The following is a 55,857-nucleotide window of genomic DNA, read 5'->3' on the forward strand; positions in this document are numbered from 1 at the left end:
GGCGTGTTCAACGTCCTCCGCTACTACGGATTTCTCGACGGTGACGTGGAACCCGAACCGCAAACCAGAGCGTCCGGATTCGACCGCTACGGCGCACCGAACGGCGGTATCGTGACACTCAAAAAAGATCTCGGTGAAACGGTGTCCTCGGGTGAGACGTTGTTCGAGGTGACCGACGTGTTCGGCACGCTGAAAGCCGAGGTAACTGCCGACCGCTCCGGTATCTTCTGGCGCACGCGGAGACTGCCACAGGTCGCCACGGGAGAGTACGTCTGCTCGGTTGGAATCGACATCGACCAATACTGATGCACACGGACCTCATCTGCTCCGCGTGTAACCGTGAGTACGCTGCCGGGCCGGACGAGCCGTGGCGCTGTGACTGTGGCCATCCGCTGGATTTCGCCGACCAACCGCTTCCTCGCGCCGACGACCCGCCCGAATTCGCCGAAATCGACACCCGTGACGGATTGTGGGCGTTCGAGGAATTCCTGCCCGTTCGCCGAGTCGTCTCGCTCGGTGAAGGGTTCACACCTCTTACCGATTCCGAGCAGTGGAACGCCCAGTTCAAACTCGACTGCGTTTTCCCCTCGGGGAGTTTCAAAGACCGTGGCGCGACTACGACCCTCTCTCGCGCTGCCGAACTCGGGGTCGAAACGGTTCTCGAAGATTCCTCTGGAAACGCGGGGGCGGCAATCGCCCAGTACGCGGCACGGGCCGGTATCGACGCCGAAATCTACGTCCCGGCGGGTGTGAAAGCTTCGAAACTGAAGGCCATCGAGCGCGCCGGTGCGACCCCGGTTCGTGTCGATGGGAGCAGACAGGACGTAACCGACGCTTGTATCGACGCAGTCGAGTCGGGCGATGGCTGGTACGCAAGTCACGCGTGGAATCCGGCATTCTTCGCTGGAACGATGACGTTCGCGCTGGAACTGGCCGCGCAGCGTGACTGGTCGGTGCCGGATGCCGTCGTCTCCCCGCTGGGTCACGGAACGCTCTTCCTCGGCATGTATCGCGGATTCCAGGCCTTGCTCGATGCGGGATGGACGGACGAGATGCCTCGCCTGCTCGGCGTACAAGCCGAAGGTGTCGCACCGATTGCGGACGAACTGCACGGGGGCGGGGACGGACGAAACGACGTGGCCGATGGCATTCAAATCACGCACCCTGTCCGTCGTGACCAGATATTGGATGCGATCGAAACGACAGATGGCGACGCGATTGCGCTCGACGCGACGGCGACACAGGACGCGCTCGACGGGCTTCACCGGACGGGATTCTACGTCGAACCGACGAGCGCGGTTGCTGTCGCGGGATTGTCGGCGTACCGCGAACGAGGGCTCATCGCGGACGATGCGGATGTCGTCGTTCCACTCACGGGAAGCGGTCTCAAATCGTCGTAGCTTTTCGTTCGACTTCCCTTCTCGAACTCTCTTCATGGATAATTTCACTACTAACACCTCTGTGAAAAATTTATCTTATAGAAGGTTAATTTGTTACAATTTATGTGTGGAGATAATAATACACCGACACGAAGAACTGTTCTGAAAGGATTCGCGGCGGGGACGACTGCCCTCGCTGTTCCGGCCAGCGCCAGCCCATCCGGGCGTGGACGGAGTCTCGCTGGAAAACGGGTTTTCCTCGAATCGAATCTCGACCTCGAGTTACCTGCTACTGTCGAAACAACGGGCCGACTCGTCGCTACTGACGTGCTGCTCGTTTCTGCGGACACTACCGTTCCGCGTGGCCGACTGGTGAGCTCGGCGAAGCGTGGCGCGCCGATTACGTTCGTCGGTGACGGCGCTGACGACGCGCTCGCCTCCTTGCTGTACGACGTTCGACCGTCGGCGGTTGCGGATACGGCACGAGCATGGTCGCTCGAAAAACCTACTGACCTCTCGGCGAGTTTCGGCATCGAGTACGACCAGCACAGTCAGGCCTCGGTCGCGGTCGCGTGGCCACGTGGCTCCACTATCGACACCCACCAGTATCGCACCGACACCCCATCACCAGAGCACGCGCTCTCCCGAATCGACCGAACGTTCGAACTTAACGGTGCGACTGCGAGCAGCTTGACGACGAGCGACGTTGGAACGAACGACGCAGGGGAAGCGATGTCGGTACGATGGCGTACACCTGTCCCGATTCGGAGGATGGCTGGAACTGCCTCGGTCGCAGCCACGAGGAGAAAGGTTTGGCAGAACACGGTCAAATCGAGAAGTTCGCCTGGGGCGCGAAAGCCACCAACGAAACCGACCCGAACTACGACTACTTTTCGTGGAAGACCAAGCTAAGCATGACGCCCGGCAAGGCGCTCGAGCGTTCGGATTGGATGAACGACTGCGTCCTGCGAACCGTCGATTTCGAGGACGAACTCGCAAAACACGGCCCTCCCTCGACGAGCGGTTCGAGCACGAGTTCGTTCAGCGTCGGCGTCTCGTCCAGCGGCCCGGAAGTCGGCGGCAACCTCGGTTGGGGATGGTCAACCACCCATTCGCACACGAACATCGAGGAGACTATCGACCTCGTCGGGGAGAAAGCCACGCACAAATATGACCTGAAATTCGGCGAAAACGTCTCGGAAACTACGTTCAACGCCTATCCAGGTTACCGAGTTGACCCCGCAGACGGGACGAACACGGCGAACTACTCCTACGAAACCGACTGGTCCTTCCGTGACCACCACTGGTACGGCGACGACACGTACAAATATCACATGTACGGCGACGGAACGTGGACTGCCTGAACGGACACGAATCGAGAGCGAAGGGATTTGATAGGCACTAATTTCCCACTTTCTGCCGCCGTTTTTGAGATGTATTTTGACTACCGTTCCGGATGTGTTGGCCCATCGAATCCGCCGCGAACGAGCGGTTTGGCGATGTGTCGTCGCGCTTCCGGCGGGACTTCGTACCACCCAAGTTCCAACTCCCGTTCGATTTCTCGTTCGACCTTTCCATCTGTACGTGTTTTACAGTCCCGACAGCGATAGCCTTGGTTTGCGCCCGCGCTTTTCATCGACCGACCACAGTTCGGGCAGTTGGGCGTGACGAGTTCCGTGGTGTCGAGTCGTCGAACCGTGAACTTTTCGAGCTTCATAGTTCCGCGGGAAACCTCTCCGCACGCCGTGATTTCGTCGCCGGGACGGAGATTTCTGACGTGGTCGCGGAACCGTTTCGTCGGTTCGAATGCGGCACAGCGAAGTTGGGTTGACCTATCCGCGAGCGTCAAAAAGACGTGCCCGCCGCGTCGTGTTTCCGGTTCCGATGCGACCGTTCCGCTGATTCTGTAAGCTCGATTCTCTTCGACACTCCCGAGGTCGGCATCACGAAGGTGGGCGTCGGTGCCCTGATTGGTTACGAACAGCGCGGTTCGGACGACTGGTTCGCTCTCGATTTCGTCGGCGACTCGCTGGACTGCGTCAGGGTCGTCGCCGCGAATCCCATAGAGGATGGGGCAGGGCGTATGCGGGATACAGACTGCGTCGCCGGTTCCGCGGTCTACGGTGTCCCAGACTGCCGGATACTGTTCGTCCGCGGCCTCGAATATCGAATCGAAATCCACGTCGCGGGGCGTTCCCCATCGCTCCGATTTGCGGTAGGAGATGTGTTCGCAGGTCCACTCCGAAAACGCGTTCCAACTTCCGATTGCGGCAAGCGCGCCGATTTTTCCGCGTCCGTTTTTCCATCCCGCAGAGTGGTACCCCGCCGATTCGATTCGTCGTTCGGCCTCCTCACGGGAAAGGAGACTTCGAACTGCGAAACGGGCGAACTCCGTGATTTCGTCCGGAGTATTCTCAGGTGTGTGTGGCGCGACCACAAGACCGGGATTCGTGTTGGGGTCGTCGGTCTCTGCCGCGGTTTCCAGTTCGTTTCGCGCGAGTTCGAAGGCCAATTGTGGGTCGAGGTCGGTGTGAATCGCGAGTGCGGCGTTGCCTCGCGTCTTGTGCTTTACTGCGGGATTGAGTCGAATCAGGAGCAGTCGCTCTACGTTTCCCTCCGCATCTCGAACTGCATCCGCGACGCGCGTGGCGAGATAGGTCGTACACATTCCGCGCTTTCGGGAGTCGGTGTCGTCCAGCCCGATAACCGTCACACGAAACCGTTGTCGCGTGGCGAACTAACGGCTTTCGAAGCCCCCTCGTAGTATATGAATCTACCGTCGGTATTGGACAAAATCGCAAGACTGCGGTACCGTATCCAGGCAAAACGTATTTATATCGGAATCACTTACCTGACACCATGTCCCGGTCTGCACTGGTCGGCAACGTGACCGCGATGCTGGAAGATGCGGGGTTCGTGGTCAGTGACCGGTGTGCCATCCGACCAAAGAGTTTCGACGTGGCAGCGAGACGCGGACCAGACCTGCTGCTGTTGAAAATTCTCGGCAACATCGACGCCTTCGACGCCGAGACTGGCATGGAGATGCGACGACTCGGTACGTTTCTCGATGCGACGCCGCTGGTCATTGGTCTGCGGACGAGAAACCAAGACCTCGAACCCGGCGTGGTGTACTTCCGACACGGCGTTCCGGTGTTCAACCCGGATACGGCGCTCGACCTCTTCGTCGAGGGAGTGCCTCCGCTCGTCTACGCCGCGCCCGGCGGCCTGTACGTCAACATCGACGGCGACGTGTTGCAGGACGAGCGTAAAGGTCGTGGCTGGAGCCTTGGCCAACTCGCCTCCGAACTCGGCGTCTCCCGCCGCACCGTCTCGAAGTACGAAGACGGAATGAACGCCAGCGTCGAAGTGGCGATCGAACTTGAAGAGCTATTTGACGGTGGACTGACTAGTCCGGTTGAGGTGTTCGATGGTGCGGACGAACTCACCGAGGAGGACGAACTGGACGGATCGGAACCCGAACCGGAGGACGAGCACATGTTCACTACGTTGACTCGCGTTGGGTTTACGGTACATCCGACGACTCGTGCCCCGTTCAAAACGGTGAGTGAGGACGATTACGAAGACCGCGTCCTAACGAGCCACTCGGCGTTCACTCGAACTGCCGAAAAACGCGCTCGAATCATGAGTTCGATTAGCCGCGTCGCACGCACTCGGTCGGTCTACTTCGTCGATGAAGCCCGACGTGAAACCGTCGAAGGCACTGCGCTGGTCGAGCGCGAGGAAGTCGAAGGAATCGATGACGCAGACGAACTCCGCAAACTGATTCGAGAACGAGCAGAAGCGTAGTTTTCACCCTTCGCCGTCTTCTCCACCCTCACCACCCATCTCTCCGTTTTCACCGTTTTCGCCGCCGTCGCCTCCCATTTCACCACCACCTTCGCCGCCTTCCTCGCCTTCGCCTCCACCGTTTTCACCGCCGTCGCCGCCACCCCCCTCTCCCGGTGCCGTACAACCCGCGAATCCGGCGATAAGCAGGCCACCCGTGCCCAGTAGCGCTCGTCTCGTCGTCATAGTGCGCTCAACGTACTGTTGTCAAGTAAATCAGGTGGCCAATCCCTGCAAAAATGATGTCCCCGAAGTGGGGGATGATGGCACCAGGTTACAGTATGTGGCTCGTGTCGATCATCGCTCGATACTCGCGTGCTAGTTCGTCACTGAGTCCGACCTTTCGTCGTAACTAGTCGGATGGGGTTATCTCAATTATATACAAGAATTATTATATGATGCGTTTTTAAGCGCCGTAGGTCTCTTCGAGGTACTCCACGATGTCGTCGCTTTCGGGCATTCCTTCGACGCCATGTTCCGTATCGACCAATACCGGAACACCAGTCTGTCCACTGATTTCTTTCACTTCGGTTCGGTCCGAGTGTGCCCGGGGGACGAAATGGGATTCGTAGTCGAGTCCGAGTTCGTCCAATTTGCTCGTCACCTTTGCGCAGAACGGGCAGCCTTTGAGTTCGTACAGTTCGAGGTTCGACATGCACGTACGTAGGGGTGTCCGAAATAAGAGTGTGGTGTTAACGAGAAAACCCGCCGGGTTTTCGAGTGACGAAAGAGGCGGTTTGTCTTTCGGTGGTGAGCAAATTTACCGGATTTGCGAACGACGGCCGCAGGTCAGCGACTCTTATCGCTTCTCGATACGCGGTACGTCGCCGAAGACGATGGAGCGACGGTGACGAAGCCACATCGAAGCTACGCCTTCGTCCGGGGTGAACTGAAACTGTACAATGAAAAACCGGAAATCGAAGTCACATCCATCGACCAGATAACCGACGAACCGCCGGCACCGATTAGACGTTGCCTTGAAGCAGGCCGCTCGTCCGAACGAAGAAGTAGAGGACGAAGGCGACTGCGAGCGCCCAGTGGCCGGGGCGAGTATCCTCCAGTTCGCCAGCCGCGAGTTTGACGATGGGATAGGAGACGATGCCCGCGGCGATGCCGTAGGCGATGGAGAACGTGAACGGCATGATGAGGATGGTCATGCCCGCCGGGACGGTGTTGGTGATGTCGTCCCAGGCGATGTCGACAACGTTGCCGAGCATCACGACGCCGATGACGACCAGTGCGATGTGGGATGCGTACTGTGGAATCGCCGCAGCCACGGGGACGAACGCCAATGACACCAGGAAGAGGAGTCCGACGACGAGCGCCGTCATTCCGGTTCGACCTCCTTCTTTCACACCGGAAGCCGATTCGATGTAGGTCGTGACGGTCGAAGTGCCGAGCATTCCGCCGACGGTCGTTCCGACAGCGTCGGCCATGAGCGGTTTGTCGATGTCAGGAAGGTTACCTTCGTCATTGAGGAAGCCACCGACCTGTCCGACGCCGACGAGCGTTCCGGCGGTGTCGAAGAAGTCCACGAAGAAGAAGGTGAACACGACGAGTGCGAAGGAGAACGCTTCGACATTACCAAGTCCGGTAAGGAAGGCTCCCGCGACGGGAGTGATGTCGTAGGTTGCGCTCACCATCTGCGGCGTGAGGGTGTTAGGCGCGACGAGGCCGAACCATTCGGCGGCGTAACCAACGATGGTGGTCAGTGCGATGCCGATGATGATGGAACCCGGAATACCGCGGGCGTAGAGCGCGAACGTAAGGAAGAGACCGAAGACCGAGAGGACTGCAACGGGGTCGGAAGCGACCGGACCGAGGGTGACGTAGGTCGCTTGGTCGGGGACGACGACGTTCATCGCTTGCAAGCCAATGATGGCGAGGAACAGTCCGATACCGGTTCCGACCGCGAACTTCACGGGTTCGGGGAACAGTCGAATGACGTATTTCCGCGCACCGACGGCGGTCAACGCGATAAAAATGAGTCCTTCCACGAACACTGCGGCCAGTGCGGTTTGCCACGAAATCCCGAGGGCGCCGACGACCGTGAACGCGAAAAAGGCGTTCAAGCCGAGACCGGGTGCCTGTGCGAACGGTCGATTTGCGTAGAGCGCCATCGTCAGCGTCGCGACGGCCGCCGCGATGATGGTCACGACCGCGAGCATCGACATCGTCGCGCCGTAGGAGTACCCCGCGATTTGGATACCGTCCTGAATCGGGATTTCCGGGTTGTCGGCGAGGATGGCCGGGTTGACAACGACGATGTAACTCATCGTCAGGAACGTCGTCAGCCCTGCGATTACCTCCGTCCGCAAGTCCGTGTTGTGCTCCTCGAAGCCGAAGTATTCGGCGAGAGAGCCGAACAGACCCGATTTTTCCTGAGTGTCGGTGGTTTCGCTCGTCCCCATAGTGAACGAGTGAGCATAACCGTGAAAACCTACTTAACAGTTCCCATCCAATCTGAGCAGCTATACGTAACTGTGTATAAATTGCTGCTCTCATTCGATATGAGATGCTTATTATCGCATGAATGTGACTACAATCTCGGGATGCGGAAGCAAACCGTCTTTATTCGAACGACGCCAGCGCACCGACCGGTGCCTCAGTTCGCGCTTTCGCACGCTCGATTCCTTCGTCCCCTGCCGAGATAAGCGCGAAGACGCCGCCAACATCTGCGTCCGCATCGTGAGCGATTTCGAGCAGTAGTTCTTGAGTTTCACCGGAACGGATGAGGTCGTCCACGACGAGCACGGTTTCGCCCGACCTAATCGCGGAGGAGGGGAGATAGTAGGTAAGTTCGATACCGGAGGCGAGTCGCTGGCGAGCCTCGATGAACTCCTCGACGGCAGTCTCTTTCGACTTCTTCGCGTAGGCACAGCGTGCGCCGAAGTAACTCGCCATCGCGGCGGCGAGGGTGATGCCATCTGTCGCGGCGGTCAGCACCACGTCGGGATGGTCGAAATCGAACGTTTCGGCGGCGACCGGTGCGACGAGGCCCAGAAACGACTGGTCGAAGACGATGTCGGAGTTGTCCACGTAGCCCTCGGTGTCGAGGCGGGTGCGCGCTTGCAGTTCGTCCGCAAGTTCTTCCCTACCGACTCCTTCGACAACCGCCTCCGCGCGGTCGGTACTCGGAAGAACGTGGCCGTTCACGTAGCGATTCAAATCACCAGCCGGGAGGTCGGTCACCTCGGCGAGTTCGTCGTAGGTTCGCGTCTCTTTCAACATTCGCAGAACGGAGACTGCCTGTAGTTGGAGAGTCGCTTTCTCTGCTCGATTCATATTTCGATACTCACCATCGTGCAACCTTGAACACTTCGATGATGAACGACGGGTGTTTAGGCACAACCGTGCCGTTTCATCCGAGAAAATCCGGATTTCGACGTTTTTCTTCGTACTCCCTTTCGAGGTGTGCTCTGAACGCCGCGAGTTCGATGTGGCCGCGTTGGCGCTCCTTTCTGTCGCGCACGGAAATCGTCCCCGATTCCGCTTCGTCGCTGCCGACGATAACCATGTATGGGACGTGGTCATCGTGCCCCGCACGAATTTTCTTGCCAAGCGTCCAATCGCGGTTATCCACTTCGACCCGGAAGTTGCCGAGTTCGTCGGCAACTTCCGCGGCGTACTCCGCATCGTCGTCCGTGATGGGGAGCACGCGAACCTGTTCCGGTGCAAGCCAGAGCGGAAAATCCCCCGCGAAATGCTCGATACACACGCCCATAAACCGTTCCAGCGACCCGAGTAGTGCGCGATGAATCATCACGGGACGGTGTTCCTCGTTGTCCTCGCCGACGTAACTAATGCCGATTCGATCCGGTTGGACAAAATCCAACTGCACCGTCCCAATCGTCCACTCGCGTCCGATGGCGTCCTTCGCGTTGATTGCGATTTTCGGCCCATAAAACGCGCCTTCTCCCGCTGCGACTTCGTAATCGAGTTTTTCGTCGTCCAGCGCGTTTCGAAGGGCCTCATGTGCGCGTTCCCAGAGCGCGTCGTCACCGATTGCGTCGTCGGGTTTCGTCTCCAGTTTCAGCAGTACGTCCAGTCCGAAGACGGCGTACATCTCGCGGATGACGGCGAGCGTCCGTGCTATTTCCGCACGAATCTGGTCAGGGCGGACGAAGGCATGGCCGTCATCCTGCGTGAATCCGCGTACTCGCAACATACCGGAGAGTTCTCCCGACTGTTCGTTTCGATAGCACGTGCCGAACTCGGAGAATCGCAGTGGAAGGCCACGATACGACCGCCGGTCGTAGTCGTAGATGTAGGCGTGATTCGCGCAGTTCATCGGCTTGAGCCCGTATTCGTGACCATCCTGCTCCCACGCGAACATCTCGCCTTCCTCATTGAAATGCTCGTAGTGCCCCGATTTTTTCCACAGTTCGGCGCGGTTGAGATCCGGCGTCTTCACCTCTTCGTAACCCAGTTCGGCATTTTTCTCCCGGACGAACTCCTCCAGCTCCCGCCGGAGCGCCATCCCGTTCGGGTGGAAATGCACACACCCCGGCGAGTGGTCGGGCACCGAGAACAGTTCCATCTCCGCGCCGATTTTGCGATGGTCACGCTCTTTGGCTTCCTCGCGGCGTTCGAGAAATTCTTCCAAGTCCGCCTCGCGGTCGAAGGCCGTACCGTAGATTCGCGTGAGCATCGCCTCGTCCTCGTCGCCGCGCCAGTACGCCCCGGCGATTTCGAGCAGGGAGAGCGCACCGATTTCGCCCGTTGACTCGACGTGCGGGCCAGCACACAGGTCTTCGAACTCCCCTTGGTGATAGAACGTCACCGGTTCGCCTGCGTCCTCGATTTCCGCCAGCAATTCGAGTTTGTAGGGCTGGTCTGCGAGTCGCTCGCGAGCCTCCTCGGGTAAAATCGCCTCACGTACGATGTCGTAATCCTCGGCCACAATATCTCGCATCTCCGCCTCGATTTCGGCGAGGTCGTCGCTATCGATTTCGACGGCGTCGAAATCGTAGTAAAAGCCGTCGTCCGTCGACGGCCCGATAGCCAGTTTCGCATCCGGGTAGCGGCGAAGCACTGCTTGCGCGAGTACGTGCGCCGCGGAGTGGCGCAAGACACGAACGTATTCGTCCGAATCCGGCGTGACGATTCGAAGGTTTGCGTCCGATTCGATTCGATATTCTGGTGCGACGAGGTCGCCGTTCACGATTCCGGCGACACAGTCGTTTCCGAGACCCGGTCCGATGTCGTAGGCGACGGCTTCGACCGAAATCGGCTGGTCGAACTCGCGACTCGACCCGTCTGGAAGCGATACGACGACTGCTGGATGTGATTGGTGGCTCATGGTTGTAACTGGTGAATCATCCGAATTCGGTTCCACCGCACTTCGTCTTCGAGTGCGCAACAGACACCCGGATTGCCCTCGTCACTCGAACCTGAACGGAAATCCGGAGCGATATGACTGGGCGTATCAGAAGCGGGCGGGAAAACGACGATGGTGGTGACTATGTTAGCGGGCGAGAACCCGGCGTGTAAAGCAGTCACCCAACATCGTGTTGCGTATCCGAATACTAATCTCGGGATGGTATTTATGTCTTGTGCGGGTTCGTGCGGCGGTTCGTGTCAGTCCCTTCTCGTCACACGTCGCTGGCTTTTGGGTGTGGCCAGCAATTCCCGACTCCAAATTACCGCCACCGCACAGCGAACCACGTCCTCCCCAACCGATTGTGTTTCTCGGCCTTCCCCTGCGATACTTATCCCTCGCGCGGGCGCACCCTATGGCGCACCCTATGGCGCGCCATCCCGCGCCGAAAAATTAGCTGGCCTATCCAAGAATTAGGCAAACTGCTTTTTCGACTCGCTACTCTTCCTGACCGTCAAGCAAGTCCGAGGCCGAAAGGAGCGCTTCCATCTCGACACCTGCCTCGGCCAGATTCTCGCGGCCACCCTCTTCTCTGTCCACGACGACGAGGATTTTGTTCACTTCAGCACCCGCGTCTCGGAGGGCTTCCACTGCATCCACCGCGCTTTGGCCCGTCGTCACGATGTCTTCGAGGACGACGACCTCTTCTCCCTCCTCCAGTCGCCCTTCGACGAGGTTGGCGGTACCATACTCCTTTTTCTGCTTGCGTGCGATGACGTAGGGATTGCCCGTCTCGACACTCGTAACCGCCACAAGCGGAACTGCACCGAGAGCGACGCCCGCGAGTTTCGTGTCTCCCAGTCGCTCGGCGAATGCCTCCGCGATGAGTTCGAGACAGTGGGGGTCGGTCTCGAACAGATATTTGTCCACGTAGTAGTTGCTCGTCCCGCCGTGTGAGAGTTCGAACTCGCCGTATTGAACGGCCTCCGCCGCGCGCAGGGCCTCGATGAGTTCCTGATTCGCCATGTGCGATAACGGGCGGGGAACGGGTTTAAAAGTAGTTTTTCGCGGTCGCTACCACGGTTCGTTCTTCAACCCGAGCATGTAGGCGGCCATGTTCGTCACGAGATGCAAGAACGGTGTGACGATGACGACAACGGTGAGCACCGGGAGACTGAACGTCTCCAGCGTCCAACCCGGCGCGGCGAGCGACGTGAGCAGGAGCGCCATCACGACGAAATCCAACTGGTCAACACCGGGAAACGCCGCGCCGCGCTGTCGGCCCGTCCGGCGCTTCAGGAACGACGCCGCCATATCGCCGAGCATCGCACCGAGCGGCATCGCGACCATGACGGCGGCGGGGAAGGGGTCGGGAAGTCGAGCGCCGAAGATGCTGGCATTCGGCCCGTTGATTGCGTTCAGTCCGAGCGCGAGCAGTGCCCCCGCAGCGACGCCTGCGATGGTTCCACGCCACGTTTTTCCATCTCCGAGGATTCGTTTACCGTTCCACGTCCGCCCACCATCGATGGGTGTACCCCCGCCCGCGACCACCGCGACGTTGTTCGGCACGTACGCGGGCAACATCGCCCACACCGCGACGACAACGGCTTCGAAAACGTCCACACCGAGAATGTCCATACTCGGACAGAAACTCCCCGGGTCTTAAGACCCGACGGTCTGGCGCGGGCATATATAACCATAAGGCATGGGGGTACAAACCCCGGAGTATGATTCCACCGATTGCCAGTCGGTTCGTCGCTGGCGAAACACCGGCAGAGGCGCTGGAACACACACGAGAACTGAATCAGCGAAACGTCAGCGTCATTCTCAACCTTCTCGGCGAACATTACCACGACCGACAACCGGCGGACGAGGACGCCGAGACGTACATCCGACTGCTCGAAGATATCGGACGTTCCGACCTCTCCGCGTGTGTTTCGGTCAAACCGTCGCAGGTCGGCCTCGATATCGGGACGCACGTCTTCCGTGAAAATATGGAGCGCATCGCGGACGCCGCCGGAGACACGTTCGTCTGGATCGATATGGAAGACCACGAGACGACGGACGCGACCCTCGACGTGTTCGAGCAACTCACCCGTGAGCACGACGGTGGTATCGGTGTCTGCATCCAGGCGAACTTGAAGCGGACGGAGGACGACCTCGAACGACTCGCCGAACTCCCCGGAAAAGTTCGGTTGGTGAAAGGTGCCTACGACGAGCCCAAGGAAATCGCCTACAAAGAAAAAGACCAGGTCAACGCCGTCTACCGCGACTATCTCGAATACATGTTTCAGGAGTTCGAGGGGGGTATCGCGGTCGGCAGTCACGACCCGGCCATGATAGAATACGCCAAAGAGCTTCACGACGAGTACGGGACGGACTTCGAAATTCAGATGCTGATGGGTGTGCGCGAGGATGCCCAGTACGAACTCGCGGAGGAGTACGAAGTTTGGCAGTACGTTCCATACGGCGGCAAATGGATGTCGTACTTCTACCGCCGCGTGATGGAGCGCAAGGAGAACCTACTGTTTGCGGCCCGCGCAGTGCTCGGCAGATAAACGCGAACGTTGCAACTGGTTTATATTCCTGCACTCGTATGCTACACACAAATGTCATCGTGGAAGCGTGACGCTGGAAGCGGTCTCATCGTTCTCGCCCCCTTACTGGTTACCGCCTACATCGTTGCGTGGGTGTTTCTCAAAATCGCCAAATTGCCGTTTTTGCAGGGTATCCCGCAGACGTACTGGGGAGTCGTTCCCGGAAGCCTCGTTCGCGTCGGTATCGTCCTCACGGTGTTTTCGATGCTCGTGCTCAGCGTGGGGTATCTCATGCGAACGGCCGTCGGTGGAATCGTCGAAAACGCCATCGACGGCGCGATGAACCAACTGCCCGGCCTTCGAATCGTCTACAACGCGTCCAAGATGGCCGCCGAAACCGCGCTGTCGGACACCAACCAACTCCAGAAACCGGTCAAAATCGAGACGTGGAAAGGGATGCGGATGACGGCATTCAAAACCGGGAAGACGACCGACGACGGCCGAGAACTCCTCTTTCTGCCGACCGCACCGAACATCACGACCGGATTCGTCGTGGAAGTTGAACCCGACCAGTTCACCGAGACGGACGAGAGCGTCGAGGATGCCTTGACGCGCGTCCTGAGTGCTGGATTCGGTGAGAACAGCGATAGCGGAATTCCGATTAACGTGACTGATGAGGGCGAAGACAGCACGAAGACACCTCCTCCGACGCAGTGATATCAAAGAAAAAACTGGTAAGTTTTTGAAGATTGCAATCCTTCTTTCACCTATGATGTGCTCTGAATGTGGGGAAGAACGACTTCCGTTCGCTGTTCCGTCCGAACTCCGCGAACACGTGCCGGGGGAACCGGCATCGGTACTCCTGTGCCCACACTGTCTTCAACTCGATCCGGTCAAAGAGCTGGAAACGGAACTCACCGATTTCACGGTGATAAGCGACGCACTTCCGGAAGAGCGCGATGCCGCCGCCGCAATGGCGCTCGCGACCGCACTCCTCTCGTCGCTCGCCCTCCACCGTCAGGGGATCGACGCCCTGCTCGACCGAGTTGAAGCGGCCGGCGTTGATCCACTGCTCGTCCTCGACCGACTCGCGGCGGATCCGGAACTCGAGCCGAACTTCGACATCGAATCGCGGCGTCGGCAGTTGCTCCAACTGCGGGAGTAGAACATCCGACGCTGCCACGAAGCCTCAACTTTCATCATGCCGTCCCACGACTAGAGAAATATGCCCGAAGACTGCATCTTCTGTCAAATCGTCGCAGGAGACATCCCGAGCAAGACCGTCTACGAGGACGACAGCGTGTTCGCGTTCCTTGACGCGAACCCACTTGCCCCGGGACATACGCTCGTCATTCCGAAGTCCCATCACGAGACTCTCGCCGACTTACCCGAGGACACTGCCAGCGACGTGTTCTCGGTGCTCCATCGCCTCACACCCGTCGTCGAGGACGCAGTCGACGCCGACGCGAGCACCGTCGCGTTCAACAACGGGGAGGCGTCGGGACAGGAAGTTCCGCACGTTCATGGGCACATTATCCCGCGATTCGACGACGACGGTGGCCACCCGATTCACGCTATCGCCGGAAGCAGGCCGGATCTCTCCGATAGTGAACTAGACGACATCGCGGACGACATCCGCGACTCCCGGTAAGCCGCGGCTTTTTATACTAGCACGAATCTATTCCGCTGTAGAACCGTGAAACGAACTGCCGCACTCGTCGGCGCGACTGGCGGGGCCGGGACGACACGCCTCTGTGTCGAACTCGGTGCCATCCTCACTCACGCTGGCCGCGACGTGGTGATTTTCGACGCCGCGTTCGCGACGCAGGGCCAGGCCCGTCACGCACCCGGTCGTATCGACACCGACCTTACCGCGCTGCTCACCGACGACCACGACCAGCACGAACTCGCTGATGTGCTCATCGATCACCCCGTAGAAACTCCCGGAAGGCTCGCCCTCTGTCCGACATACGCACCTTCGAGCGGCTTGCGCGCGCGAAGAGGGCTGATGCAGCCCAGCGACTCGAATCACTCATCGAAACCCTGTCGAACCGGTTCGACCACGTTCTTGTCGACACGCCGCCAATCGCGGCGAATCAATCGGTTGCGGTAGTGAACGCCGTCGATTCCATCGCGCTCGTCGCACCGGCCTCTCACTGCGGCGCGGACGCGGTTCAGGGGATGCGCGGCCGGCTTGCCGACCTGGGAACGAGTGCGGATGCCGTTATCGCCAACCGTGAGAACGGTGAGCATCCGCTCGAAGAGACGACGACGATTCCGGCGAGCGATGCTATGTCCGTCGAGGCTGTCCCGTCGAGTGCTCCCGCCCTCGATACGTCGTTCTCACCGGATTCAAACGCGGAGAGAGCGTCCTCGATGTTCCGGAGCGCGGAGATTCTGTCCATATCAGGTCGTTCGTAGGTGATCGGTAGAGGGTTCGTACACCTCGCCTTTCTGTTTTAGTTTCTCGATTTCGTGCTCGGCTTTCGAGGGATCCATGCCAATTTCGTCCGCTCGGTCGAGGACGACTTCGACGGGTGCACCTTCGTCGTACTCGCCCTCGATGTCCGCAATGAGCTGTTTGATGTTTTTGATGCGGTCTCGCTGGGTCTTCGACGTTCCCGTCTCGACCACGTCCGCGTCGAACTGCCCCGTTTCGGGGTCGACGCCGATGTCTTGCAGACACGACCGAACGATTTCGATGACACGGTCTGCGTCCTTTTGTTCGACCGTATCCGAAAGCCGAACCCGCGCACTCGCCTCCGCCAGTCGGACGAGCGCCTCCAGTTTTCGGGCCGTCACCGGAACCGGCGCGTCCTCGTCGGCACCCTTCGAGCGCAAATCGACGTAGAAATCCCGAATCGCCTCGCGGGCCTCTTCGGTCATCGTCGGATAGACGTTCGATTTCGCGTAGGCGATATATTTGCGCAGGAGTTCGGCGTCGATGGCCGGTGCGACTTCCTCCGTCTGACTTTCAACCTGCTCTTCGGTGATGTTCGGCGCGCTGATTTCCGTTCGCTGGGTGTTCAACTCCCCGGCGAAGTTGGTCTGGAGGATGTGTTCCGCGAGCCGTGAGTCGTGATCCGGGTCGGGTTTGTCCGTCACCGTGAAGATGAGGTCGAACCGCGAGATGAGTGCGGGTTCGAGGTCGATCTGTTCGCCGATGGGTTCGTACTGGTCGAACCGTCCGTACTTCGGGTTCGCCGCCCCGAGAAGCGAACAGCGCGATTTTAACGTTGCATTAATCCCGGCTTTGCTCACGCTGATTTTTTGCTGTTCGAGCCCTTCGTGCATCGCGGAGCGGTCGTCGGGATTCATCTTGTCCAACTCGTCCACCGCCGCGATACCCTTGTCCGCGAGCACCAGCGCACCTGCTTCGAGCGTCCACTGCTGGCCGTCGCCGAAGTCGTCCCGGACTGCAGCGGCGGTCAAACCTGCGGAGGACGAACCCTTTCCGGAGGTGTAGACAGACCGTGGTGCAATGTGCTGGATGTACGATATCATCTGCGACTTACCCGTACCCGGGTCACCGATGAGGAGCATGTGCAGGTCGCCGCGAATCCGCGACCCGTCCGGGAGGTGTTTGGTCACGCCGGAGAAGAGTTGGAGAATCATCGCCAGTTTCTCTTCGTCGTAACCGTAGATGGCGGGGGCGATGGAGGCAACCATCTGCTCGTAGATGTCTGGTTCGTTCGAGAGTTCGATGATTTCCTCTTTGTCCTCGTCCGTGATATCCATGTCCTCGAACTCCTCGTCCTCGATGACGACCGAGACGCCGTCCATGTACACGTCGAAGACGGCGGATTTCTCCTGCCCGCTTCCCTGCTGTTCGAGGTGGAGAACGCCCGTTACAGTTACGTGGTCGCCGGGTGAGACTTGTCCGGTGATATCGTCCTCGATGTGGATGTCGATGCTCTGTGGCGTCTCACCGCCGCGGAGGCCCTCCGGACTCTCCTGGACGCGGAGCTTTTGCGAGTCGATGAATTCGGACTGGTCGAAGTTGATGCGGAACGGTCCCTGTCGTTCACAGCCCTGACATTCGTGTGGTTCCTGAAAATCGCCACCCGACTGGGGGATGAGCGTCAGCGTTCCACAGCGTTGGCATTCGAAGGCAGCCTCCTGAATTTTGGGTCGAACGCCGGTCGCTTTGCGGACGATTCCTTGTACACTGACCATCGTGTTGACGTGCCGGGCACGAATCGCGCGGATGTCCGTGTGTTCCGGCAGATCTTGGAGGCGAACGTGTGCCTGCCCCAGACTCACGTCCACGGGAAGGTCGTACAGGCGAAGTGCTTCCTCGGCGTACTCTTGCAACTGCTGCGGTTGCGCGAGGTAGTCGTCTGCGATATCTGCGTCGTATCGATACAGGTCGTTCCAGTCGATATACAGCGACCGCTTTTCGTTGGGGTACTGTTGGGCGAGTTCCCCGACTTGGTCGCTGTAATACCGCCGGTAGAACTGCTCGAATCGGTCTACCAGTTCCGTGTTTTCCGCGCGAGCCATTCATCAACTCTTGGTCGCCGATTACGTAAGAAGTTTCGCAATATTTCGTCAGACTGTCACTGCTGAAAGGGGTTCGCCCCGACGAGCGAAATCGGGCACCGAATTCGGAAGGTACACCACGTTTTCTACACCGAGGCGAACGCGAACGATTTGGCCCTGTTGCTCCATTCTCGTGAGTAGTCTACTCACGGTCGAGCGCGACCACCCGGTTTTCGTGATGATTTCCTGTTGGCGCAGTTCGCCGCGACGGTCTTCGAGCAACTGCACGATATGCTCCTCGGGCATCAATCCAGTTTCGACCGCGAAGTCGGTCATCGACACCTGTTTCGATACCAGTTCACGTTTCGTTTCCTTATATTCCGTCTCTCGGTTGTTCGCTTTCACTTCGATTTCGTCGGTTGACCGCGCGCGGCGCAACCACCTGCCGATACTCTCATGGCTCAATCCTCGTCTCATGCCACTAATTATAATAATCTATTATGTAGGCACCGGATATATATCATTCGGAAATATTATCGGATGAATTACTTTTCCGTGTCCGTTTCGACAACGATACCGACGGATAACTTCCCTGCATTTGCAACCACACCACCTTCTGAAGCGTGTGCCAATGCATCGTCCATGCTCGGACCACTGACGGTCGGCAAGAAAGCGGCAAAGTTCGGCTACCGCCGATTCGGCAAACTCGGCGCAGTCGCGTTCGGCGCTTTTGCGGTCGGCGGTTACTTCATTGTCAGACGAAAGGTCAAATCGATGATGGCTGGCGATTCGACTGCGACAGACGAAGACACGGACGCCGAGGAAACTGAAGCACGATCGAAACAGAATCAATAGGCCGAATAAACGCTCCCTTCCTAATTTTTCGGACGAAGTATCGACCCGGATTAGCTGGCCAGCGTTGCCCACGAAGGAAAAACTCGTTCACTTCTTTCGGTGCTCAGGACAGCAGGACGGCTCACGGTACTGTTCACCGAAAAATCTGAATGGGATCGCCCGGATTTGAACCGGGGTTATCGGCACCCAAGGCCGAAAGGATACCAAGCTACCCCACGATCCCGTACTCACGAGTAGAGCACTTGCATTGTAAAGCGTTTCGTTTGACGTCCGATGGCGGAAACCGTTACCGGTCTCGCCGGTCGGCATTCTGTGCTCCGTTCATCCACGATGTTTCACGGTGCAAAACGTCTTTCGGAGGATGCACGGTCGTTCACCGCATAAGTATAACTGCCCCCCGAGACAACTATTTCCCGTCGAAGAAACGTCCCTACATTTAGTAATCGGAACTTCTGGCGCCATCCAGTCTCCGTTTCGTTCCTCGACACCGCTCATCTATCCGCGAACGGCCGCTTCGACGTTCGCTAGACAAACAGTCACTTTCCATCCAGTATCGCTTCGATCGCGCTTGCCCTCCTGCGATGTTCGTCGTACCGTTCCGTCGCCCACTTCACGAATTCGTCGTCACGGCTTTCGAGACAGGCTTGCAACTGTCCACTTTCGCTGTACGCTCCGACGAGCGCCCGGTCGTCGAATACCGCGAGACCGAACGATAGGTCGTCGGGTGACACAAACAGGGAGAAGTCATCGTCGTTGAGCGCGTCGGCGAAGGCGGATTTGTATATCGACCGGGAGATGTCGAGAACGGTTTCGTCGATAATGAGCTCGATCCGTGTCCCTGCATCGATGAACGACATGCTCGCTTCGTTGAACTCCGGACTGACGATCGGCGAGATACCGTAGAAGTGTTCGCTCGAAAGCTCTTCAAGCGTCTTCCTGAAGCGTCGAACCGGTGCATGCGGATTACCGGGCGTCGCGGTTACTACGGTTCCCGTCTCGAATCCGGAGAGCGGAATGTCGAGGCCGGGATCGCCGATATGGTCGAAAAAGTCGGATTAGGTGTCGACGCAGGATGTCGTTTCGAGGAGTGAGTGGAACTGCCGAAGGATTCGCTTCCCGACCACGGTAAGTTCGTATCTTCCGTCGATCGGTCGAATCCAGCCGTAGTTCTGTAGCGTCTCCACGTTTCGATGGACGGTTGCCCGCGAACAGGCACACACTTCCGTAAGCGTATTCGAAGTATGTCGTTGGCCATCCAGTTCGCGGAGGAGACAAAGGCGAGTCGGCGAACTGGCGAGGAAGTCAACCTTTTCTCTGGAGGGCATTAGTGGGCAGTGAGACCGACATCAATAAACGATATTCGATGCCACAATCTGCTGTATTCGTTATTTGTTCTATTATCGATGTTACGAGTGCCAGTACAAACCGTGGACTGAGTCGGAGGTCACTCGTCATCACCGAACAGTTCGAGATCGGCGACGATGTCGAACGGGTGTTTGTCCTTCCTGATACTGTCCACGATTCGGAAGGCCTCGTCAGGTGCGAGGAAGTGACTCGTGATGACGCGACCGAGGTGGGTGGGCGAAAAACCGTCGATGAACTCGTATTCGAGGAGTTTTCCGATAGCGTGTTTCGTCGGCACGTCGCCAATCATACGGTCGTTCAGGCGCTTTGCGGCCTTGCCGCCAACCGTAACGTTCGCCAGCGTCTCCTCGATTGCGGCGCTCTCGTCGTAGAGCGTTCGCACGTCTTCCATCTCCCCTTTCAGGAGTTTGAACGCCACTTCGTCCTCCGACATCTCCATGCTGTTGTGATAGCTTCCATCGGGTTCGACAAGGACATACACCTTCCCGCGGTCGTGGTAGTCCGGACGCCCGGCACGACCGAGCATCTGGTGGAACTCCTGGACAGTGAGCCATTCGATACCCATCGCCAGCGTATCGAAGATGACTTGGGAGGCCGGGAAATCGACCCCGGCGGCGAGTGCGGCGGTCGTCACGACGGCCGACAACTCCTGTTCGGCGAACATGCGTTCGACCTTCTTTCGCCGCCCGTAATCCAGTCCGGCGTGATACGGTGCGGCGTTGTACTCCAACTTTCTCGAAATTTCGTGACAGCGTCGCCGCGAATTGGTGAAGATGATGGTCTGCCCGCGATAGCCTTTCGAGGATTCGCGGTCGAACTCGCGCTTGACGAGTTTGTTCTCTATATCCGGTTTCTCGCGCCCGCTGGCGAAGGTGACGTGACGTTCCAGCGCGACCGGACGCTCCTCGAACTCCACGAGATTCGCTTCGAGTGCTCCCGCGAGGTCGCGCGGATTGCCGACGGTCGCGGAGAGATACACCCATTGTGCGCCGCAGTACTCCTCTTTCCGTTTCGCGCGTTCCTTGCAGTAGTATTTCAACCGCGAGATGAGACCGTCGAGTCGATGTCCGCGCTCCTGTTCTTGCAGGGTGTGCACCTCGTCGATGACGACCGTTCCGATGTCGCCCAAATCGCGCCCGGTTCGGAGCGCGTGGTCGATTCCTTCGTAGGTACCGACGATGATGTCCGCGTTCGGGTCGAAACGGTTGCCGTCATCGCGCACGCGACTCGCACCGACCCGGATGGTCACGTTTGCGAGGTCGCCGTACTCTTCCTTGAAATCCTCGTGCTTCTGGTTCGCCAGCGCGACGAGGGGAACCAGAAAGAGCATCTTTCCTTGTCCGTTCAACACGCGGTCGAGTCCCGTCATCTCCCCGACGAGGGTCTTTCCGGTCGCCGTCGCGCTGACGACGAGTTGGTCGTCGCCGTCGAGGAGTCCGTTTTGCACCGCAAGGCTCTGGACGGGGAGGAGGGTATCGAACCGCGATTCGAGCAGGTCTTGGATGCCCGGATGGAGGTTTAACGAATCGACTTGCTGTAACTCCACGTCATCGACGTTCGCGCTGATTTCGTCGAACTTCGTCAAGTCGGGGTCGAGTTGCCCTTTCAGGAGGTTCGTGATTCGCTCCAAATCCTGTACCTCCAACAGTAAGTCCTCCAAACGGTCGTGGGCGGCCCCCGTCAGGTCTCCCCTGAAGGCGAGTTCGCGTTCCAGTTCTTCGGTCGCACAGTCGGGACAGATATACTCGTTCCCCGCGTCGATTGCTGTCTCGCTGCTGATGGGCGAGTACTCTCCCTTGTTCGCACAGAGTCGGCAGGTTCGAACCGCCGTCGCATCGAGTTGGTAGCCCGAAAGCATCTCTTTCAATTCGGCGCGCCCATCGCGGGAGGTCTGCTGTGAGATGCGAATGCGGTCTGCGCCACGCGCGAGTTCGATGAAGTCGTCGGGGTTGCGCGGTTTCTCGCTCGATCCGTCCTTCACTAGAAACCGTCCCGGACGTGGCCCGGCACTCGTCTCTTTGAGTTCGAGAATTCCCCGGAACAGTCGCTCACCGCCCTGTTGGGGGATGATCTGATAGCCGCGGTCGGTCTCGTGGCAGAAGAGCGTTTCCACCTGCTGGGCCTGCTTCGACACGGCAATTGCTAAACGGTGAAGCTATTTGAGCGATTCGGACTGAATGAATTCCTCGGCCGCTCGGGATACCGTTCTCGGCATATGGTAGGCGGTATCAATCGACTCGGAAATCAGTCATTGAAAATCGTCAACAGACCAATAACGCACTCGAGAGAGCGTTATTCCGCGGATACCGTTTTGCAACCGGCTCATAACAAAGCCGGTTCGTTCGCTAACACCGGACAGCGCACGGTAGCGTCTCCAAGGTGGCAAAACGTAATGGAAAGCACGCAAGAAGAAGAACTCCCACGGCGGTTCGATGAGAAGGTCATTCTGGAAATCGAGGACGGCTCGGATCACGAACGACCGTTGATCCGGATGCGCGACACACGAGCGGCGGATGCTTGGTTGTCCGCATCTATCGACACCGTAATTTCGCTTTCGGAGCGCCGCTAGACGAGGCTAATTTCGTCGTCCCCGTTCGGCACTGCACAGAGGAACGAACCCGATTCGTTGTTCTCGTTTCGATACCAGTGAACGACACCGGCAGGGATAAGCAGCGAGTCGCCAGCATTGACTTCGTATTCCTCGTCTCCGATGCCGACGGAGTACTCTCCTTCCAACACGTACTGTTCGTGTTCGACATCGTTCGTGTGCTCGGGCACTTCTGCTCCCGGTTCGAGCATAAACCGTCGAATCGCAAAATTGGGTGCGTCCTGTTCGTCGCCGATGAGGACGCCTTTCGACATACCCTCTGCGGCCCCGACTGCTTCGTATTCGATGTCGTCCGATTTTCGCACGATTGGTTCGGCCATATCCGCTATTCACGGCAGAGGGGCTAAGGTTTTTGCACTTCGGCGAGTTCCTCGTTCGGAACGAAATTTCCGTCCGGCGTCACTCGCCCCGACCCGAGTGAACAGTACTTCGCACCGACACCGCGCGACGAGAGCGGTCCGCGTCGAATACATCGGAAGCCGACGTTCTTCGCGGCGTTGTAGTGGTCGTTCGCCTCGTTGCCGCATTTCAGGCATTCGAAATGACTGCGTTCGAGGTCGCGGTTCTGCGGATGGGTGAACCCACAGGCGGTGCATCGTTGACTCGTGTACTCCGGATTCACCTGTACGACGGTGATTCCACGTTCTTCAGCCCGATAGGCGACGAAATCGAACAGTCGCTCGAACGCCCACGCGTGGAACTCGTCGGCTTCCGGAAGCATCTCCCGCACTGCTTCGAGTTCGCCGAACGCGATGGCCGAACAGCCGTGCGTTTCCGCTTCCTCGACAATCCCGCCCGCGACAGTGTGGAGGATGTCCCGCGCGAAGTTGGCGTTTCGTTCACCTGCCTGTCGGAGCGTTCGCAGTGCGCTTCGCGTACCGGTTTCGTGGAGCTCCGCGCGTCGTTCGGCGAACTCCCGGTGACGATGGGCGAGTTCCTCGCCGGAAAAGAACCGTGCTGTGCTCGTCACTGCTAAATTCTCGACGCCGAGCGTGACGCCGAGGACGGCAGCGGTTTCGTCCGGCACATTCTCGTCCGGGGCGGTATGACGCTCGGTTCGAAATCCGAGGTGCAAATCGAACTGTCCATCCCGATAACAGAGATTGCTCTTCGCGGGTTCCCAGCGGTCGTCGTCCAGATACTGCGACTGATAGCCACCCGGGGAAAAGACGAGGTCGCAGTGGATGCGCTCTTCCGTCGTCGTTAGACTGACGCTTTTGTCATCGAACACCGTCATCGTCCGCGAATCGTAGACAACTGTCGGGCTGGTGAACGTCGGTTTCTCGGTGTCTTCGGCGCTTCCATCGCTCCTATCGAGGGCACCTTTTATCGCCTCGGCGGCGCGGTGCGTGGCGAGGACGGCGTGCTGACTGCCGAGGTCAGTGCGCTCGCGGAGGACATCGTAGGCGAGTTGTTGCACCTCACTGCGCGTATGGCAGTTCCCCCACGCGGTGTTGACCGCGATTTGACACCCCCGTTTCCACTCGCGCACCATCGCCAGCAGGCGGTCGCGGTCGTCCGACTCGACCGCGAGGCGAGTTACTGCTGTCCGCTTGAAATAGTCGGGACCAGTCACACTATTTTCTCCCCGGAGCGACCCCTTGAATACTTCGGAGACGTTCCGAGCGCGACGAAGTTTAAGGCGTTTCCGCCGCTAGATACTCCCATGCGTAGCTTCAGAATCGGAAGCGCGTTCGGCATCCCGATCAAACTCGACCTCACGTTCCTGCTCATCCTGCCCGTGTTCGCGTGGCTCATCGGAACGCAGGTCGGCCTTTGGGTGGAGACGCTGAACCAACTGTGGGGGCTGGGGCTGACAGCCGAACCGCTCTCGTCCGGGATGATGCCGTGGGTGCTCGGGGCCGCCGCCGCGATCGGCCTGTTCGCTGGCGTCGTACTCCACGAACTCGGCCACTCGGTCGTCGCGATGCGATTCGGATTTCCCATCGATTCCATCACGCTGTGGATTTTCGGCGGTATCGCCCGCCTCACCGACCAACCGGAGAACTGGCTCGAGGAACTGCTCATCGCCGTTGCAGGGCCTGTCGTCAGTATCGTCCTCGGCGTTATCTCCTATCTCGCGCTGTTCGCCATCCCCGTCCAGTTGGAGGCTGTCCGGTTCGTCGTTGCCTACCTCGCACTGATGAACCTCGTGCTCGCAGCCTTCAACCTCCTGCCCGGCTTCCCGATGGACGGCGGTAGGGTTCTCCGTGCCTTGCTCGCACGCACCCGACCGTTCGCCGAGGCGACCCAGACCGCCGCCGAAGTCGGAAAGCTGTTTGCCATCCTCCTCGGTCTCTTCGGCCTGCTCGGCGGCAACATCATCCTCATCGGTATCGCGTTTTTCATCTACATCGGTGCGACCGGCGAAGCACAACAAACCGTCCTTTCGGCCGCGTTCAGAGGTGTTCGCGTCAGGGACGTGATGACTCCCGAAGAAGACCTGCAAACCGTCTCGTCAGACACCCCCATCGCCGATTTGCTGGAAATGATGTTCAAACAGCGTCACACCGGCTATCCCGTCGTCGATAACGGCGAACTCGTCGGGATGATAACGCTGGACGACGCGCGGAGCGTTCGACCCGTCGAACGCGACGCCTACAGGGTGCAGGAAGTGATGTCCACCGACGTGAAGACGATTCCCGCCGACAGCGACGCGCTCGAAGCCCTCGAAACCATCCAGCAGAACGGTATCGGTCGTCTCCCGGTCATCGATGTGGATGGAAACGTAACCGGCATCATCTCACGAACCGACCTGATGACGGCGTTCGACATCATCAAGAGCAGCGGACGCTCGGAGGAGGAAATGACGCCGAGCGAACAGCCGTTCTAAACGTGTTGGCCCCAAGATAATGCCGCATTCGGGTAAGAGCAGCTACTCATCCTGAACGATGCGTCCTAAGAGATGCGCTGTACTCCGTCATCCGGTGGTAGTTCGATGACGCTCCGCCGACGATTCGTGGCCACAATACAGCATACACTATTTTTCGATGTTCACTCTCTCTTTCCCGCCCTGAAAGAAGCCTCTTCTCCGGGATTCGAGTCATCCGGTGGCGTCCTGCGGACGTATCCTCACGGGAGTTGATATTCCGGTTCGTAAATGAGAATCGTATGCGGACTGCGGACGATGACCAGATACTCCTCGATGGTAAACCTGACTTCCACGTGACTTCGTTTGCCGGTGCTTGCGTCGACGATTTCATCGAGCGCGTCCGGATCCAGATATTCGTAAAGCGCGAGCGTCGTCTGGCCGGACGATTCGGTGACCGCAGTCACTGCATCGGCGACACAAAGACTCACTGGACGCGATGGATCCATCGTAAATGGAGCAACCAGCGTGTACCGGTTGACTCCATCGTGGCCAGGTCGCTCCGTTTCCGCAGCGAACCAGTTGGCTGTTTGGATGGACATAGTTCTCACTCGGTTTCCATCGACTTGTGTAATGGCTCATTATGGCCTGATTTTAGTTCAAACTCGATCGAATTTGCCTTCGGTTCGGCGTGCGAGGTGATGAGAGACGTAGCATCGATGATCCATATTCATCACGGAAAGGAAGTCAGAGGCAAGTGTGACGAGGAGGGGTCAGAGGCGATGCACTAATCCCGGCTTTCGCTCGGAGTGCAGAACTCCCGTCACGAATAATCCGTTCGCTGAAAGCGGTAAATGCTTTGTGGGGGAATACCACACGACTTCCTGTCGAGTGGTCTGGCCACGACCATCGCTTCCCAGTGGTCGATACGGTTACGCCGGGGTCACCGACCAGCACGAATCGGTAGCGTTGCAGTACACGTGGCTCTAACGACGAGTTGTGGGCGGAAACGTGGTGCAATGTCTTCGTCTTGCTCGGCCGATCAGCCGTCTCACTCGGAGTCGGCTTCCTGACGTTCTGGCGTTCAGAATTGGGGTAGTTGTCGGGTAAGTACCGAAGTATAAACCGACACAGCTTGCTGTACATTCTGTGCCGCTTTTTCTCTCCGCGTGTACCGAGAATAGCGAAATACATAATAAAATCATCAGTATCGGCCGATGATACTGGTCATTTCCGAATGCTTTTGTCTAGTTATTACGAGAACCATAATCAGCACGTTACGGCATTCATAATAATCCTACCACGGTGTTACGACGGAAATGCATGGAACGCCAACGATTCATGACGGTTGCGGTTGTTTTTGTCGTCCTGCTCGCAGGCTGTAGTGGCTTCGGGCCATCCGAAGGTTCCACGTCGACTGCGGACACGACGACACAGACGGCCGCAGATGCGACTGAACAGACAACGACGACCACTACGGCGCAGGCCACGACGACCACCGAAACGGATTCGGACTCCTCGACTACCGATTCCTCGACGACGACGGCCTCGTCCGGGTCGTGGTCGAAGCCCACCTCTCCGAACACGCCGCTCCAGAACAAAATGGAAGAGGAAGACCGGGAGCAAGGTCGAATCAAGAGCGTCGAGTTCGTGGACAAAACCGAGGCCAGTGGCGGCGGCTATTCCGATTTCAACCTGCAGGTCACCGCCGACACTCGGATGGGGAACATCGACCCGGCGGACCACGGCTCCGTGACGGGCGAACCCTTCTTCCTTGTCTACGTTGACGGGTCGCTCGACAACGGGTCGCGCTTTACTCGCACCGACGGTACGCTCATCGAGCGAAAGCAGGTTTCTCAGAAGGAGAACGGCGAGTACACCATCGAGGTTCGTCCCGACAGCCTGAAACAGTCCGAAACGCAGGATGGCGAGGTCACGATAATGATTCTGCTGATGGACGAAGACAAGGATTGGGACGACATCTACGGCGTCAAAAAGGTCACCATCGACTACTCCGAGAAGTAGTTTCGCGGCGACGCCGAATCAAGACGGAGCGACATGTCTCGGCCGATATTGTGCGGATTTTTTCGTTCGGGGGTCGCAAAACATCCGGGGAGAGCGAGCACACATTACCCAATGCTCGTCATTTTGTTCACCGAAGAAAGGTCCAGGTGCGAGAATCGAACCAGAGCCCCTGTGTACCTACGCTCGTTTGCTGTGTGCGGGAATCTTCTATAACAGCTACGACACATGGTACTGTATGCGATCGATACGTTGCTTGCCATCTGAAGTGCGATTCTTGATCGCACACCCATTTTCAAACGGACGTACTCCGGCAATTCATACGGTAACGGACTAGAAAGGGAGGCGTACAACACAGCCACACTCCGTGAATCATCCATACAATATAGGGGTGTAGACTACCGTTTTCGAAATCAAAATTCGACCGCATTCACGGGGGGTTGCACACCATTACACCATGGGCGCTTGCTGTCGAAATACGGTTCTCGAGCCGTTCTCTGTTGAATTTCTCGTTGAAGTAACTGTCGTAGCTGCGAGTGCATTTGTCTGGGTGATGACCGAAAAAGAGGATTCGCCGCTACATCTCCGGATTTGATGGCCAAATCGGGCGTTTCAGGATTTCACGACCGACCTGTCTCCTCGTATTCAAAATCAAGAATTCGACGTGTACAGCCACTCTCTGTGGGGATTAACCGGAATGCTCGAATCTGGTTGATGGATGTCCAATAAAAACTGAGACGATGTTGAGCAGCCTTAATACTGTTACAAATCTCCTGTGTCTGCCGATTCGCCCATTTCACCCTTGGTATTTTCATGCAGATTTATTAACTAAGAACCTGGCGATAGGAGGCTTTTCACTGCCAGTTTCGAATCGCGATTCGTCCTGCACTGCTGTGTACTCCTCTCTTTGAACCATATCATTCTACGTTCTCCCTTGACAGTCCATCTCCCGGACGATTTTCGGGGGTGTACGCCAAATGTATGCGGCCGAGCGTCGCTCTCGGCCGTTCTCAGCGCCGCACAGGCTATTCAGTGGGGTGTACCTGATCCATGCTGAGTCAGAACATTCGTTCCTGAATTACCCAGCCGTGACTGAATGCCGTTCAAGTGCCACCCCTCTCGAACTCCGTCTTCTCGACATTGGTAGTAGGAACATAACATTTGTGTGTCTCATTTTCATCGGAATTCAGTTTAGTAATTTATTTAAACAAATTTCAAAATGCTTATCGAGACAACCACCATTTATGTGATCCTCTATTGCTAAAAACGACTCTCGTTATCTACAAATTGGTTATGAGCGGGGACAGGCATCGTCCTCCTAACAAGATGTAATCTACTTTCACCGTGTTCGTTCCCCACTTTCTGTGGCAGTAAGTTCGATTTTCTTGTTTCAATTGCGTTTGTTCCGCGCGCCTGCAGGCGCGCATCGCCGGGCCTGCGAGATACCATGACTTGGAAGGGGGGATACCACCGAATAGCGGTTGCGCTGACAAACGAATCGAACGGCAGTTTCCACCTCTCTCAGGGAGAGCACGCCGAATGAGCGAGTTTCCCTGTCCGACGTGTGACCGGATGTTCGACTCACAGCGTGGACGAAGTGTTCATCACAGCAGTGTACACGACGAGCGACTGCCGAATCGAACGTGTGTTGCTTGCGGAACAGAATTTCACTCCGGATATAAGAAGCGGTACTGTTCTGAGTCGTGCCGTGAAGAAAGCACGTCTAATTGGGGGTCAAAAAATCCCAATTACAAGGACGGTAAGACGGTTGGAACCTGCAATCTCTGTGGAACTGAGTTCGAATTTTATCCTTCAACGAAGGAAGGTCGCTACTGTTCGGATTGCGTCCATAACGAAAACTGGCAAACACCACCCAAGGCAACTGGTGTGGATAACCCACGATGGAACGGTGGCAGACGCAGAGTGAACTATGTAATGTGTAACACCACCGTCGAACGATATTCAAGTAACATCAGTAAGGTGGTCGTCTGTAGTGAAGGATGTCGTCGAGAATGGCTCTCAGAGAAGTTTAGCGGATCCGGTCATCCGAACTGGCGCGGTGGTGGAAACGATGCGTATGGAAAGGGCTGGAACGAAATACGGCAGAAAGCTCTTGAACGCGATGACCGCCGATGTCGAGTCTGTGGAGTCACCCGAAATGAACTAGGGCAGAATCCTGACGTCCATCACATCGTCCCCGTTCGCTGGTTCATTGAATCGGATGGTCACACCCGAACGGACGCACACTTCCTTGACAACGTGATCTGTCTCTGTATCAGGTGTCATCGGAAGGCCGACTTTGAGAAGATTACCCAAGATGAACTCCGGGCGCTAATCACGTCGTAACCGGTATTCAGGGACCCTCAAAGAATTACGAATTTTTGCCAACCATGGCAACCCTTAATCGTAAAATCGTACGATAAAAACACTCTCTTACGCCTTTGGAAGTGGAAAAAATTTGACAAGGTCCAGGTGCGAGAATCGAACCCGCGTCCCAGCCTCCACAAGGCTGGAGGATAGTCCACTACCCCAACCCGGACACGCATCTCTTCGTAGTCGGGTGAGATTAAAATACGTTTCGAAAGTGGGCGTTCGACATGTGGTGGTTTCTACCGTGTGAGTTACTCACTCCGATTCTGTCTTTGGGTTCTCCAGTCGAAACCGACGGGTTCGTTGGCCGTCGAACCACGGTCCGGATTCCGTTTCCTTGAATCCCGCACTTTCGGCGACTTCGATGGTCTCCGGTTTCGGTTCCGGAAGCAGTATCTCGACCGGCATCGATTCGCGCTCCGCGAACCGAATCGGTTCGGCGAGGAGATGTTCACAGGCGGATTTTTCCCCGAAGAGGTGCGTGACGTGAACTGACTTTTCGTCGGCTTCGAACCCGACGAACCCTTCGATTTTCTCGTCGGATTCGGCGACGCAGACTGCCCGGTCGTGAACGACGTCGGCCATCACTTCGGTCGGAAGGTCGGCGAGCGCCGCGAGGCGTCCGCCGTCTGCTTCCACCGCATCTCGGACACGCATGGTTGGAGTTCTCCCTCCCGGACATTAAAACCGGGAGTAGCTTCATTTCGTTCGGGTGCCAACGATTGGGTATGAGTGACACACCCGGCGGCCACGACCAGAATCGATGTGATTTTTGTCGTCTTCCGTGCCCCGGGGAGCCGGTGATACTGGAGTACGAGGCGGATACGTACGAGTTCTGCTCGGAAACGTGCCGAAACGAGATGAAAGAGAACGACCGGGTTTTCACCGAGTACCACGGATTTCGGCAACTGGTAACGGGTGTATCGGCGTTGGACGATCATCTGCCGCAGGGCCTCCCCCGGAACTCCTTCGTCCTGATTTCCGGCGAAGGCGGCACTCGAGACAACGCGATTCAGTCCGAACTCATCTGGCGAACGCTCGAACGTGACGAACCCGCCGTTATCCTGAGCTTTACCGAACCTCCCGTTTCCATCGTCGAACAGTTCCTCTCGTTGGAGTGGAACGTCCTACCGTACCTCGAATCCGGTCAATTTCACATCGTCGACTGCTTCACCTACCGAGTCAGTGACCGCAACCGAATGTTCGCCCGGATGGACGACTGGAACCAGTTTTTGCATCGAGTTACCAATTCCGTCACGACCACCGTCCGCGACCCGACCGATACGAGCGAACTGCAGCACAAACTCGACAACTGTCTCGAATCGCTCTCGATGAGCGATACCGGCATCGTGGTTTTCGACTCGTTGACGGAGTTCGGAACGCTCGTGCAACCCGTCCAGGCCTACGATTTCGTGAAAGACGTGCGAGCAGACGTGTGTAAAGGTCGTTTTGTCCCGGTGTTCGCGGGTGCCACCTTCGCCGGTGAGGAGGATATCTTCCCGCACGACATGGGCTACGTCATGGATGGTCTCATCGACCTGCAGTTGAACGGGTCGGTTATCGAGGACGTCCTCGTCAAACGGATTCGCATCCGGAAGATGAACAGCGTCCTTACGATTCCCGAGTGGGTTGCGTACGAGTACACCGGCGAAAAGGGACTCGTCACATTCGACCCGATCGAAGAACTCGAAAAGTCGGAGGCAGTGCTCGATGAACCGTCCGAATCCCCCCCGGAGGAACAGTGTCCCGCCGTCCCGGACGACGCCTCCGAAGTCGAACCGACGGAATAACCCCCGGTCGTCGCAGCATCGTTCTCGACCGCCGGACGGTGATTCTCTCCCGACGGTGCGCCCTATTCCCCGCGCTGCCAACTGGGCGGGTCTCAAACCGAGTTCTCGAAGACGGCGTAGCCGACCGATTCCGAACCGTGATTCGTTTCTGTATCGGGGCCGTTGAACGTCTGCATACCGGCGACGAACTGTGGCGTTTCGTACTCCTGTTCGAAGGAGATACGCGACCACTCGTCTGTGACGCTTTCGTCGGTTCGCTGCACCTCGAACGCGGTGCCGTTGAGTTCACCCGCCGTTTGCTGAAGCGCAATGTAGCCGACCGTCTCACTCGTGTGACTTCCCTCCGCTTCCTCCTCTTGGAGGCGCACCTCGAACGAATTCCCCGAGGTGTTTCGTAGTCGTGTGACGACCGGGTCGGAACCGTTGAACGTCTGTGCCTGCGCGAGGACGACTGGTGTCTCCGTTCCGAAGAAATCGTCCAATGAGACTGTCACGAAGTCGTCCTGGACGGACGCGGTTCCGGCTTTCACCCGATATGAACTGCCATCGACCAGCTGTAACTCGCGTTCGGTGGGTTCCGTGGCGAGCGTGTGGAACGTTTCGCTGACGTGTGCGCCGTCGAGGTACGCCCACTCTTCGAGTTTGTATTCGAAGTCACCGTCGCCGACGTTTCGGAGGCGAACGTGGGTCGGTTGGCTGCCGTCGAACGAGAGCGGGTTCGCGATAGCGACGCCGTTCGGTTGGACGACCGATTCGGCCTGCTGCCATTGGTCTTTGCTCGTCTGATTGTTGGAGAGGGTGTTCGTCAGGAGCGCGCCCTCTGCCTCCGGGTCGTACAGTTCGCCATCAACCGTCCAGGTCGCAGGTCCGTCCGCCTTGACCGAGACGATGCCGCCAGTCACGTAGAAGGCGTACGTCTGTCCTGCTGGAATCGTGCCAGTGGCGACCTCTGCATTTGGCGGTCGCCTCGGCTCTCCATCCGGCCCCCATTCAGTCGGTATCGTCGCCCCGTCGTTGCCCGCCGGGAGGACGTACTCTCCGGCGGTAATCTGGAACGTCGTCGGCGAGCTATTTCCGTTGTTATCGATGCGGACGAGTTGCGACGGTTCCATCGGCACCTCGCCAAGTGGTGGCGGACTCGGCAATGGCGGCGTCGTATCCGGTTGAGTGGGATTGCCGTTCGTCGTCATTCGATTCCCGATATACGTAGAGTTGGTTTGCGGGCCGCTTCCGCCGATGACGCCGGAAACCGTCCCCCACGTGTCCAGCTCCTGTCCGATGTAGACGCCGTACTCCGAGTTGTGGTCGTTGGTGACGTGGACGTCCTCGAGTTGGAGGTACGCGAGGTTCGAAGGTGTGCCGTCGCTCATCTGCCCCTCGTAGGTGTAGATGGCGTCGTGATTTTTCCTCGAATTATAGCTGATGCGGACGTTCTGAACGTCGATGCGCTGGCACGGCGTCGGGGCTGTGATTGCGCCGCCACAACTGCTGTCCAGATAACGGTGATAGAAGTCGCTATCGGCGATGAGGAGCGTGCCGTCGTAGCTGTTGATGCCCGCGTCCGGATCCGCAAGATCGGTGGCTTCCGCGTTCACGCCGCGTTGGAGCGACCCGCCCGACCACGCCTGCCGGGGATGGCGGTCGTTTTTGATCGAGACGCAGTTACGAACATCGGTGTTGCCGCCGAGTCGCAGCCCGTTTTGGGAGTTGCGAACGAAGCAGTTCAGAATTTTGAGCCGCCCTTCGGGTTTTTTGGCGTAAATCGTGTTTTCGCCCCAGCTTTCGAACCAACAGCGATTGAACGTGAGCGCACCCTTCGCGGATTCGACCAGTATCGCGCGCCGATTGCTCGCTTCATCTGGTTCGCACGACCCTTCGTGGAAGTAACAGTCCTGTAAGAGCCCGCGCGTACCCGCCGCTGCCGACAACCGGAAGTAGGTTCGGGCGTCGCCCGAGGTGTTCGACCCGACGTTCGTGTCAGTGGCTGCTCTCACCCGCCCGCGGGTGATGAGTCGCCTGAGCTCCCAATTGCCAGCGCTGGAGTTCATCTGCACGAACGGCGGCACCGTTGTGTTCCGCATGTCGAGTTCGAAGCCGTCCAGCACGAACCCGTTCGAGGACACGTCGATCCACCGGATGTTATCTCCCGCCCGCCCCGGAACGAGTCGTGCACCGTCCGGTGCGATGAGTTCGAGGTCGTTCGTACCCGATTGCACAACGAGCTCGTTGAGTTCGTACGTCCCTGGAGGGAACACGATGGTCGTATCGCTTCCGACGAGGTCATCGAGAACGGGGTCGATGGCGTTCGCTCCGGTGTCGTCCGCCCCTTCGTCGCCGATGTTGTAGGTCGGCATTCACAGACCCTCTCTCGACGGATCTCTTTCAGTTATCATTCGGAAATGTGACATGGTGCTCTGTGTCACTGTGTGAAAAACGCGCGTTGAACGCTCTATCATTTCTTTACAAGACATAATTAATTCAATTTTATTTTAAGCCATTGTTATATATGTCCTGAGGGTGAAATTCTCTCTTCAGGGAGCCCATAACAATACCAGTCTACATTGATTTTAATACGTAGCATATGAGTGAAAAATCACACACCTGGAATTATCGAAATCGGAGAACATTCCTGAAATCAGTCGGTGCCACGATGGGTGCAGTGGGCTACGGAAGCACTACCTCCGGTGCCCGAAACGAAGATTCCGATGACGACGATGAACGAGAAGACTGGTGGCCGGGTCCGCGGTCGGGGCCAGCGAGAACAGGTTCGACGGATGAGAGCGGTCCGATGCCGTACGCTGCGCTCGATTGGCAGATGGATTTGGACGGGAGCATGTATAACGTCGAACCCATCGTCGCGGACGAAACGGTCTATCTCGCCGTGACGACGGACAACAGCGCTGCCGAAAACGACGGCTACATCGGTGCGTACGACCTCGAAACTGGTGACGAACTGTGGCAGCGTGCCGACCTCCCAGCACCGAAGACGCCGGGGCTCAGTGACGAAATGATCTATTTCGCCAGCCAAGTTCTCGAATCCTCCGACTCCGACGAGGGCGGGTTCTACGCACTCGACATGGAAACCGGTCAGACGATGTGGACTCGCAAGGATCACGACGTGTGGTCACCTCCGGTTATCTCGAACGGCATCGTGTATTCGTCGAACCGCGACGGGACGTTTGCGTTCGACCGTGAGAACGGTGACACCGTCTGGAAAGCTGACGGCATCGATGGGCTGGCAGACGATGTCGGTGACGCATTGACGTACGCCGATGAAACCGTCTTCACCAGCAACGGACGGGCGCTCGATGCCGACAACGGGTCGACGATGTGGCGTGTTCCACCCGAAAACGGAACGCTCGGTAACCCTACGGTTCACGACGAGATGGTGTACTACACTCGAACCGAGTATATCGTCGGGGACGATGATCGCATCTCCGTCGAAGCGCGCTCGGCGGACACTGGAGCGGTCGAATGGAGCTACGATTCCGGGAACAACCGATGGGACGGGCGACTCTCCGTCACCGACGGCCGCGTGATCCTCCTCGATTCGACCCCCGAGGAAACGTCCGTGATGGCACTCGATGCCGACACGGGCACTGAGGATTGGACGGCGGAGGTCGAAGGAACGTTCTTCAGCAGTCCGAGCGTCGGCGACGGAACGGTGTACATCGGTGGCCAGTACGCACCGGATTCGACTTCATCAGCAGGCCAGGCGCTCGTTCACGCCATCGATGGTGCGACCGGTGACAAGAAGTGGTCGTACTTGCTCGACGGTAGCGACCTCGAAACGTCACCAGAAGATCCGCCCGCCGCTGGAACGCCCGTCGTAGCGGACGGGAAACTGGTTGCTACAACGTATCCGGCCGGTTCGACGCTCGACTATGGGTACGTCTACTACTCCAATCTCTTCGTCCTCGAGTCGTGTGATGAACGACCGGACGCGGACAACCGACTGCCGACTGACGACGAATCGGACGACCAGTGTGCCCACCCGAAACCGGAAGCGTGCATCGAAGCGACACCGAACCCGGATTCGGACGACATCGACGCCGGAGATACTATCCGGTTCGATGCGTCCTGTTCGACTGGATGCGAACTCCAGTTCGAATGGAATACCGACGGTGACGGCCAGTTCGAGGAGACCGGGAGTTCGGTCTGTGTGACCGTGCCGACCTGTGGATCGCTGACCGTCGAACTCGAAGTCACGGACGCGAACGACGACACCGATACAGCAAGTGTCTCCGTGTCGGCGAACTAAACCGCCGGTCGGTGTGCGGTTGTCTCTGCACTATTTTCTCACGCGAGATATTTGCAAACGAGTAACTGGCAGAAATTCCGGACATGAAAGCAGTTATCTGACCACCGTTGCTACTCTCGCGCATGAATTACCGACCACGGATGGTGGTTCGGTGCGCGTAGTCGCCAAGTTCGGAGGCACCAGCCTCGGAAGCGGTGACCGCATCAACCGGGCCGCAGACTCCGTCGCCGCCGCCGTCGAGGCGGGACACGAAATCGCCGTCGTAGCCAGCGCGATGGGGAACACCACGGACGAACTGCTGGACGAAATCAAGTTCGACGCGGACGACCCCGACCGAGCGGAAATCGTCAGCATGGGCGAGCGCACCAGCGTCCGAATGCTCAAAGCCGCCCTCGCCGCGCGCGGGGTGGATGCCTTGTTCGTCGAACCTGGGAGTGAGGCGTGGCCCATCGTCACCGATTCGCGCGGGGAAGTGAACGCCGAGGTGACCAAAGAACGCGCCGCCGAACTCGCGGCCGAACTGGACGATACCGTTCCGGTCGTGACGGGCTTCCTCGCCGAAGACGAGAACGGCGGCGTCACCACCCTCGGACGCGGCGGAAGCGACACGACCGCCGTGATGCTCGGCACCTACATGGACGCCGACGAGGTTGTCATCATCACCGACGTGGAAGGCGTCATGACCGGCGACCCGAGCGTCGTGGAGGGTGCGCGAAACGTCGGCGAAATCACGGTGGACGAACTACGGAACCTCTCGTTCCGCGGGGCGGAAGTCGTCGCGCCGTCGGCACTCTCGTACAAGGACGACGACCTGCACGTCCGCGTGGTTCACTATCAGCACGGCGACCTGCTCGCTGGCGGAACGAGCGTCACCGGAAAGTTCGAGAACCTTATCGACATGCGGGAATCACCGCTGTCCTGTCTGACCGTTGCAGGGCGCGCGATTCGGAATCGTCCCGGCATCCTCTCCGACCTCTCCACCGCGCTCGGCGACAGCGAAATCAATATCGACGCCGTGGCGAGCGGACTGGACAGCATCACGTTCTACGTGGATACCGACGTTTCGGAGCGTGCCGAAAACATCCTTCATCAGGAAGTCATCGGCGAGGAATCCCTCTCCAGCATCACCGTGGACGACCCCGTCGCCGTGATTCGGGTTACCGGTGGCGAACTTCCCAACCAACCGGGTATCATCCACGAACTCGTCCAACCGATCGCGGACGCCCACATCAACATCCACGACCTGATTACCAGCGCGACCAGTGTCGCGCTGTTCATCGATTGGGACGACCGCGAGAAGACGCTCGAAATCCTTCAGGATCACTTCCAGCAGTAAGACGGTTCAGTTCGCGGATTCGCTTTTCCGATTCGTCTTATCGGTTAGCTCTCGGCGAGCACTTTGTGCGCGGTTGCAACGATACCACCAATGAATGCGACGGCGCTTCCGAGAAAGAGAACGCCTGCTCCGAATGTTACGATTGGCTGGTAGGAGGTCTGAAAAACGAATTGGGCGAAAAGCGCCACAATCCACGACCCGATAACTACGCCGTAGAGCTTCAGCATCTCGTCGTCCGTCGCATATCGGAGGGCATCACGGGCGGAAACCGTCGTGATAAACTTCTGTTCAAACTGTCTATACAAATCTATTTCGTAGCGAGAACACATCCTTTGGATTCGTCATCGGTGAGAAAATCAGTGTTGATTACAACTACAAGGAGCGAGTGACGAGTGAGGGCGTCATTTGCGCCTAGCAGTTGCTGTCATTACGGCGGGAAAGCGATTTCCACGATAGAAGGGCTATTCGGAAATTCCACTATCGAAACTCTCCCTATCCACGTATTCTCGATAGTAACTTTACCCGGCAGTCCGAACCGGCCGACTATGAACCGCGAGCGCTCTCGAAACCTGTACGACCGCGCGCTATCAGTGACGCCGGGCGGCGTCAACTCCCCTGTTCGGGCAGTTCGACCGTATCCGTTCTTCGTGGAACGTGGCGACGGCGCGCACGTCATCGACGCCGACGGAAACCGGTACCTGGACTACGTTGGCGGCTACGGGCCGCTCCTCTTGGGTCACGACCTGCCACAATCAGTGCAATCCGCGCTTCAGTCCCAACTCGCCGACGGGCCGATGTACGGTGCTCCTGCGGAGGTCGAGGTCGAACTCGCGGAGTTCGTCACCCGGCACGTCCCGAGCGTCGAGATGATTCGGTTCGTCAACAGCGGAACCGAGGCGACTTCCTCCGCCGTGCGCCTCGCGCGCGGCTACACCGGACGCGACAAAATCGTCGTCATGCAGGGCGGCTACCACGGTGCGCAGGAATCGACGCTGGTGCAGGGAGCCTCGGGCCGGACCTCCGAACCGAGTTCCAGCGGGATTCCAGCGGCGTTCGCGGAAGAGACGATTACCCTTCCGTTCAACGACGCCGAGGCCGTGCGCGAACTGTTCGAGGAGCGCGGCGACGAAATCGCGTGTGTCATGACCGAGCCGATTCTCGGGAATTACGCCAGCATCCCACCCGCCGATGGCTATCTGGAAACGCTGCGCGAACTGACTGAAGAACACGGCTCGCTTCTCGTCTTCGACGAGGTAATGACCGGCTTCCGAATCGGCGGATTGCAGTGCGCACAGGGCAAGTTCGGCGTCACGCCCGACCTGACGACGTTCGCCAAAATCATCGGCGGCGGCTTCCCAGTCGGTGCAATTGGCGGGCGGGCGGACATCATCGAGCAGTTCGCGCCGACCGGGAACGTGTTTCAGGCAGGCACCTACTCCGGCCATCCGCTCTCGCTCACCGCCGGATTGGAAATGCTTCGATTCGCCGCGAAAAACGACGTGTACGACCACGTCAACGGTCTCGGGGAGAAACTTCGGTCGGGGCTGACCGACATCCTCGCCGACCACGCGCCGGAATATACCGTGGTCGGACAGGACAGCATGTTCAAGGTCATCTTCACGCGCGACGGGCCGCGCGACCTGGATGGCCAGTGTGACGCGGGCTGCATGCAGAATCCGGATTGTCCGCGATTCGACTACTGTCCGAAGGACAAAACCGACGTTGACCGCGCAGAAACCGAGCGCTGGGAACGCCTTTTCTGGCCCGCGATGCTCGAACAGGGTATCTTCCTCACGGCGAACCAGTTCGAATCCCAGTTCATCAGCTACGCCCACACCGAGGAGGACATCGAGGAAACGCTGGAGGCGTACAAAGAAGCGTTGTAATGGGGCGAAAAGTCGCAGACAGCAGGATGGTACGGACTCTCAAAGTATTACGGAATTTAATAACTTTGTGTTGAGAAGATGTGCCCATGGCCGTCGTTAATGCCCTCCGAACTGCCGGTCGAACAGTCCTCCGAAACCCGATTATCCTGTTGGCTACTGCCCTCTTGGGGGTTGTTCAGTTGCCACAGTTGCTTGCACAATCCATCAACTCGGTTCTCGTGGGTCTCTTTTCACTCGTCCTCAGCCTTCTGTTGCTATTCGTCACCCCGTTTTTCCAAGCCGGTCTCATCGGCATGGCAAACGAGGCGATAGACGGACGGACACGCTTCGGAACGCTCGTCTCGGAAGGGAAAGACCACTACGTGCCGGTGTTTGGCGTCTACTTGCTCATCATGGCGGTGAGCATCGCGGTCGGTATCGGAGTCGCAGTCGCGGCCTTCGCAGGCATCGGTACGGTGCTCGCCACCGGTGGCGAACCGAGCGTCACAATGCTCGCCGTGTTCCGCAGGCGACATTCGTTTTATCCCCCCGTCCTAACAGGTGCATAATGAAACGTCCACGACTTTCCGGCGACCGGGTAGAGTCGCGCTGGTGGTACTGGATTGCGGCGGTGCCCGTCGTCGTCGCCTTCTGGTTGGTGACCGTCGCATGGGTTGCCTTTGCCATGTCGGTAGACCCCAGTTTCGTCGGCGACTCTCCGCCGCCGTTTCTCGTTCGTCTCCTCATCGCCACTCCGCATGCAACCGTCGTTTCGTTGGTCGCAGTCGGAATTCCCTTTGCCATCCTCATCGCCATCCTGCCACTCGCGGTGTTTCAGGACACGGTCGCAATCAACCGTTCCGAAACCGGGTGGGAGCCATCGAGTCGGAATTTCGCCCTCGCCGGATTGTTTGGACTCGTCTCCGCAGTCGTGGTTGGCGTGCTGACCATCGACCTTTCGCTTGCCATCATCGCCGGAATCATCCTGAGCGTTCCACTCGCGCTGTACTATCTTCGGGAACGCCACGAGAAGCTTGGTGTTCCGTGACGATTCGGATTTTGTGTTATTGTCAGTGATTTCCCTGCTTTCGATGGTCTGTTCTCGGAGAATTATCCACAGGAGACCATCAACGAAGTAACTTGTAAAACTACAGCACAGCAGGACGTGCTGGCTCCAAAAACCGCATGCGGACAGTCGTGCCGACCGCTGGCACGACTGTCCGCGCTCGCGGGTCGTCCCTCCTCGCTCGCAATCGAGGCAGAACGCTTGCCTCGTACTCCCCTTCCCTCCCCGGGCGTCCGAACACCTTCGTCGACCGCTGGCTCACGTGTCTTCACCGCGCATCCTGAAATCGGCGAATCGACCACCGTGCTGTTGCCGGTGACACACCCACCAGAGAGGAAGCAATTCACCGGAAAGCCCGTGGTCCTCTGAGCAATCAAAACCGAACGCCAATTTTGAGACACCGCGAGTGAGGAGCGAAGCGACGAACGAGCGGGCCGACGAATTCCCCGGAGGGGGTGAGGAATGTCTTCGTGAGCGAAGCGAGGGAAGGCTCGGAAGTCGCAGCCCGCGGAACGCAGTGAGCAGGAACGTCTTCCGGTGCTTTTGGTTCAGATTTTCCCAGTGAGCGGCACTGCCGCGCGAACACAGCAAAAGGTGGTGTTCGAAGATGGTTTTAACGTCCGGTGCGCAGAGATGGATATGAGCAATCGCGGAAAGGAGGTTACGCTGGCCACACGAGGCTCAGACCTCGCTATTCGACAGTCGGGGGAGGTAACGGCGGCACTAGAAGACCGCCGGTTCTCGGTCGAACTGGTCGAGGTCGAGACGACGGGTGACCAACTGGACGATGCACTCATCACGGAACTCGGCAAGACGGGCGCATTCGTCCGTGATTTGGATCGGAAAGTGCTGGATGAAGAGGTGGACGGTGCGATTCACTCGATGAAGGATATGCCGACCGAGCATCCGAGCGAACTCATCGTCGCGGGCGTCCCCGAGCGCGCGAGCGCGAACGACGTGCTCATCACGCCCGACGGAAAGCCAATCGACGCGCTTCGGGAGGGTGCAGTCGTGGGTACGTCCAGCCTTCGTCGAAAGGCACAGTTGTTGAACCATCGCCCCGACCTCACGGTCGAACCGCTGCGCGGGAACGTCGATACCCGAATCGAGAAACTGCTCGCCCCGGTGCTCCAGGTGGAACACGAAGAGCGCACCGAGGAAGAGAAAGAACGCAAGGCACACACCGGGAAGAAAGACAGCTACGAGTTCCCGTACGATAAGCGAGTCGAGGAGTGGTTCGACGACCTCACCGAAATCCAACGACGAGCACTCGAACGCGAAATCGAGACGGAGTACGACGCAATCGTTCTCGCCGAAGCGGGACTCCAGCGAAGTGGCCTCGCTCACCATGTCGAGTACGATCGACTCCCCCAGAGCCAGTTCGTCCCTGCGCCCGGACAGGGCGCGCTGGCAGTCACCACGCTCGACAACGAACTTTCGCGGGACATCAACACGGTTCTCGACCATCCACGGACGCGGGTCGAGACGACCGTCGAACGGACGATTCTCCGCGAGTTGAACGGTGGTTGTATCGCCCCGATTGGCGTTCACGCCATCATCCAAGGTGAAAACGTCCACGTAGATGTACAGGTGTTCAGTCAGGACGGGTCAGAGCACGTCTCGCTGAAACGCGATATTCCGATTCAGACGCACGTTACGGGAGCAAAGAAGGTCGCGAGCGAACTCGCAGACCGCGGTGCCCGCGACCTCATCGCTGCGGCGCGAAAAGAAATGGGAGTGGACGAAGAATGAAAATAGCCGTCTTCCGCCCGGACGACGAGCGACTAGAGAACGCGGTCGAACTGCTCGAATTGCTCGATGTAGACCCGGTTCCCGACCCGATGCTCGCGGTTCAACCGACCGGAAAGAAACCACGACGCGCCGATTTCGTCGTCCTGACGAGCAAAACGGGCGTCGAACTCGCACACGAGGCCGGATGGAATCCCGGTGAGGCCACAGTGTGTGCTATCGGCGAGGGTACCGCCGCAACGCTCCGCAAATACGGCTACGAGGTTGACATCGTCCCTGAGAAATTCTCCTCCCGCGGATTGGTCGCCGTACTTGCAGACCGCGTGGACGGACAGCGCGTCGAAGTCGCTCGAAGCGATCACGGGAGCGACGTTCTCACCGATGGTCTCGCGGATGCCGGTGCAGCGGTTCACGAAACCGTCCTGTACGAACTCGTCTGTCCGAAGGGGTCGGGCGAGTCCGCAGAACTCGCCGCCAAGGGTGAACTCGACGGCGTCTTGTTTACCTCGTCACTCACCGTCGAGCATTTTTTGAAGGCCGCAAAAGAGCGGGGAGTTCGAGAGGAAACGATGACGAATCTCGATGATATGACCGTTGGCGCGATTGGCGGCCCGACACACGATACAGCCCGTAATCACGGGATTCGCGTCGATGTGGTTCCACAAACCGCGTCGTTTGACCGATTAGCACGTGAAGCGGTCGAACATCTCGGTGACAAGGCGGAGGTTTAAACGAGAAGCCGAGACAATGATGTACCGATGAGTGTCCCGGTTCCGGAACTACGCGAGCGTGCGACGGCCTGTGCGGACAGATTACGCGATACGGACGAGATTCTGCTTGCTTCTCATATCGACGCAGATGGACTGACGAGCGCCGCGATTGCGTCGTCCGCGCTCTCCCGTGCCGGAATTCCGTTCGAGACGGTGTTCAGCAAGCAACTGGATGCGGAGGAAATCGCATCTATCGCTGCTACGGAGTACGACACGGTTCTCTTCACTGATTTCGGGAGCGGACAGCTGGACATCATCGCCGAACACGAGTCGGCGGGCGAGTTCACGCCCGTCATCGCCGACCATCACCAACCGGCGGATGCGGACACCGAATTCCATCTCAATCCGCTTCTTTTCGGCCTCGATGGGTCGTCGGAACTCTCCGGTGCCGGTGCGAGTTACGTCCTCGCGCGGGCACTCGAATCCGACAGCACCGATAATCGTGACCTCGCGGCACTCGCCGTCGTCGGTGCCGTTGGCGACATGCAAATTTCGGACGGCGAACTCGTCGGTGCGAACACGGGCATCGTCGAAGAGGGAATCGAGGCTGGCGTCGTCGAAACCGGAACCGACCTCGCGCTGTACGGGAAACAGACCAGGCCGCTTCCCAAACTGCTCGAGTACGCGACTGACGTGTACATTCCAGGCATTTCGAACAACAAGAACGGTGTTCTTCGATTCCTCGATGGCGTCGGTATCGACCTGATGGAGGATGGCGACTGGCGGCGGTGGGTCGATTTGACCGACGACGAGCGCCAAACCGTCGCCAGCGCGCTGGTCAAGCGCGCGATGCGGAAGGGTGTCCCCGCCAAGAAAATCGACGGACTGGTCGGTACCTCCTACATTCTCGCGTCCGAACAAGAGGGAACCGAACTCCGTGACGTGAGCGAGTTTTCGACGCTCCTCAACGCGACGGCGCGCTATGAACGAGCGGATGTCGGCCTCGCCGTGTGTCTCGGTGACCGCCACGAGGCGTTGGAGCGCGCACGAACGCTCTTGACGAACCATCGACGGAACCTTTCCGAAGCCATCAGTTGGGTACAGTCGGAGGGTGTCACGCGGGAGGAACACGTTCAGTGGTTCCACGCCGAAGACCGCGTCCGCGAGACCATCGTCGGCATCGTCGCCGGGATGGCGGTCGGTGCAGACGGTATCGACCGCGGAACGCCCATCTTCGCCTTTGCGGAGAAGAACGACGAAGAAGTGAAAGTCTCCGCACGTGGAACACCCGGACTCACGCGCAAGGGTCTCGACCTTTCTATCGTGATGAAAGAGGCATCTCGCGCGGTCGGCGGTGACGGTGGTGGCCACAACGTGGCTGCTGGCGCGACGGTACCGAAAGACACAGAAGCCGAGTTCGTCGCGCACGCCGACGAACTCGTCGGCAAACAGTTGGAGTAGTCGGAGGTTTCTGTCGATTTTTATGCTCGGGTTTCCGAGTCCCCTGGGTTTGATATCGCGACATGTGGTTTATGAAGTGTATGGTTGGAGTTCACATACGCTGCGGAAAAACACGTTTTGAGGGCCGATAGCTCCCGGGTTTTGAACCGTCGGTCTACAATCACTCAGGACTCCTTGTCCGAATCCGCTTTCGTGTTCTGGTTCGTGGGGAGTCCCGACGCGACCGATGGATGCGAGTGTGCTGTCTCGAAAGATTGCAATGAATGTGCGGTGTTATCGACCGACGTGGCTAGCGTGGTTTCACGCCTAAAGACTTCGCTTCGGGTGGGCTTCGTGGCTCGGTTGGTGCGGGGTCGGGTATCGTCCCGGTTTTTCGAGACCCGCCTTTCCATCCGATACTGTTTGAGTGAGGATTTTGTTCTCGAATTTCGACTCACACCCATTTGCACAGGACGGATTGGCTCTCGCCCGTGGAACGAAGCCACGGGCGCTGTCTCGGTTCGTACTATCAAAACCCGACTTTCCTCGTGGTATATTTCATACTGCTATACGAAACAAGGCCTTCCTTCACATCCGGTTCGACTGACACCGCGCTCGTCACGCGTTGGCAGATGGTCTATGAAAACACCTACTCGGGATTTGCTGCGGTGAAGCCTTGGCTATAGAATAATACTGAGCAACACGAGCACGGTGGAACTGACGATGACGAAACTCACCAACACGACGGCAATCGGTTCGAATCCGGTCGAGCGCAGTTCGTCGAGTCGGAGCTCCAACCCTAACCCGGCAAATGCGAGCATGAACAGCCAGTTCGAGGCGTGTTCTAGCGAGGTAATGTGTGTTGCATCGATGATACCGATATTGGCGAGAATCATGAGAAATAGAAAGCCGAAGACGAACTTCGGGAAGGTTCGCCAGAGATGGCTCGTTTCTCCAGCCGATATCCCATCGCTGTCGCTGCGTCGCAGGTAGTACAGCGCGTACCCCGTTGCGGCGAGGCCGATGAGCGCGTTTCTGGCCAGCTTGACCAACACTGCCCATTCCCCTGCCGTCTCCGAAAAGGTGAATCCGACTGCGGTGACCGGGCCGGTACTGAACATGGTCAATCCTGCCCAGATACCGAACATTCTATCCGAGAGTCCGAGTGTGTGACCGACTGTCGGATACGTGATGAGCGTTAGCGTGTCGAACAGCAGAACGGTTCCGGCGGCGTAGGCGATTTGCCGCTCATCAGCGTCGATGCTGCCCGCGACGGCGACGACTGCGGACACGCCGCAGATGCTCGACCCGGCGGCGAGCAGTGACCCGGTCTTTTCGGTGATGCCGAAGCAGTAGCGCGCGAGGAGTTCGACAGTGACGATGGCGACTGCCACAGTTCCCACGATAAATGCGAGTATTGTTGGCCCGGCACCCACCACGCGGTCGAAGGCGACGCTCGCGCCCATCACGACGATTCCGGCTTCCAGCCACAGTTTGTGTGTTCTGATTCCCGCTTTCGCCCACCTCGGCTGTCCGACCGTATTTCCGACGACGATGCCGACGAGTATCGTGGCGATGAGGTAGTCGAAAAACGGGAGGACGACGGAAATCGCTCGTCCGAGCACACCGATTGCGACGAGAAGGAGGACGCCGAGAGTGAGCTCTTTTCCGTTTTTCATCGTTTTACCACGGAATCGTTCCGCCCGCCAGCACGAAGCAGAGGAGACAGAGGCCGACGAGCACTGCTTGCCAGTCTTGGTCGAGATCCGTCATCCAACGCCGAATGAACCTAAGCCGAGCCATTGTTTCTATGTCACCGAGACCCCTGTTTCGATGCGTCGTGTGTTTCTCGTTGCGGGTCGAATATATGCCCTTGCTTGTCGGCTGGCGGGCCATCCAACCGTCTCCGAACAGTCCCATTTTTACCCACCCCTCTCCACGTTTCGGGCATGACCGAGTTCGACCCCGAGAAGTTCGAGGACAAGTACGTTCACTACTTCAACGAACTCCAGCGGGCGTACAAGAACGCCTTCAACTACATGAACGAACGATACGACTCCGAACTCATTCACGCCATCGACCAGCAGGTGCTGAACGAGAGCGAACCCTTCTACGAGGGAGACGGTGAGTTCCGAATCGACCTCCCCGATAACCCCGCCGACCGCGTGCAGGGAGTGCTCGTCGATGATGAAAAGCTCGAAACGGTGCTGGAAACCTACGTCGAACGAATCGAGTCCGAACTGCGTCGTGTCTTCGGACTTCAATCGAACGACTAACGTTCGCGGTCGAGTGCCTGTTCTGCGGTCTCTTCGGCACCCTCGGAGAGTGCTTCGCTCACGCCGCCTTCCAAGAATCACTCGACCGTTTCGAGCAGTATTTTCGGTGGATTCATTGAGATCGCTACGATTCGTGAATCCGACATATCCTTTCCATCGGCTTCACGGCAACCTGCGCGGAGACCCGGCGAGTGTCGCCGATTTCGCCCTGTGAGCAGTGGAAAGGCCTAAGGATGCTGGAACCATACCTCGGCACATGAGCACCGAAACTCAGGAAGACGGCGACGACCTCGAAGAGCGGGTCAGCAACTTCCTGCGCCGCAACTTCCCGCAGATTCAGATGCACGGTGGGAGTGCTGCCATCCAGAACATCGACCGCGAAACCGGTGAAGTCACCATCATGCTCGGCGGCGCATGTAGTGGCTGTGGCATCTCCCCGATGACGATTCAGGCCATCAAGAGCCGAATGGTCAAAGAGATTCCCGAAATCGAGAAGGTCAACGCCGACACCGGCATGGGCGGCGGTGGTGGCGGTATGAATCCATCCTTCCCCGGCGAAACCAGCGACGACGGCGACGACGACGAAGGTCCACAGGCACCGTTCTGACGGCAGTATTTTTAGTTTTTGGCCGGTTCCACGCACAGAATCACGATATTTATCCCATCGGACGCTGTAGCAGGCGACAGTATGACGAACGACGACGCCACGGCGCAGAACGTGGTATTCGTTGTGATGGATACGGTGCGCAAAGACCACCTCTCCGTCTACGGATACGACAAACCGACGACGCCGGGCCTCGAACGGTTCGCGGAGGATGCGACCGTCTTCGAGCAGGCCGTTGCTCCCGCCCCCTGGACTCTGCCGGTTCACGCTTCGCTGTTTACCGGAATGTACCCCAGCGAACACGGTGCGAGTCAGGAAAACCCCTATCTTGAGGGTGCGACGACGCTCGCAGAAACACTCTCCGCCGCCGGATACGACACGTCTTGTTACTCTTCGAACGCGTGGATTACGCCGTACACCCATCTCACCGATGGATTCGACGACCAGGACAACTTCTTCGAAGTGATGCCTGGCGACTTCCTCTCCGGTCCGATGGCCAAGGCGTGGAAGATGATGAACGACAATGAGAAACTCCGCACCGTCGCGGACAAACTCGTCAGCCTCGGCAACGTGGCACACGAGTATCTCGCAAGCGGCGAGGGCGCGGATTCGAAGACGCCGCAGGTCATCGACCAAACCATCGAGTTCATCGACAACTCCGATGGCCCGTACTTCTCGTTCATCAACCTGATGGACGCGCACCTGCCGTACCACCCGCCGAAGGAGTACCGACAGCAGTTCGCGCCGAACGTCGATTCGACCAAGGTGTGCCAGAACTCGAAGGAGTTCAACTGCGGTGCACGCGACATCAGCGACAAGGAATGGGACGCGATTCGCGGCCTCTACGATGCGGAAATCCGCCACATCGACGACCAACTCCAGCGACTGTTCTCGTGGATGCAGGAGAACGACGAGTGGGACGATACGATGGTCGTCATCTGTGCCGACCACGGCGAACTCCACGACGAACACAACCTGTACGGCCACGAGTTCTGTATCTACGACCCGCTCATCAACGTCCCGCTGATGGTCAAACATCCGGAACTGGATGCCGACGTGAGCGACCAGCAGGTCGAACTCATCGACCTCTATCACACCGTTCTCGACCATGCTGGCGTTTCTGGGTCGCGCTCGACCCGACCACTCGACGAAGCGCGGTCGATTCTCAACGCAGATTACCGTTCGTTCGCCGAGGACGTACCGGGCGACGGCGAGTGTGCGTTCGTGGAGTACTACCGCCCCGTCGTCGAGTTGAAACAGCTCGAAGAGAAGGCAAAGCGCGCGAACATCACCCTCGACAAGGATTCGCGCTTTTACTCCCGGATGCGGTCGGCCCGCCGTCCCGACGCCAAGTACATCCGCAACGAGCGTATCGCGGACGAGTTCTACCACTTGGACGAAGACCCCGACGAACTCCATAACGCCCGCGGCGAGGAAAGCGAGGAGGAAGTCGAACTCGAAGCGGCGCTCTCGGACTTCGAAGAAAGCGTTGGGGGCGAGTGGAAGGAAGTCTCGGACGACGACGTGTTGGGCGACATGAACGACGACGCAAAAGACCGATTGCAAGACCTCGGTTACATAGACTAACGTGACTGACGAGTCGGCACCGGACGGCGGGAAGGCGCTGTCCGCAGGACTGTCTGAACGCTTCGGCACTGGGAAGCTACTTGCAGGATTCGTCGTCGCAGGCGTCTTGCTTTATTTGTTGGTCGTCGTCGCCGGATGGCGACGCGTAATTGACGCCCTGGAGGGGGCGGATTACACGTGGGTCTGGATAGCCTGCGCTTCGACGATCGTCGGACTGGCCGCGTGGGGCAAGGCGTGGCAGATCGTCCTCGCGGTACTCGACATCGAAGTGAAGTTCAAACGCCTCGTCGTTACTTACTTCGCGGCCACCTTCGCGAACTACATTACGCCTCTCGGACAGGCGGGCGGTGAACCGTTCATCGCCTACATCCTGTCACGGGATACGGAAGCGAACTACGAGGATAGCCTTGCCAGCGTCGTGACGGCAGACCTGCTCAACCTCCTGCCGTTTTTCAACTTTGCCGCACTCGGTCTGAGCTACCTACTCCTCAGAGCATCGCTTCCGGACAACGCGAAAACGCTCGCACAGGGTCTCGTCATATTGGCGTTCGGCGTTCCGGCGATCGCCTACGCCGGGTGGCGATACCGTGACCGCGTCGAGGACATCGTTCTCGGCCTCGTAACCCCCTTCGCCAGCCGAACGTCTCGGCTGACCGTCGAAAGCGTTCGGAAGCGAATCGACCGGTTCTACGAATCGCTGGAGCGAATCGCGGACGAACCACGCGAACTGCTGTTCGCGCTCCTCTTCTCATACACCGGGTGGATATTTTTCGCCCTCCCGCTGTACTTCGCTGGGCGGTCGCTCGGACTGCCACTCGGATTGGTGCTCGTGCTGTTTATCGTTCCAGCAAGCACGCTGGCCGGATTGACGCCGACGCCGGGTGGATTGGCGGGAGTCGAGGCGGCTTTGGTCGTTCTCATCGTCGGACTCGTCCCTGCGATTCCCACGGGTGCGGCCGTCGCGGCCACGCTCATCTATCGGTTCGCGAGCTACTGGTTCGTGCTCGTCGTTGGCGGGCTCGCGTCACTGTTCGTTATCATGCGGTCGTGAAATTCCAGCTGTCCCCCGCTTTCACACGTTCGAGTGTTCCCACGTTTTGACGAGTCCGCTGAGCGTCCGATTTACCGGCGTTTCGATATCGTGTTCGCGTCCACGGGCGACGACGAACCCGTTTATCGCGTCGATTTCGGTTCGGCGACCTGCCTCCATATCTTGGCGCATCGAGGACGTGTTCGAGATGGTCGCGGACGCGACCGTCTCGACTGCCGAAACCGCCTCCTCGACGGGTAGTTCGACACCCGCTGCCCGAGCAACGTGCGCGGTTTCGCGGGCCGCGGCCGTCGCGATTTCGTGGGCAGTTCCCGACAGCACGGCACCGTTTTTCACCCGCGAGAGGGCAGTCGTGGGGTTGATACCGGCGTTCACGGCGAGCTTTTCCCACAGTCTGCGTGGCATGTCGTACACGATTTCCGTCTCGATTCCGGCAGTGATGAAAGCGTCTCCGATTCGCCGTGCCGAGTCGGAGCGGCCGCCCGCTTGCGATCCGAGAACGACCTCGCCGATTCCGGTGCATTCGACGACTCCGGGTTCCGTCAGCACCGCCCCGTAGCTTGCGGTTCCGGCAAGAATCGGGCAATCGAGATGTTCGGCGAGGAGTTCCTCGTTTCCCATCCCGTTCTGGAGCGAGAGCACGGCGTCGAACTCACCGGTCGCCAACACTCGCGCCGCAGTTTCCGTCTGAAACGCCTTGACGGTCACGATGACGCAGTCGGCCCGTAGTTCGCGCCCGTCATCGGTCGCGTCCGGGTGAACTCGAAAGTCGAACTCGCCCTCGACGGCGAGGCCGGAGGAACGAACTTCGCTCGCGTGTGGGTTGCGAGCAACGAGCGTTACCCTGTGCTCGCGGCCGAGCAGGCCACCGATGAGGCTCCCGAGACTTCCGGCACCGAACACGACGATATCCATACCCGACCGAGGGAGTGAAGGGTGAAAAACTCAGTCTTCCGTCCAGTAGTAGATATCCTCTTTTGGGACGTCGCAGTTCGGACACCTGTTCGGGAAGTTGTCATTCAAGTCGCCCATTTCGCCGCAGTTCGAACAGCGCCACATCAGCTCCGCTTCGCCGAAGTCGTGGCCTGCGCGAGCGTGGCCGATGGAAAGGGCTTCGTAGCCTTCTCGTATCGTGACGTAAAACCCGTCCTCATCGAAGCCACGGATGGTACCCAGTTTGTTCCCGTCCTCGTCGTGAATTGGCTGCCCGAGCTCGACTTTGTCCACGTCGGTCTCCTCGTCCGGTCGCTCGCCAGAGTTACTCACCATGGGTGATAACTCGTCGTTCTTCGTCTTAAATCCGACCGCCGTCCCGTGCTTTCGTACCGTGACAGGTTGGAAAAACGAGCGAGACGAGCGTCGCGTCGGAGATTCACCGATTTCCCGTGACCCCGTCTGCCTGCGTTCGCAAGCATCACGTTCAGGCGCGAGTTTCACGAACGAAACAACACTCGGAGCATATGACGGATACCAACCTCGATACGAAACACGGTCGAGTGACGACGGACCACCGGACTATCAGGCAGTGGGCTGAGGAGCGCGGCGGCAATCCTGCCGTGGAAGCAAAGGCGGAGAGAGGCATCACCATTCCCCGGATTCAGTTTTCGGACGACGAGGACGGCGATAGCACGATCGACGGCACGTCTATTTCGTGGCACGAGTGGTTCGAAGCGTTCGAATCCGGTGATTTTGCGTTCGCCTACCAGGAGAGAACATCCAACGACGAGACGCTCGACGGCGACGAGGGGCGATTTTACAAATTGGTCGACCGAACGGCCTCCAGAGAACACGCGTGATTTGCCACCCCCGACGCGCTTTTGCCCTCCGAACAGAGATTTCCCTGCATGCAGGCAGTCACACTCGGTCCGGCAGGAACCTACTCGCACCGCGCCGCCCGCGCAGTCGCGGACGACGTCGTATTCCGCGAGTCGGTCACCACCATCGTGGAAGCGGTCGCCGATGGGGAATATCCTCGCGGTGTCGTGCCAATCGAGAATAGCATCGAGGGAAGCGTCACGGGAACGCTCGACGCGCTCGCCGAGAACGACATCGCTGTCGTTCGCGAACTCGTGACCCCGATTCGTCATGCGCTGATGGCACAACACTCCGACTTCGAGACGGTCGCCAGCCACGCCCAGGCACTCGCGCAGTGTCGGGCCTACCTCGAAACCGAGTATCCGGACGCGAAACGGGAGGCGGTTGCCAGCACTGCTCGCGGCGTCGAACGCGCCCGCGCCGACACATCGGTGGCGGCGATTGCCCATCCGGATAATGCGGAGGAATTGACTGTTCTCGCCGAGGATATCCAGGAACGAACGTCGAACGCGACGCGGTTTTTCGTCGTCGCACCGGCGAGCGAGCGCTCACGTGCGGGCGGCAAAACGTCGCTCGTCGTCTATCCCAGCGCGAATCATCCCGGACTCTTGCTCTCGCTCCTCGAACCGTTCGCCGAGCGTGACATCAACCTCACACGCGTCGAATCACGCCCGAGCGGAGAGCGACTCGGTGACTACGTGTTTCATCTGGACTTCGAAGCCGGTCTCTACGAGGAACGTGCCGAAGAAGCAGTCGCCGAAGTCGAGGCGCTCGCCGAAAACGGCTGGGTGCGAAAAATCGGCTCGTACGACTCCGAACACGTCCTGTTCGGGTCGGATTGATGTCAGTGGGGAACGTTCAGGTCGGCGTGAATTTTTAAGAGTTAGCACGTCGAATCGATTTCTGGTGAGAGACTATGGCCAGACGTAGGAATCCATTCGACGAACTCGAAGAGATGTTCGAACGCATGGGCCGCCAGTTCGAAGAGATGGGCGGCCAGTTCGGTGGCGGTGAGATGGGCTGGAAGGCTGGCCCGATATCGGTCGATGTGGCCGACCAAGGCGACCAGTTCCTCGTCACCGCCGATTTACCGGGGTTCGAGAAGGACGACATCGACATCACGCTTCGGGACAACCGCCTTCGAATCGCAGCGGAGCACGAATCGGAAATCGAAGAAGGAGATGAGGAGTATCTGCGTCAAGAACGCAGCCAGCGGTCGATGAGTCGAACCATCTCGCTTCCCGACCCAGTGGACGAATCGAACGTCTCTGCGGAGTACCGAAACGGCGTGCTGACGGTGAAACTTCCGAAACTCGGCGGAAACGACGAATCGCACAGCATCGACGTCAACTAACAACAACCGCGTCGTAGCCGACCACAAACGGCTTGTCACTTCGGGCGCTATCGCCGACTATGACGCTCGAGGAAGGCGACGATGCACCCGACGTGACCGCGACAAACCAGCACGGCGAGACCGTCTCGCCCGATTTCGAATCCCCGACAGTCGTCTACTTTTACCCGCGTGACGACACACCGGGCTGTACCGTCGAGGCGAAGCAGTTCAACGCAGAACTAGAGACGTACTATGACGCTGGTGCGACGGTGTACGGTGTCTCAACCGACGACGTGGAAAGTCACGACGCCTTCGCGGAGAAGTTCGACCTCGAATTTGACCTGCTGGCCGACCCCGACGGCGAGATTGCGGATGCCTTTGGCGTCGAAGTCGAGAACGATTTCACGGCGAGAACTACGTTCGTCCTCGCGGATGGCGACGTGCAGGCCGTTTACAGCGGCGTTGACCCCGACGGCCACGCCCGTGAGGTGCTGTCCGACATGCTGGACGAGAAACTGGTAGTATTGGACTGAGTAGTCACGTCAGGCTGATTGGTGATGTAGTGGAAGTGGTAAACTGCCATCTTTTTGTTCGCTGGCTGAGCAGTTCGCGCACGGAAATTCGTTCGAACTTCCGAGAGGGTACTGTCGGCGCTATTCAATGGGTAATAACCGGTTTTTGTCTCATTTCTGCCAGTCGCCGGCGAACACGCGAATCGTGTCGGTCATGGCCCGAACTGGCCGCGGTTTCGGATTTAAACGTTCGGGCGAAGGTCTTTGACCGAGACGCGTGAAGTACTGAAAAATGGATGCGAAATCAATGAACGCGGTGCTGTTCGACATGGACGGCGTCATCGTGAACTCGGAGGACTTCTGGGTCGAACTCGAAGAGGAGACTATATTCCCCCAAGTACTCGAAGCGGACGTAGAGGCCGACGAAATAACGGGGATGAACTACCGCGAAATCTACGACTACCTCGATTCGGAGTACGAGACGACGGCGACGAAAGAGGAATTCATCGCCATCTACGACGAGGCCGCACAGCAACTCTACGGTGAACACGTCTCCCTGATGAACGGGTTTCACGACTTGCTCGCCGACCTGCGCGAAAACGGAACCGAAATCGCCCTCGTCTCCTCCTCTCCGCACCACTGGATAGAAATCGTTCTCGACCGCTTCGACCTCGACTTCGCGGAAGTCGTCAGCGCCGAGGATATCGATGCCCCGGGGAAACCGGAACCCGCGATTTACGAATACGCCGCAGGTCTCCTCGACAAACACGCGGACGAATGTGCCGCAGTCGAGGATTCGGAACACGGCATCGAATCGGCGGCCCGCGCGGGGGCCTACTGCATCGGCTATCCAAACGGTGCAAAAGAACTCGACCTCTCCGCGGCGGATGTGGTCGTCACGTCGCCTGCCGAACTGCGCGAAGAACTGCTCAACTGACCGGCGGTAAGCTAACTTTTCGGCTCACTCGACCTGTACCGTCCGGGAATCAGTTATCGGCACGAGTGGCAGGTCGGGGAATGCGACCCGAATCACGAACTCCATCTCGTCGTCGATGCCGCCGAAGACGCCGACCGGAACCGTCGCGTCGCTATCGAGATACGTCGATTTCGTCGTCATCTCGATGCCATTTACGGTGACTTCGACGACTGCCTGCTCGCCCTGTCCGCGATTTTCGAGGGTGACTTCCCGCATGTCGTTTTCCCCACGAGCGATTCGTTTGGGGAAGTTGCCCCATTCGATTTCCACGTCGGGCAGTTCGGAGGCACTTTCGACGACCTGCTCCGCGACGCCCTCGGTGAGTCCGGCCTCGATGAGGCCATCGACGCCAACCCTGCACACGTCGGCGGGTGTTTCCAGTCCTTCCTTGGCCAGTTTGCTTGCCCGACCAGCACCGACACCGTCGATGGCGGTGAGACCGACAGCACTCTCGCCGACGCCGTTTTCGAGTCGCGCTTCGACACGGGTCGCGAGATTCGCGGCCATCGGGCGGTCGAGCCGTTTCAAAAACGCGCGGAGCGCGGCGAGCAGTCGAACCGCGTTCTGCTGGATAACCCACGCGTCGCTTCGCAGTTCACCCGGCGTCGAACCGGTCATGCTGGCGCGAAGGATGGCGAGTACTTTGCGTCCGCCACCCTCCAAATCGCCCGAATCCTGGCCGACGAGCACGGAGTTGATCGCGTCGCGTTCGGACTGGCGAGCGTTCACGCTGTCGAACTCGGCAGCACCGGCGACCGCTTCGAGGATGGCTGGCGTGTCGATAGTCTCTTGCTTGGCAAGTCTGCGGAATCGCTCCGCCGTATCGAGGTCGAGGTAGAACTTCGAAGTCAGCATGGCGAGGGGCGTTCCGTCGATGCTGAGGTCGTCGCCTCGTTCCACGAATCCACGGGAGACGAGGCGTTTGAGCGTGTTCCGGACGCGTTCGCGGACGTTTTCGAAATCGTATTCGTCGGGTTTACTCTGCGCTCGAACGTAGTAGAACGTCGTTTCGAGCCACGACATCACGTCGTCCAAGTCCGAGATGGTACCCATAGCGATTTCCGCGTTCAGATGGGAATCGAGATCTTCCGCGAGACAGGACTCGATTTCCTTCCCCTCGCGGAGCAGTTTCCGGTATTTGTCCGCGTCCGCGTAGTCACAGACGATCCAACCATAGCCCACGTCGTCGTAGCCCGGCCTGCCCGCCCGTCCGAGCATCTGAAGCACGTCCAGCGGACTCATGTCCACCTCGCCTTCGAGCGGGTCGTGGAGTTTGGTGTCCCGCAGGACGACGCATCTGGCCGGGAGGTTGACTCCCCAAGCCAGCGTGGAGGTCGAAAAGAGGATTTGAATTTTCCCATCCTTGAACCACTCTTCGACCATGTCGCGGTCGTTTTTCGACAGACCGGCGTGATGGAAGGCAACGCCGTCGAGGACGGAGTTTCGCAGGGTGTCGTTCCGCAGGTCTTGGGTTTCGGTATGGAAATCGTAGTCCCCCCGCGCGCCGATTGGAATGTCGCGCTCGGCGATTTCGTCGCGGGTCTTCTTCGCGGCCTGCACCGTGTCCTGTCGGGAGGAGACGAACACGAGCGCCTGCCCGTCTTCACGGACGTGCGGTTCCGCGAGGTCCAAAGCGCGGTAGAGTCGCCGATATTTGTCCGCGAAGGAGTTGTCGCCGTGGGTGTAGGTCTTCACGTCGGCGTGCAAATCCACGGGGCGGTAGTCGTCGCCGAACTCGAAGATGGTCTCCGGCGGGGCATCGAGCCAGTTGGCCACGTCCCGTACGTTCGGCATCGTCGCGGAGAGCGCGACGATTCGAGGTTCGCAGAGGCGGCGAAGGCGCGAAATCGTCACTTCGAGGACGCTCCCGCGCTTGTCGGAATCGAGCAGGTG

General features: G+C 58.5%; 58 protein-coding genes and 2 tRNA genes (2 of these 60 running past the window's edge). 33 read left to right on the forward strand and 27 right to left on the reverse strand.

Annotated elements, in window-relative coordinates; translation table 11 throughout:
* From ACN2TU_RS13580 to ACN2TU_RS13595, 4 genes are all read left to right on the forward strand, one after another.
* On the forward strand, positions 1–306 hold the 3' end of the coding sequence (locus tag ACN2TU_RS13580) for a succinylglutamate desuccinylase/aspartoacylase family protein (protein WP_435156001.1). It extends 651 nt beyond the left edge of the window; the window shows 306 of its 957 coding nt (coding positions 652–957); its start codon lies beyond the left edge, outside the window; the stop codon is at positions 304–306.
* A complete protein-coding gene (locus tag ACN2TU_RS13585; RefSeq protein ID WP_435156003.1) occupies positions 306–1,400 on the forward strand; it encodes a pyridoxal-phosphate dependent enzyme in 1,095 nt (364 codons plus the stop codon). The genes ACN2TU_RS13580 and ACN2TU_RS13585 overlap by 1 nt, the downstream gene beginning before the upstream one ends.
* 102 nt (positions 1,401–1,502) lie before the next feature.
* On the forward strand, positions 1,503–2,291 hold the full coding sequence (locus tag ACN2TU_RS13590; protein WP_435156004.1) for a hypothetical protein: 789 nt from the start codon (positions 1,503–1,505) through the stop codon (positions 2,289–2,291).
* Positions 2,292–2,293: 2 nt separating this feature from the next.
* Entirely contained in the window at positions 2,294–2,743 is a 450-nt protein-coding gene (locus ACN2TU_RS13595) for a hypothetical protein (RefSeq protein WP_435156005.1), read from the forward strand.
* Positions 2,744–2,823: 80 nt separating this feature from the next.
* Here the strand turns inward: ACN2TU_RS13595 and ACN2TU_RS13600 are convergent, their stop codons facing one another.
* Positions 2,824–4,092: a TiaS agmantine-binding domain-containing protein gene (locus tag ACN2TU_RS13600; protein WP_435156006.1), complete on the reverse strand. Its 1,269-nt coding sequence runs from the start codon at positions 4,090–4,092 to the stop codon at positions 2,824–2,826.
* Between the two features lie 146 nt (positions 4,093–4,238).
* Here ACN2TU_RS13600 and ACN2TU_RS13605 point away from each other — a divergent pair, with 146 nt between their 5' ends.
* Positions 4,239–5,186, forward strand: a complete 948-nt coding sequence (locus ACN2TU_RS13605; protein WP_435156008.1) for a transcriptional regulator — start codon at positions 4,239–4,241, stop codon at positions 5,184–5,186.
* Between the two features lie 3 nt (positions 5,187–5,189).
* Here ACN2TU_RS13605 and ACN2TU_RS13610 read toward each other — a convergent pair whose 3' ends face one another.
* The 7 genes from ACN2TU_RS13610 to ACN2TU_RS13640 form a co-directional block, all read right to left on the reverse strand.
* On the reverse strand, positions 5,190–5,411 hold the full coding sequence (locus ACN2TU_RS13610; RefSeq protein WP_435156009.1) for a hypothetical protein: 222 nt from the start codon (positions 5,409–5,411) through the stop codon (positions 5,190–5,192).
* Between the two features lie 220 nt (positions 5,412–5,631).
* On the reverse strand, positions 5,632–5,880 hold the full coding sequence (locus ACN2TU_RS13615; RefSeq protein ID WP_435156010.1) for a glutathione S-transferase N-terminal domain-containing protein: 249 nt from the start codon (positions 5,878–5,880) through the stop codon (positions 5,632–5,634).
* Between the two features lie 310 nt (positions 5,881–6,190).
* On the reverse strand, positions 6,191–7,636 hold the full coding sequence (locus tag ACN2TU_RS13620) for an NCS2 family permease (protein ID WP_435156012.1): 1,446 nt from the start codon (positions 7,634–7,636) through the stop codon (positions 6,191–6,193).
* 160 nt (positions 7,637–7,796) lie between these two features.
* Positions 7,797–8,510, reverse strand: a complete 714-nt coding sequence (locus tag ACN2TU_RS13625; protein ID WP_435156013.1) for a phosphoribosyltransferase family protein — start codon at positions 8,508–8,510, stop codon at positions 7,797–7,799.
* Positions 8,511–8,586: 76 nt separating this feature from the next.
* Positions 8,587–10,527: a threonine--tRNA ligase gene (gene thrS, locus ACN2TU_RS13630; RefSeq protein WP_435156014.1), complete on the reverse strand. Its 1,941-nt coding sequence runs from the start codon at positions 10,525–10,527 to the stop codon at positions 8,587–8,589.
* A 516-nt stretch (positions 10,528–11,043) separates the two neighbouring features.
* Entirely contained in the window at positions 11,044–11,571 is a 528-nt protein-coding gene (gene pyrE, locus ACN2TU_RS13635) for an orotate phosphoribosyltransferase (RefSeq protein WP_435156015.1), read from the reverse strand.
* Positions 11,572–11,619: 48 nt separating this feature from the next.
* Positions 11,620–12,183: a CDP-2,3-bis-(O-geranylgeranyl)-sn-glycerol synthase gene (locus ACN2TU_RS13640; protein WP_435156016.1), complete on the reverse strand. Its 564-nt coding sequence runs from the start codon at positions 12,181–12,183 to the stop codon at positions 11,620–11,622.
* Between the two features lie 89 nt (positions 12,184–12,272).
* On the opposite strand from ACN2TU_RS13640, the gene ACN2TU_RS13645 reads away from it, so the two are divergent.
* Genes ACN2TU_RS13645 through ACN2TU_RS13665 form a run of 5 tightly spaced genes read left to right on the forward strand, consistent with a single transcriptional unit; the run spans position 12,273 to position 15,195 of the window.
* Complete coding sequence (locus ACN2TU_RS13645; RefSeq protein ID WP_435156017.1) at positions 12,273–13,103, forward strand: proline dehydrogenase family protein; 831 nt, start codon at positions 12,273–12,275, stop codon at positions 13,101–13,103.
* A gap of 51 nt (positions 13,104–13,154) precedes the next feature.
* Positions 13,155–13,799, forward strand: coding sequence for a DUF502 domain-containing protein (locus ACN2TU_RS13650; RefSeq protein WP_435156018.1), 645 nt, complete (start codon positions 13,155–13,157; stop codon positions 13,797–13,799).
* Between the two features lie 52 nt (positions 13,800–13,851).
* The gene (locus ACN2TU_RS13655) at positions 13,852–14,247 is read left to right on the forward strand and encodes a DUF6276 family protein (protein ID WP_435156020.1); all 396 of its coding nucleotides are present in this window, start codon (positions 13,852–13,854) and stop codon (positions 14,245–14,247) included.
* A gap of 60 nt (positions 14,248–14,307) precedes the next feature.
* A complete protein-coding gene (locus tag ACN2TU_RS13660) occupies positions 14,308–14,733 on the forward strand; it encodes an HIT family protein (protein WP_435156022.1) in 426 nt (141 codons plus the stop codon).
* Positions 14,734–14,778: 45 nt separating this feature from the next.
* Entirely contained in the window at positions 14,779–15,195 is a 417-nt protein-coding gene (locus ACN2TU_RS13665) for a hypothetical protein (RefSeq protein ID WP_435156024.1), read from the forward strand.
* A 61-nt stretch (positions 15,196–15,256) separates the two neighbouring features.
* Here ACN2TU_RS13665 and ACN2TU_RS26950 read toward each other — a convergent pair whose 3' ends face one another.
* Genes ACN2TU_RS26950 through ACN2TU_RS13680 form a run of 3 tightly spaced genes read right to left on the reverse strand, consistent with a single transcriptional unit; the run spans position 15,257 to position 18,041 of the window.
* Complete coding sequence (locus ACN2TU_RS26950) at positions 15,257–15,487, reverse strand: DUF7854 family protein (protein WP_472850203.1); 231 nt, start codon at positions 15,485–15,487, stop codon at positions 15,257–15,259.
* 1 nt (position 15,488) lies between these two features.
* A complete protein-coding gene (locus ACN2TU_RS13675; RefSeq protein ID WP_435156028.1) occupies positions 15,489–17,585 on the reverse strand; it encodes a minichromosome maintenance protein MCM in 2,097 nt (698 codons plus the stop codon).
* A 48-nt stretch (positions 17,586–17,633) separates the two neighbouring features.
* On the reverse strand, positions 17,634–18,041 hold the full coding sequence (locus tag ACN2TU_RS13680) for a helix-turn-helix transcriptional regulator (RefSeq protein WP_435156030.1): 408 nt from the start codon (positions 18,039–18,041) through the stop codon (positions 17,634–17,636).
* A 165-nt stretch (positions 18,042–18,206) separates the two neighbouring features.
* On the opposite strand from ACN2TU_RS13680, the gene ACN2TU_RS13685 reads away from it, so the two are divergent.
* Complete coding sequence (locus ACN2TU_RS13685; RefSeq protein ID WP_435156031.1) at positions 18,207–18,419, forward strand: hypothetical protein; 213 nt, start codon at positions 18,207–18,209, stop codon at positions 18,417–18,419.
* Positions 18,420–18,569: 150 nt separating this feature from the next.
* Here ACN2TU_RS13685 and ACN2TU_RS13690 read toward each other — a convergent pair.
* The 4 genes from ACN2TU_RS13690 to ACN2TU_RS13705 all read right to left on the reverse strand — a co-directional run bounded on the left by ACN2TU_RS13690 (position 18,570) and on the right by ACN2TU_RS13705 (position 21,918).
* Positions 18,570–18,642: transfer RNA gene (locus tag ACN2TU_RS13690), tRNA-Pro, on the reverse strand.
* A 313-nt stretch (positions 18,643–18,955) separates the two neighbouring features.
* Positions 18,956–19,456, reverse strand: a complete 501-nt coding sequence (locus tag ACN2TU_RS26955) for a helix-turn-helix transcriptional regulator (protein WP_472850207.1) — start codon at positions 19,454–19,456, stop codon at positions 18,956–18,958.
* Positions 19,457–19,474: 18 nt separating this feature from the next.
* On the reverse strand, positions 19,475–19,744 hold the full coding sequence (locus ACN2TU_RS13700; RefSeq protein ID WP_435156035.1) for a helix-turn-helix domain-containing protein: 270 nt from the start codon (positions 19,742–19,744) through the stop codon (positions 19,475–19,477).
* Positions 19,745–19,863: 119 nt separating this feature from the next.
* Positions 19,864–21,918: a DEAD/DEAH box helicase gene (locus ACN2TU_RS13705; RefSeq protein WP_435156036.1), complete on the reverse strand. Its 2,055-nt coding sequence runs from the start codon at positions 21,916–21,918 to the stop codon at positions 19,864–19,866.
* A gap of 258 nt (positions 21,919–22,176) precedes the next feature.
* Between ACN2TU_RS13705 and ACN2TU_RS13710 the strand changes: the two genes are divergently transcribed.
* Entirely contained in the window at positions 22,177–22,353 is a 177-nt protein-coding gene (locus ACN2TU_RS13710; RefSeq protein ID WP_435156038.1) for a hypothetical protein, read from the forward strand.
* Here the strand turns inward: ACN2TU_RS13710 and ACN2TU_RS13715 are convergent.
* Together ACN2TU_RS13715 and ACN2TU_RS13720 are read right to left on the reverse strand one after the other, a co-directional pair.
* On the reverse strand, positions 22,350–22,712 hold the full coding sequence (locus tag ACN2TU_RS13715) for a cupin domain-containing protein (RefSeq protein WP_435156039.1): 363 nt from the start codon (positions 22,710–22,712) through the stop codon (positions 22,350–22,352). The genes ACN2TU_RS13710 and ACN2TU_RS13715 overlap by 4 nt on opposite strands.
* 23 nt (positions 22,713–22,735) lie before the next feature.
* Entirely contained in the window at positions 22,736–23,968 is a 1,233-nt protein-coding gene (locus tag ACN2TU_RS13720; RefSeq protein ID WP_435156040.1) for an RNA-guided endonuclease InsQ/TnpB family protein, read from the reverse strand.
* Positions 23,969–24,058: 90 nt separating this feature from the next.
* Here ACN2TU_RS13720 and ACN2TU_RS13725 point away from each other — a divergent pair, with 90 nt between their 5' ends.
* Positions 24,059–25,225 carry a M50 family metallopeptidase gene (locus ACN2TU_RS13725; protein ID WP_435156042.1) on the forward strand — a complete coding sequence of 389 codons (1,167 nt, stop codon included), beginning with the start codon at positions 24,059–24,061 and terminating at the stop codon, positions 25,223–25,225.
* 239 nt (positions 25,226–25,464) lie between these two features.
* Here the strand turns inward: ACN2TU_RS13725 and ACN2TU_RS13730 are convergent, their stop codons facing one another.
* Positions 25,465–25,803, reverse strand: coding sequence for a HalOD1 output domain-containing protein (locus ACN2TU_RS13730; RefSeq protein ID WP_435156044.1), 339 nt, complete (start codon positions 25,801–25,803; stop codon positions 25,465–25,467).
* 721 nt (positions 25,804–26,524) lie between these two features.
* Here ACN2TU_RS13730 and ACN2TU_RS13735 point away from each other — a divergent pair.
* Positions 26,525–27,226: a DUF7537 family lipoprotein gene (locus ACN2TU_RS13735; protein WP_435156045.1), complete on the forward strand. Its 702-nt coding sequence runs from the start codon at positions 26,525–26,527 to the stop codon at positions 27,224–27,226.
* Between the two features lie 1,990 nt (positions 27,227–29,216).
* Positions 29,217–29,390, forward strand: a complete 174-nt coding sequence (locus ACN2TU_RS13740; RefSeq protein WP_435156047.1) for a hypothetical protein — start codon at positions 29,217–29,219, stop codon at positions 29,388–29,390.
* 299 nt (positions 29,391–29,689) lie between these two features.
* On the opposite strand, the gene ACN2TU_RS13745 is transcribed toward ACN2TU_RS13740, so the two are convergent.
* Both ACN2TU_RS13745 and ACN2TU_RS13750 read right to left on the reverse strand, forming a co-directional pair.
* Positions 29,690–29,762: transfer RNA gene (locus ACN2TU_RS13745), tRNA-His, on the reverse strand.
* A gap of 86 nt (positions 29,763–29,848) precedes the next feature.
* A complete protein-coding gene (locus ACN2TU_RS13750) occupies positions 29,849–30,250 on the reverse strand; it encodes a hypothetical protein (protein WP_435156048.1) in 402 nt (133 codons plus the stop codon).
* 71 nt (positions 30,251–30,321) lie between these two features.
* Between ACN2TU_RS13750 and ACN2TU_RS13755 the strand changes: the two genes are divergently transcribed.
* Positions 30,322–31,383, forward strand: coding sequence for an ATPase domain-containing protein (locus tag ACN2TU_RS13755; RefSeq protein WP_435156049.1), 1,062 nt, complete (start codon positions 30,322–30,324; stop codon positions 31,381–31,383).
* A 92-nt stretch (positions 31,384–31,475) separates the two neighbouring features.
* Here the strand turns inward: ACN2TU_RS13755 and ACN2TU_RS13760 are convergent, their stop codons facing one another.
* A complete protein-coding gene (locus ACN2TU_RS13760) occupies positions 31,476–33,737 on the reverse strand; it encodes a hypothetical protein (protein ID WP_435156051.1) in 2,262 nt (753 codons plus the stop codon).
* A 227-nt stretch (positions 33,738–33,964) separates the two neighbouring features.
* Here ACN2TU_RS13760 and ACN2TU_RS13765 point away from each other — a divergent pair, with 227 nt between their 5' ends.
* Together ACN2TU_RS13765 and ACN2TU_RS13770 are read left to right on the forward strand one after the other, a co-directional pair.
* Complete coding sequence (locus ACN2TU_RS13765; protein WP_435156052.1) at positions 33,965–35,644, forward strand: outer membrane protein assembly factor BamB family protein; 1,680 nt, start codon at positions 33,965–33,967, stop codon at positions 35,642–35,644.
* A gap of 151 nt (positions 35,645–35,795) precedes the next feature.
* The gene (locus ACN2TU_RS13770) at positions 35,796–36,980 is read left to right on the forward strand and encodes an aspartate kinase (RefSeq protein ID WP_435156053.1); all 1,185 of its coding nucleotides are present in this window, start codon (positions 35,796–35,798) and stop codon (positions 36,978–36,980) included.
* A 44-nt stretch (positions 36,981–37,024) separates the two neighbouring features.
* Here the strand turns inward: ACN2TU_RS13770 and ACN2TU_RS13775 are convergent, their stop codons facing one another.
* Positions 37,025–37,285: a hypothetical protein gene (locus ACN2TU_RS13775; protein ID WP_435156055.1), complete on the reverse strand. Its 261-nt coding sequence runs from the start codon at positions 37,283–37,285 to the stop codon at positions 37,025–37,027.
* Positions 37,286–37,525: 240 nt separating this feature from the next.
* Here ACN2TU_RS13775 and hemL point away from each other — a divergent pair, with 240 nt between their 5' ends.
* The 3 genes from hemL to ACN2TU_RS13790 all read left to right on the forward strand — a co-directional run bounded on the left by hemL (position 37,526) and on the right by ACN2TU_RS13790 (position 39,893).
* Positions 37,526–38,866 carry a glutamate-1-semialdehyde 2,1-aminomutase gene (hemL, locus tag ACN2TU_RS13780; protein WP_435156057.1) on the forward strand — a complete coding sequence of 447 codons (1,341 nt, stop codon included), beginning with the start codon at positions 37,526–37,528 and terminating at the stop codon, positions 38,864–38,866.
* Between the two features lie 86 nt (positions 38,867–38,952).
* Entirely contained in the window at positions 38,953–39,414 is a 462-nt protein-coding gene (locus ACN2TU_RS13785) for a DUF7847 domain-containing protein (protein WP_435156059.1), read from the forward strand.
* A complete protein-coding gene (locus ACN2TU_RS13790) occupies positions 39,414–39,893 on the forward strand; it encodes a hypothetical protein (protein ID WP_435156061.1) in 480 nt (159 codons plus the stop codon). The genes ACN2TU_RS13785 and ACN2TU_RS13790 overlap by 1 nt, the downstream gene beginning before the upstream one ends.
* A gap of 100 nt (positions 39,894–39,993) precedes the next feature.
* Here ACN2TU_RS13790 and ACN2TU_RS13795 read toward each other — a convergent pair whose 3' ends face one another.
* Positions 39,994–40,173, reverse strand: coding sequence for a hypothetical protein (locus tag ACN2TU_RS13795; protein WP_435156063.1), 180 nt, complete (start codon positions 40,171–40,173; stop codon positions 39,994–39,996).
* 377 nt (positions 40,174–40,550) lie between these two features.
* On the opposite strand from ACN2TU_RS13795, the gene hemC reads away from it, so the two are divergent.
* The 3 genes from hemC to ACN2TU_RS13810 are packed head-to-tail and all read left to right on the forward strand — an operon-like array spanning position 40,551 to position 43,831.
* On the forward strand, positions 40,551–41,663 hold the full coding sequence (gene hemC, locus ACN2TU_RS13800) for a hydroxymethylbilane synthase (RefSeq protein ID WP_435156065.1): 1,113 nt from the start codon (positions 40,551–40,553) through the stop codon (positions 41,661–41,663).
* Positions 41,660–42,391: a uroporphyrinogen-III synthase gene (locus ACN2TU_RS13805; RefSeq protein WP_435156066.1), complete on the forward strand. Its 732-nt coding sequence runs from the start codon at positions 41,660–41,662 to the stop codon at positions 42,389–42,391. Before hemC ends, ACN2TU_RS13805 begins: the two co-directional genes overlap by 4 nt.
* 27 nt (positions 42,392–42,418) lie before the next feature.
* Positions 42,419–43,831: a DHH family phosphoesterase gene (locus ACN2TU_RS13810; RefSeq protein WP_435156068.1), complete on the forward strand. Its 1,413-nt coding sequence runs from the start codon at positions 42,419–42,421 to the stop codon at positions 43,829–43,831.
* A gap of 659 nt (positions 43,832–44,490) precedes the next feature.
* On the opposite strand, the gene ACN2TU_RS13815 is transcribed toward ACN2TU_RS13810, so the two are convergent.
* Complete coding sequence (locus ACN2TU_RS13815) at positions 44,491–45,489, reverse strand: YeiH family protein (protein WP_435156069.1); 999 nt, start codon at positions 45,487–45,489, stop codon at positions 44,491–44,493.
* 270 nt (positions 45,490–45,759) lie between these two features.
* On the opposite strand from ACN2TU_RS13815, the gene ACN2TU_RS13820 reads away from it, so the two are divergent.
* The 4 genes from ACN2TU_RS13820 to ACN2TU_RS13835 all read left to right on the forward strand — a co-directional run bounded on the left by ACN2TU_RS13820 (position 45,760) and on the right by ACN2TU_RS13835 (position 49,328).
* Positions 45,760–46,086, forward strand: a complete 327-nt coding sequence (locus ACN2TU_RS13820) for a DUF5783 family protein (RefSeq protein WP_435156071.1) — start codon at positions 45,760–45,762, stop codon at positions 46,084–46,086.
* A gap of 256 nt (positions 46,087–46,342) precedes the next feature.
* Positions 46,343–46,693, forward strand: coding sequence for a NifU family protein (locus ACN2TU_RS13825; protein ID WP_435156072.1), 351 nt, complete (start codon positions 46,343–46,345; stop codon positions 46,691–46,693).
* Positions 46,694–46,774: 81 nt separating this feature from the next.
* Positions 46,775–48,277 (forward strand): sulfatase, encoded by a 1,503-nt coding sequence (locus tag ACN2TU_RS13830; protein WP_435156073.1) that lies wholly within the window; start codon positions 46,775–46,777, stop codon positions 48,275–48,277.
* Between the two features lies 1 nt (position 48,278).
* Positions 48,279–49,328 carry a lysylphosphatidylglycerol synthase transmembrane domain-containing protein gene (locus tag ACN2TU_RS13835; protein ID WP_435156074.1) on the forward strand — a complete coding sequence of 350 codons (1,050 nt, stop codon included), beginning with the start codon at positions 48,279–48,281 and terminating at the stop codon, positions 49,326–49,328.
* Between the two features lie 21 nt (positions 49,329–49,349).
* Here ACN2TU_RS13835 and ACN2TU_RS13840 read toward each other — a convergent pair whose 3' ends face one another.
* Together ACN2TU_RS13840 and ACN2TU_RS13845 are read right to left on the reverse strand one after the other, a co-directional pair.
* Entirely contained in the window at positions 49,350–50,243 is an 894-nt protein-coding gene (locus ACN2TU_RS13840; RefSeq protein WP_435156075.1) for a ketopantoate reductase family protein, read from the reverse strand.
* Between the two features lie 30 nt (positions 50,244–50,273).
* Positions 50,274–50,597 (reverse strand): DUF7130 family rubredoxin-like protein, encoded by a 324-nt coding sequence (locus ACN2TU_RS13845; RefSeq protein ID WP_435156077.1) that lies wholly within the window; start codon positions 50,595–50,597, stop codon positions 50,274–50,276.
* A 191-nt stretch (positions 50,598–50,788) separates the two neighbouring features.
* Here ACN2TU_RS13845 and ACN2TU_RS13850 point away from each other — a divergent pair, with 191 nt between their 5' ends.
* The 5 genes from ACN2TU_RS13850 to ACN2TU_RS13870 all read left to right on the forward strand — a co-directional run bounded on the left by ACN2TU_RS13850 (position 50,789) and on the right by ACN2TU_RS13870 (position 53,925).
* A complete protein-coding gene (locus tag ACN2TU_RS13850; RefSeq protein WP_435156078.1) occupies positions 50,789–51,124 on the forward strand; it encodes a hypothetical protein in 336 nt (111 codons plus the stop codon).
* 48 nt (positions 51,125–51,172) lie between these two features.
* Positions 51,173–51,985, forward strand: a complete 813-nt coding sequence (pheA, locus tag ACN2TU_RS13855; protein WP_435156079.1) for a prephenate dehydratase — start codon at positions 51,173–51,175, stop codon at positions 51,983–51,985.
* Positions 51,986–52,059: 74 nt separating this feature from the next.
* Positions 52,060–52,497, forward strand: a complete 438-nt coding sequence (hsp14, locus tag ACN2TU_RS13860) for an archaeal heat shock protein Hsp14 (RefSeq protein ID WP_435156080.1) — start codon at positions 52,060–52,062, stop codon at positions 52,495–52,497.
* 59 nt (positions 52,498–52,556) lie between these two features.
* On the forward strand, positions 52,557–53,009 hold the full coding sequence (locus ACN2TU_RS13865; RefSeq protein ID WP_435156082.1) for a peroxiredoxin: 453 nt from the start codon (positions 52,557–52,559) through the stop codon (positions 53,007–53,009).
* A 271-nt stretch (positions 53,010–53,280) separates the two neighbouring features.
* A complete protein-coding gene (locus ACN2TU_RS13870; RefSeq protein WP_435156084.1) occupies positions 53,281–53,925 on the forward strand; it encodes an HAD family hydrolase in 645 nt (214 codons plus the stop codon).
* A 24-nt stretch (positions 53,926–53,949) separates the two neighbouring features.
* Here the strand turns inward: ACN2TU_RS13870 and ACN2TU_RS13875 are convergent, their stop codons facing one another.
* Positions 53,950–55,857, reverse strand: the 3' portion of a protein-coding gene (locus tag ACN2TU_RS13875; protein WP_435156195.1) for a DEAD/DEAH box helicase. 435 nt of this gene lie beyond the right edge of the window; 1,908 of the gene's 2,343 nt are visible here — the last part of the coding sequence; the start codon falls outside the window, past its right edge — the gene reads right to left on this strand; it ends in the stop codon at positions 53,950–53,952.

The organism is Haladaptatus marinus, assembly GCF_051194195.1.

What these genes read in the sequence shown, in the direction of transcription:
- ACN2TU_RS13585 (WP_435156003.1), top strand. Translation starts at nt 306, where the DNA reads ATGCACACGGACCTCATCTGCTCCGCGTGTAACCGTGAGTACGCTGCC.
- ACN2TU_RS13590 (WP_435156004.1), top strand. Translation starts at nt 1,503, where the DNA reads ATGTGTGGAGATAATAATACACCGACACGAAGAACTGTTCTGAAAGGA.
- ACN2TU_RS13595 (WP_435156005.1), top strand. Translation starts at nt 2,294, where the DNA reads ATGACGCCCGGCAAGGCGCTCGAGCGTTCGGATTGGATGAACGACTGC.
- ACN2TU_RS13605 (WP_435156008.1), top strand. Translation starts at nt 4,239, where the DNA reads ATGTCCCGGTCTGCACTGGTCGGCAACGTGACCGCGATGCTGGAAGAT.
- ACN2TU_RS13610 (WP_435156009.1), bottom strand. Translation starts at nt 5,411, where the DNA reads ATGACGACGAGACGAGCGCTACTGGGCACGGGTGGCCTGCTTATCGCC.
- ACN2TU_RS13615 (WP_435156010.1), bottom strand. Translation starts at nt 5,880, where the DNA reads ATGTCGAACCTCGAACTGTACGAACTCAAAGGCTGCCCGTTCTGCGCA.
- ACN2TU_RS13620 (WP_435156012.1), bottom strand. Translation starts at nt 7,636, where the DNA reads ATGGGGACGAGCGAAACCACCGACACTCAGGAAAAATCGGGTCTGTTC.
- ACN2TU_RS13625 (WP_435156013.1), bottom strand. Translation starts at nt 8,510, where the DNA reads ATGAATCGAGCAGAGAAAGCGACTCTCCAACTACAGGCAGTCTCCGTT.
- thrS (WP_435156014.1), bottom strand. Translation starts at nt 10,527, where the DNA reads ATGAGCCACCAATCACATCCAGCAGTCGTCGTATCGCTTCCAGACGGG.
- pyrE (WP_435156015.1), bottom strand. Translation starts at nt 11,571, where the DNA reads ATGGCGAATCAGGAACTCATCGAGGCCCTGCGCGCGGCGGAGGCCGTT.
- ACN2TU_RS13640 (WP_435156016.1), bottom strand. Translation starts at nt 12,183, where the DNA reads ATGGACATTCTCGGTGTGGACGTTTTCGAAGCCGTTGTCGTCGCGGTG.
- ACN2TU_RS13645 (WP_435156017.1), top strand. Translation starts at nt 12,273, where the DNA reads ATGATTCCACCGATTGCCAGTCGGTTCGTCGCTGGCGAAACACCGGCA.
- ACN2TU_RS13650 (WP_435156018.1), top strand. Translation starts at nt 13,155, where the DNA reads ATGTCATCGTGGAAGCGTGACGCTGGAAGCGGTCTCATCGTTCTCGCC.
- ACN2TU_RS13655 (WP_435156020.1), top strand. Translation starts at nt 13,852, where the DNA reads ATGATGTGCTCTGAATGTGGGGAAGAACGACTTCCGTTCGCTGTTCCG.
- ACN2TU_RS13660 (WP_435156022.1), top strand. Translation starts at nt 14,308, where the DNA reads ATGCCCGAAGACTGCATCTTCTGTCAAATCGTCGCAGGAGACATCCCG.
- ACN2TU_RS26950 (WP_472850203.1), bottom strand. Translation starts at nt 15,487, where the DNA reads ATGGACAGAATCTCCGCGCTCCGGAACATCGAGGACGCTCTCTCCGCG.
- ACN2TU_RS13675 (WP_435156028.1), bottom strand. Translation starts at nt 17,585, where the DNA reads ATGGCTCGCGCGGAAAACACGGAACTGGTAGACCGATTCGAGCAGTTC.
- ACN2TU_RS13680 (WP_435156030.1), bottom strand. Translation starts at nt 18,041, where the DNA reads ATGAGACGAGGATTGAGCCATGAGAGTATCGGCAGGTGGTTGCGCCGC.
- ACN2TU_RS13685 (WP_435156031.1), top strand. Translation starts at nt 18,207, where the DNA reads ATGCTCGGACCACTGACGGTCGGCAAGAAAGCGGCAAAGTTCGGCTAC.
- ACN2TU_RS13700 (WP_435156035.1), bottom strand. Translation starts at nt 19,744, where the DNA reads ATGCCCTCCAGAGAAAAGGTTGACTTCCTCGCCAGTTCGCCGACTCGC.
- ACN2TU_RS13710 (WP_435156038.1), top strand. Translation starts at nt 22,177, where the DNA reads ATGGAAAGCACGCAAGAAGAAGAACTCCCACGGCGGTTCGATGAGAAG.
- ACN2TU_RS13715 (WP_435156039.1), bottom strand. Translation starts at nt 22,712, where the DNA reads ATGGCCGAACCAATCGTGCGAAAATCGGACGACATCGAATACGAAGCA.
- ACN2TU_RS13725 (WP_435156042.1), top strand. Translation starts at nt 24,059, where the DNA reads ATGCGTAGCTTCAGAATCGGAAGCGCGTTCGGCATCCCGATCAAACTC.
- ACN2TU_RS13730 (WP_435156044.1), bottom strand. Translation starts at nt 25,803, where the DNA reads ATGTCCATCCAAACAGCCAACTGGTTCGCTGCGGAAACGGAGCGACCT.
- ACN2TU_RS13735 (WP_435156045.1), top strand. Translation starts at nt 26,525, where the DNA reads ATGGAACGCCAACGATTCATGACGGTTGCGGTTGTTTTTGTCGTCCTG.
- ACN2TU_RS13750 (WP_435156048.1), bottom strand. Translation starts at nt 30,250, where the DNA reads ATGCGTGTCCGAGATGCGGTGGAAGCAGACGGCGGACGCCTCGCGGCG.
- ACN2TU_RS13755 (WP_435156049.1), top strand. Translation starts at nt 30,322, where the DNA reads ATGAGTGACACACCCGGCGGCCACGACCAGAATCGATGTGATTTTTGT.
- ACN2TU_RS13760 (WP_435156051.1), bottom strand. Translation starts at nt 33,737, where the DNA reads ATGCCGACCTACAACATCGGCGACGAAGGGGCGGACGACACCGGAGCG.
- ACN2TU_RS13765 (WP_435156052.1), top strand. Translation starts at nt 33,965, where the DNA reads ATGAGTGAAAAATCACACACCTGGAATTATCGAAATCGGAGAACATTC.
- hemL (WP_435156057.1), top strand. Translation starts at nt 37,526, where the DNA reads ATGAACCGCGAGCGCTCTCGAAACCTGTACGACCGCGCGCTATCAGTG.
- ACN2TU_RS13785 (WP_435156059.1), top strand. Translation starts at nt 38,953, where the DNA reads ATGGCCGTCGTTAATGCCCTCCGAACTGCCGGTCGAACAGTCCTCCGA.
- ACN2TU_RS13790 (WP_435156061.1), top strand. Translation starts at nt 39,414, where the DNA reads ATGAAACGTCCACGACTTTCCGGCGACCGGGTAGAGTCGCGCTGGTGG.
- hemC (WP_435156065.1), top strand. Translation starts at nt 40,551, where the DNA reads ATGAGCAATCGCGGAAAGGAGGTTACGCTGGCCACACGAGGCTCAGAC.
- ACN2TU_RS13805 (WP_435156066.1), top strand. Translation starts at nt 41,660, where the DNA reads ATGAAAATAGCCGTCTTCCGCCCGGACGACGAGCGACTAGAGAACGCG.
- ACN2TU_RS13810 (WP_435156068.1), top strand. Translation starts at nt 42,419, where the DNA reads ATGAGTGTCCCGGTTCCGGAACTACGCGAGCGTGCGACGGCCTGTGCG.
- ACN2TU_RS13815 (WP_435156069.1), bottom strand. Translation starts at nt 45,489, where the DNA reads ATGAAAAACGGAAAAGAGCTCACTCTCGGCGTCCTCCTTCTCGTCGCA.
- ACN2TU_RS13820 (WP_435156071.1), top strand. Translation starts at nt 45,760, where the DNA reads ATGACCGAGTTCGACCCCGAGAAGTTCGAGGACAAGTACGTTCACTAC.
- ACN2TU_RS13825 (WP_435156072.1), top strand. Translation starts at nt 46,343, where the DNA reads ATGAGCACCGAAACTCAGGAAGACGGCGACGACCTCGAAGAGCGGGTC.
- ACN2TU_RS13830 (WP_435156073.1), top strand. Translation starts at nt 46,775, where the DNA reads ATGACGAACGACGACGCCACGGCGCAGAACGTGGTATTCGTTGTGATG.
- ACN2TU_RS13840 (WP_435156075.1), bottom strand. Translation starts at nt 50,243, where the DNA reads ATGGATATCGTCGTGTTCGGTGCCGGAAGTCTCGGGAGCCTCATCGGT.
- ACN2TU_RS13845 (WP_435156077.1), bottom strand. Translation starts at nt 50,597, where the DNA reads ATGGTGAGTAACTCTGGCGAGCGACCGGACGAGGAGACCGACGTGGAC.
- ACN2TU_RS13850 (WP_435156078.1), top strand. Translation starts at nt 50,789, where the DNA reads ATGACGGATACCAACCTCGATACGAAACACGGTCGAGTGACGACGGAC.
- pheA (WP_435156079.1), top strand. Translation starts at nt 51,173, where the DNA reads ATGCAGGCAGTCACACTCGGTCCGGCAGGAACCTACTCGCACCGCGCC.
- hsp14 (WP_435156080.1), top strand. Translation starts at nt 52,060, where the DNA reads ATGGCCAGACGTAGGAATCCATTCGACGAACTCGAAGAGATGTTCGAA.
- ACN2TU_RS13865 (WP_435156082.1), top strand. Translation starts at nt 52,557, where the DNA reads ATGACGCTCGAGGAAGGCGACGATGCACCCGACGTGACCGCGACAAAC.
- ACN2TU_RS13870 (WP_435156084.1), top strand. Translation starts at nt 53,281, where the DNA reads ATGGATGCGAAATCAATGAACGCGGTGCTGTTCGACATGGACGGCGTC.